The organism is Lysinibacillus telephonicus, from assembly GCF_039654155.1.
Taxonomy (GTDB): Bacteria; Bacillota; Bacilli; order Bacillales_A; family Planococcaceae; genus Ureibacillus; species Ureibacillus telephonicus.
Genome location: NZ_CP155468.1, coordinates 4,539,387 through 4,597,057, shown reverse-complemented (window position 1 = coordinate 4,597,057; position 57,671 = coordinate 4,539,387). Strand labels below are relative to the sequence as shown.

General features: G+C 35.4%; 54 protein-coding genes and 1 riboswitch (2 of these 55 cut by a window edge). Of the genes, 44 read left to right on the top strand and 10 right to left on the bottom strand.

Going from position 1 to position 57,671, the window contains the following annotated elements; translation table 11 throughout:
• The 7 genes from mnmE to MKY04_RS22180 form a co-directional block, all read left to right on the top strand.
• Positions 1 to 1,350, top strand: the 3' portion of a protein-coding gene (gene mnmE, locus MKY04_RS22210) for a tRNA uridine-5-carboxymethylaminomethyl(34) synthesis GTPase MnmE (protein WP_346235144.1). 36 nt of this gene lie to the left of the window's left edge; 1,350 of the gene's 1,386 nt are visible here — the last part of the coding sequence; the start codon falls outside the window, past its left edge; its stop codon occupies positions 1,348 to 1,350.
• A gap of 28 nt (positions 1,351 to 1,378) precedes the next feature.
• Positions 1,379 to 3,274, top strand: a complete 1,896-nt coding sequence (gene mnmG, locus MKY04_RS22205; protein ID WP_126293813.1) for a tRNA uridine-5-carboxymethylaminomethyl(34) synthesis enzyme MnmG — start codon at positions 1,379 to 1,381, stop codon at positions 3,272 to 3,274.
• A gap of 104 nt (positions 3,275 to 3,378) precedes the next feature.
• Positions 3,379 to 4,095, top strand: coding sequence for a 16S rRNA (guanine(527)-N(7))-methyltransferase RsmG (rsmG, locus tag MKY04_RS22200; RefSeq protein WP_126293814.1), 717 nt, complete (start codon positions 3,379 to 3,381; stop codon positions 4,093 to 4,095).
• Between the two features lie 292 nt (positions 4,096 to 4,387).
• Positions 4,388 to 5,278: a nucleoid occlusion protein gene (gene noc, locus MKY04_RS22195; RefSeq protein WP_126293815.1), complete on the top strand. Its 891-nt coding sequence runs from the start codon at positions 4,388 to 4,390 to the stop codon at positions 5,276 to 5,278.
• Between the two features lie 257 nt (positions 5,279 to 5,535).
• On the top strand, positions 5,536 to 6,297 hold the full coding sequence (locus tag MKY04_RS22190; RefSeq protein ID WP_126293816.1) for a ParA family protein: 762 nt from the start codon (positions 5,536 to 5,538) through the stop codon (positions 6,295 to 6,297).
• Positions 6,290 to 7,147, top strand: coding sequence for a ParB/RepB/Spo0J family partition protein (locus MKY04_RS22185; protein WP_126293817.1), 858 nt, complete (start codon positions 6,290 to 6,292; stop codon positions 7,145 to 7,147). The genes MKY04_RS22190 and MKY04_RS22185 overlap by 8 nt, the downstream gene beginning before the upstream one ends.
• Before the next feature lie 298 nt (positions 7,148 to 7,445).
• The gene (locus MKY04_RS22180) at positions 7,446 to 8,153 is read left to right on the top strand and encodes a DUF554 domain-containing protein (protein WP_126293818.1); all 708 of its coding nucleotides are present in this window, start codon (positions 7,446 to 7,448) and stop codon (positions 8,151 to 8,153) included.
• On the opposite strand, the gene yyaC is transcribed toward MKY04_RS22180, so the two are convergent.
• Positions 8,070 to 8,699, bottom strand: coding sequence for a spore protease YyaC (yyaC, locus tag MKY04_RS22175; protein ID WP_126293819.1), 630 nt, complete (start codon positions 8,697 to 8,699; stop codon positions 8,070 to 8,072). The two genes, MKY04_RS22180 and yyaC, sit on opposite strands and share 84 nt — an antisense overlap.
• A 116-nt stretch (positions 8,700 to 8,815) precedes the next feature.
• Between yyaC and MKY04_RS22170 the strand changes: the two genes are divergently transcribed.
• The 3 genes from MKY04_RS22170 to ychF all read left to right on the top strand — a co-directional run bounded on the left by MKY04_RS22170 (position 8,816) and on the right by ychF (position 11,135).
• Positions 8,816 to 9,727 (top strand): mechanosensitive ion channel family protein, encoded by a 912-nt coding sequence (locus tag MKY04_RS22170; RefSeq protein WP_126293820.1) that lies wholly within the window; start codon positions 8,816 to 8,818, stop codon positions 9,725 to 9,727.
• A complete protein-coding gene (locus MKY04_RS22165) occupies positions 9,727 to 9,927 on the top strand; it encodes a DUF951 domain-containing protein (RefSeq protein WP_126293821.1) in 201 nt (66 codons plus the stop codon). Before MKY04_RS22170 ends, MKY04_RS22165 begins: the two co-directional genes overlap by 1 nt.
• A gap of 107 nt (positions 9,928 to 10,034) precedes the next feature.
• Positions 10,035 to 11,135: a redox-regulated ATPase YchF gene (gene ychF / locus MKY04_RS22160; RefSeq protein ID WP_126293822.1), complete on the top strand. Its 1,101-nt coding sequence runs from the start codon at positions 10,035 to 10,037 to the stop codon at positions 11,133 to 11,135.
• 133 nt (positions 11,136 to 11,268) lie between these two features.
• On the opposite strand, the gene MKY04_RS22155 is transcribed toward ychF, so the two are convergent.
• A complete protein-coding gene (locus tag MKY04_RS22155) occupies positions 11,269 to 11,829 on the bottom strand; it encodes a DUF3267 domain-containing protein (RefSeq protein WP_126293823.1) in 561 nt (186 codons plus the stop codon).
• Between the two features lie 214 nt (positions 11,830 to 12,043).
• Between MKY04_RS22155 and rpsF the strand changes: the two genes are divergently transcribed.
• The 10 genes from rpsF to MKY04_RS22105 all read left to right on the top strand — a co-directional run bounded on the left by rpsF (position 12,044) and on the right by MKY04_RS22105 (position 21,074).
• Entirely contained in the window at positions 12,044 to 12,331 is a 288-nt protein-coding gene (gene rpsF, locus MKY04_RS22150; protein WP_126293824.1) for a 30S ribosomal protein S6, read from the top strand.
• A gap of 39 nt (positions 12,332 to 12,370) precedes the next feature.
• The gene (gene ssb / locus MKY04_RS22145) at positions 12,371 to 12,934 is read left to right on the top strand and encodes a single-stranded DNA-binding protein (RefSeq protein ID WP_126293825.1); all 564 of its coding nucleotides are present in this window, start codon (positions 12,371 to 12,373) and stop codon (positions 12,932 to 12,934) included.
• 201 nt (positions 12,935 to 13,135) lie between these two features.
• A complete protein-coding gene (gene rpsR / locus MKY04_RS22140; RefSeq protein ID WP_016838914.1) occupies positions 13,136 to 13,372 on the top strand; it encodes a 30S ribosomal protein S18 in 237 nt (78 codons plus the stop codon).
• Between the two features lie 385 nt (positions 13,373 to 13,757).
• Positions 13,758 to 14,159, top strand: a complete 402-nt coding sequence (locus tag MKY04_RS22135; RefSeq protein ID WP_346235143.1) for a hypothetical protein — start codon at positions 13,758 to 13,760, stop codon at positions 14,157 to 14,159.
• Positions 14,105 to 14,410 carry a hypothetical protein gene (locus tag MKY04_RS22130; protein WP_346235142.1) on the top strand — a complete coding sequence of 102 codons (306 nt, stop codon included), beginning with the start codon at positions 14,105 to 14,107 and terminating at the stop codon, positions 14,408 to 14,410. The genes MKY04_RS22135 and MKY04_RS22130 overlap by 55 nt, the downstream gene beginning before the upstream one ends.
• Positions 14,411 to 14,759: 349 nt before the next feature.
• Positions 14,760 to 15,701, top strand: coding sequence for a YybS family protein (locus MKY04_RS22125; RefSeq protein ID WP_126293827.1), 942 nt, complete (start codon positions 14,760 to 14,762; stop codon positions 15,699 to 15,701).
• Between the two features lie 12 nt (positions 15,702 to 15,713).
• Complete coding sequence (locus MKY04_RS22120) at positions 15,714 to 17,687, top strand: DHH family phosphoesterase (RefSeq protein WP_126293828.1); 1,974 nt, start codon at positions 15,714 to 15,716, stop codon at positions 17,685 to 17,687.
• On the top strand, positions 17,684 to 18,133 hold the full coding sequence (rplI, locus tag MKY04_RS22115) for a 50S ribosomal protein L9 (protein ID WP_126293829.1): 450 nt from the start codon (positions 17,684 to 17,686) through the stop codon (positions 18,131 to 18,133). Before MKY04_RS22120 ends, rplI begins: the two co-directional genes overlap by 4 nt.
• Before the next feature lie 12 nt (positions 18,134 to 18,145).
• Positions 18,146 to 19,504 carry a replicative DNA helicase gene (gene dnaB / locus MKY04_RS22110; protein ID WP_346235141.1) on the top strand — a complete coding sequence of 453 codons (1,359 nt, stop codon included), beginning with the start codon at positions 18,146 to 18,148 and terminating at the stop codon, positions 19,502 to 19,504.
• Positions 19,505 to 19,787: 283 nt separating this feature from the next.
• Positions 19,788 to 21,074, top strand: coding sequence for an adenylosuccinate synthase (locus MKY04_RS22105; RefSeq protein WP_126293831.1), 1,287 nt, complete (start codon positions 19,788 to 19,790; stop codon positions 21,072 to 21,074).
• A gap of 399 nt (positions 21,075 to 21,473) precedes the next feature.
• Here MKY04_RS22105 and MKY04_RS22100 read toward each other — a convergent pair whose 3' ends face one another.
• On the bottom strand, positions 21,474 to 22,313 hold the full coding sequence (locus tag MKY04_RS22100; RefSeq protein WP_126293832.1) for a metallophosphoesterase family protein: 840 nt from the start codon (positions 22,311 to 22,313) through the stop codon (positions 21,474 to 21,476).
• 198 nt (positions 22,314 to 22,511) lie between these two features.
• Between MKY04_RS22100 and MKY04_RS22095 the strand changes: the two genes are divergently transcribed.
• From MKY04_RS22095 to MKY04_RS22065, 7 genes are all read left to right on the top strand, one after another.
• Entirely contained in the window at positions 22,512 to 23,111 is a 600-nt protein-coding gene (locus tag MKY04_RS22095; protein WP_346235140.1) for a glycerol-3-phosphate responsive antiterminator, read from the top strand.
• 203 nt (positions 23,112 to 23,314) lie between these two features.
• A complete protein-coding gene (locus MKY04_RS22090) occupies positions 23,315 to 24,616 on the top strand; it encodes an ABC transporter substrate-binding protein (RefSeq protein ID WP_126293834.1) in 1,302 nt (433 codons plus the stop codon).
• Positions 24,617 to 24,704: 88 nt separating this feature from the next.
• Positions 24,705 to 25,622 (top strand): carbohydrate ABC transporter permease, encoded by a 918-nt coding sequence (locus MKY04_RS22085; RefSeq protein WP_126293835.1) that lies wholly within the window; start codon positions 24,705 to 24,707, stop codon positions 25,620 to 25,622.
• Complete coding sequence (locus MKY04_RS22080) at positions 25,609 to 26,433, top strand: carbohydrate ABC transporter permease (RefSeq protein WP_126293836.1); 825 nt, start codon at positions 25,609 to 25,611, stop codon at positions 26,431 to 26,433. Before MKY04_RS22085 ends, MKY04_RS22080 begins: the two co-directional genes overlap by 14 nt.
• Positions 26,434 to 26,446: 13 nt before the next feature.
• Entirely contained in the window at positions 26,447 to 27,574 is a 1,128-nt protein-coding gene (locus MKY04_RS22075) for an ABC transporter ATP-binding protein (protein WP_246020252.1), read from the top strand.
• Between the two features lie 5 nt (positions 27,575 to 27,579).
• Positions 27,580 to 28,380 (top strand): sugar phosphate isomerase/epimerase family protein, encoded by an 801-nt coding sequence (locus tag MKY04_RS22070; protein ID WP_126293838.1) that lies wholly within the window; start codon positions 27,580 to 27,582, stop codon positions 28,378 to 28,380.
• Positions 28,365 to 29,153, top strand: a complete 789-nt coding sequence (locus tag MKY04_RS22065; RefSeq protein ID WP_126293839.1) for an HAD-IIA family hydrolase — start codon at positions 28,365 to 28,367, stop codon at positions 29,151 to 29,153. The genes MKY04_RS22070 and MKY04_RS22065 overlap by 16 nt, the downstream gene beginning before the upstream one ends.
• A gap of 110 nt (positions 29,154 to 29,263) precedes the next feature.
• Here the strand turns inward: MKY04_RS22065 and MKY04_RS22060 are convergent, their stop codons facing one another.
• A complete protein-coding gene (locus tag MKY04_RS22060) occupies positions 29,264 to 30,148 on the bottom strand; it encodes a YitT family protein (RefSeq protein ID WP_346235139.1) in 885 nt (294 codons plus the stop codon).
• Between the two features lie 250 nt (positions 30,149 to 30,398).
• Between MKY04_RS22060 and MKY04_RS22055 the strand changes: the two genes are divergently transcribed.
• From MKY04_RS22055 to rlmH, 9 genes are all read left to right on the top strand, one after another.
• Positions 30,399 to 31,877 carry a peptidoglycan DD-metalloendopeptidase family protein gene (locus MKY04_RS22055; RefSeq protein ID WP_126293841.1) on the top strand — a complete coding sequence of 493 codons (1,479 nt, stop codon included), beginning with the start codon at positions 30,399 to 30,401 and terminating at the stop codon, positions 31,875 to 31,877.
• 546 nt (positions 31,878 to 32,423) lie between these two features.
• A complete protein-coding gene (gene yycF / locus MKY04_RS22050; RefSeq protein WP_126293842.1) occupies positions 32,424 to 33,134 on the top strand; it encodes a response regulator YycF in 711 nt (236 codons plus the stop codon).
• Positions 33,135 to 33,139: 5 nt separating this feature from the next.
• Entirely contained in the window at positions 33,140 to 34,975 is a 1,836-nt protein-coding gene (gene walK / locus MKY04_RS22045) for a cell wall metabolism sensor histidine kinase WalK (RefSeq protein WP_126293843.1), read from the top strand.
• On the top strand, positions 34,972 to 36,282 hold the full coding sequence (locus tag MKY04_RS22040; protein ID WP_185807676.1) for a YycH family regulatory protein: 1,311 nt from the start codon (positions 34,972 to 34,974) through the stop codon (positions 36,280 to 36,282). The genes walK and MKY04_RS22040 overlap by 4 nt, the downstream gene beginning before the upstream one ends.
• Positions 36,269 to 37,159: a two-component system regulatory protein YycI gene (locus MKY04_RS22035; protein WP_126293845.1), complete on the top strand. Its 891-nt coding sequence runs from the start codon at positions 36,269 to 36,271 to the stop codon at positions 37,157 to 37,159. The genes MKY04_RS22040 and MKY04_RS22035 overlap by 14 nt, the downstream gene beginning before the upstream one ends.
• Before the next feature lie 11 nt (positions 37,160 to 37,170).
• Positions 37,171 to 37,959, top strand: coding sequence for an MBL fold metallo-hydrolase (locus tag MKY04_RS22030; protein WP_126293846.1), 789 nt, complete (start codon positions 37,171 to 37,173; stop codon positions 37,957 to 37,959).
• 239 nt (positions 37,960 to 38,198) lie between these two features.
• Entirely contained in the window at positions 38,199 to 39,485 is a 1,287-nt protein-coding gene (locus MKY04_RS22025; RefSeq protein WP_126293847.1) for a S1C family serine protease, read from the top strand.
• Between the two features lie 171 nt (positions 39,486 to 39,656).
• Positions 39,657 to 39,821 carry a CxxH/CxxC protein gene (locus MKY04_RS22020; RefSeq protein ID WP_126293848.1) on the top strand — a complete coding sequence of 55 codons (165 nt, stop codon included), beginning with the start codon at positions 39,657 to 39,659 and terminating at the stop codon, positions 39,819 to 39,821.
• A 222-nt stretch (positions 39,822 to 40,043) separates the two neighbouring features.
• Positions 40,044 to 40,523 (top strand): 23S rRNA (pseudouridine(1915)-N(3))-methyltransferase RlmH, encoded by a 480-nt coding sequence (rlmH, locus tag MKY04_RS22015; RefSeq protein ID WP_346235138.1) that lies wholly within the window; start codon positions 40,044 to 40,046, stop codon positions 40,521 to 40,523.
• 118 nt (positions 40,524 to 40,641) lie between these two features.
• Here the strand turns inward: rlmH and MKY04_RS22010 are convergent, their stop codons facing one another.
• Positions 40,642 to 41,823, bottom strand: coding sequence for a NupC/NupG family nucleoside CNT transporter (locus MKY04_RS22010; protein WP_346235137.1), 1,182 nt, complete (start codon positions 41,821 to 41,823; stop codon positions 40,642 to 40,644).
• A 466-nt stretch (positions 41,824 to 42,289) separates the two neighbouring features.
• Positions 42,290 to 43,957 carry a M20/M25/M40 family metallo-hydrolase gene (locus MKY04_RS22005; protein WP_346235136.1) on the bottom strand — a complete coding sequence of 556 codons (1,668 nt, stop codon included), beginning with the start codon at positions 43,955 to 43,957 and terminating at the stop codon, positions 42,290 to 42,292.
• Between the two features lie 173 nt (positions 43,958 to 44,130).
• Positions 44,131 to 44,316: riboswitch (Lysine riboswitch) on the top strand.
• A gap of 79 nt (positions 44,317 to 44,395) precedes the next feature.
• On the opposite strand from MKY04_RS22005, the gene MKY04_RS22000 reads away from it, so the two are divergent.
• From MKY04_RS22000 to MKY04_RS21990, 3 genes are all read left to right on the top strand, one after another.
• Positions 44,396 to 45,202 carry an ABC transporter substrate-binding protein gene (locus tag MKY04_RS22000; protein ID WP_346235135.1) on the top strand — a complete coding sequence of 269 codons (807 nt, stop codon included), beginning with the start codon at positions 44,396 to 44,398 and terminating at the stop codon, positions 45,200 to 45,202.
• A 64-nt stretch (positions 45,203 to 45,266) separates the two neighbouring features.
• A complete protein-coding gene (locus MKY04_RS21995; protein ID WP_126293864.1) occupies positions 45,267 to 45,950 on the top strand; it encodes an amino acid ABC transporter permease in 684 nt (227 codons plus the stop codon).
• Positions 45,947 to 46,669, top strand: coding sequence for an amino acid ABC transporter ATP-binding protein (locus MKY04_RS21990; RefSeq protein WP_126293865.1), 723 nt, complete (start codon positions 45,947 to 45,949; stop codon positions 46,667 to 46,669). The genes MKY04_RS21995 and MKY04_RS21990 overlap by 4 nt, the downstream gene beginning before the upstream one ends.
• Positions 46,670 to 46,879: 210 nt before the next feature.
• On the opposite strand, the gene MKY04_RS21985 is transcribed toward MKY04_RS21990, so the two are convergent.
• Complete coding sequence (locus MKY04_RS21985) at positions 46,880 to 48,928, bottom strand: helix-turn-helix domain-containing protein (protein WP_346235134.1); 2,049 nt, start codon at positions 48,926 to 48,928, stop codon at positions 46,880 to 46,882.
• A 135-nt stretch (positions 48,929 to 49,063) separates the two neighbouring features.
• Between MKY04_RS21985 and MKY04_RS21980 the strand changes: the two genes are divergently transcribed.
• The 3 genes from MKY04_RS21980 to sdaAA all read left to right on the top strand — a co-directional run bounded on the left by MKY04_RS21980 (position 49,064) and on the right by sdaAA (position 53,441).
• Positions 49,064 to 50,293, top strand: coding sequence for an MFS transporter (locus tag MKY04_RS21980; protein WP_126293867.1), 1,230 nt, complete (start codon positions 49,064 to 49,066; stop codon positions 50,291 to 50,293).
• A 12-nt stretch (positions 50,294 to 50,305) separates the two neighbouring features.
• Positions 50,306 to 51,742: a M20 family metallopeptidase gene (locus tag MKY04_RS21975; RefSeq protein ID WP_400195346.1), complete on the top strand. Its 1,437-nt coding sequence runs from the start codon at positions 50,306 to 50,308 to the stop codon at positions 51,740 to 51,742.
• A gap of 136 nt (positions 51,743 to 51,878) precedes the next feature.
• The gene (sdaAA, locus tag MKY04_RS21970) at positions 51,879 to 53,441 is read left to right on the top strand and encodes an L-serine ammonia-lyase, iron-sulfur-dependent, subunit alpha (RefSeq protein WP_126296279.1); all 1,563 of its coding nucleotides are present in this window, start codon (positions 51,879 to 51,881) and stop codon (positions 53,439 to 53,441) included.
• A 90-nt stretch (positions 53,442 to 53,531) separates the two neighbouring features.
• Here sdaAA and MKY04_RS21965 read toward each other — a convergent pair whose 3' ends face one another.
• The gene (locus tag MKY04_RS21965) at positions 53,532 to 54,077 is read right to left on the bottom strand and encodes a pyridoxamine 5'-phosphate oxidase family protein (protein ID WP_126296278.1); all 546 of its coding nucleotides are present in this window, start codon (positions 54,075 to 54,077) and stop codon (positions 53,532 to 53,534) included.
• Between the two features lie 109 nt (positions 54,078 to 54,186).
• Between MKY04_RS21965 and MKY04_RS21960 the strand changes: the two genes are divergently transcribed.
• Positions 54,187 to 55,602 carry a PLP-dependent aminotransferase family protein gene (locus MKY04_RS21960; RefSeq protein ID WP_346235133.1) on the top strand — a complete coding sequence of 472 codons (1,416 nt, stop codon included), beginning with the start codon at positions 54,187 to 54,189 and terminating at the stop codon, positions 55,600 to 55,602.
• A gap of 229 nt (positions 55,603 to 55,831) precedes the next feature.
• Here the strand turns inward: MKY04_RS21960 and MKY04_RS21955 are convergent, their stop codons facing one another.
• Positions 55,832 to 56,308: a hypothetical protein gene (locus tag MKY04_RS21955; RefSeq protein WP_126296276.1), complete on the bottom strand. Its 477-nt coding sequence runs from the start codon at positions 56,306 to 56,308 to the stop codon at positions 55,832 to 55,834.
• Positions 56,309 to 56,653: 345 nt separating this feature from the next.
• The gene (locus MKY04_RS21950) at positions 56,654 to 57,094 is read right to left on the bottom strand and encodes a MarR family winged helix-turn-helix transcriptional regulator (RefSeq protein WP_126296275.1); all 441 of its coding nucleotides are present in this window, start codon (positions 57,092 to 57,094) and stop codon (positions 56,654 to 56,656) included.
• A gap of 117 nt (positions 57,095 to 57,211) precedes the next feature.
• Here MKY04_RS21950 and MKY04_RS21945 point away from each other — a divergent pair, with 117 nt between their 5' ends.
• Positions 57,212 to 57,671, top strand: the 5' portion of a protein-coding gene (locus MKY04_RS21945) for an NAD(P)H-dependent oxidoreductase (RefSeq protein WP_346235132.1). The gene runs 128 nt beyond the window's last position; 460 of the gene's 588 nt are visible here — the first part of the coding sequence; the start codon lies at positions 57,212 to 57,214; the stop codon falls past the right edge of the window.

Sequence of the window (57,671 nt, the reverse complement as noted above, 5' to 3'; positions counted from 1 at the left end):
ATGGGAGAAGGCGCTATTGCCATTGTTCGTTTAAGCGGTGATGATGCAGTAATGATTGCTGATAAAATATTTAAAGCACCAAGTGGGAAAAAGTTAACTGAAGAAAAAACACATACAATTCACTATGGTCATTTAATCGACCCGACTACAGAGGAAGTAGTTGAGGAAGTAATGGTATCGCTTATGCGTGCTCCAAAAACGTTTACTCGTGAGGATGTAATAGAAATAAACTGTCACGGTGGGATTGTTTCAGTAAACCGAGTGCTGCAGCTTGTATTGAAAAATGGTGCAAGACTTGCTGAACCAGGTGAATTTACAAAACGTGCCTTTTTAAATGGTCGAATTGATTTATCTCAAGCCGAGGCTGTAATGGATTTAATTCGTGCGAAAACAGATCGAGCGATGAATGTAGCTCTTGGCCAAATGGATGGAAAGCTATCAAGATTAATTGGAGATTTACGCCAAGCATTAATTGAGACATTAGCGCATGTAGAGGTTAATATAGATTATCCTGAGTATGATGATGTAGAAGAAATGACAATCCCGGTATTACTTGAAAAATGTACTTGGGTGCGAAATGAAATTGCGAAGCTTTTACAAACTTCAACACAAGGGAAAATTTTACGAGAAGGACTTTCAACAGTTATTTTAGGTCGACCAAATGTAGGAAAGTCTTCGCTGTTGAATAGTTTAGTACACGAGAATAAAGCAATTGTTACTGATGTTGCAGGTACAACTCGTGATATTATAGAAGAGTATGTCAATGTACGTGGCGTACCTTTGCGTTTAGTCGATACTGCTGGGATTCGTGAAACAGAAGATATCGTTGAGCGTATAGGGGTAGAAAGATCACGTCAAGTATTGAAAGAAGCAGACTTAATCTTACTTGTTTTAAACTCTGCAGAAAATCTAACTGAAGAAGATGAACGTCTGTTTGAAACAATTAAAAATATGGACTTCATCGTAGTTGTAAATAAAACAGATTTACCGCGAAAAATCGATTTGGAGAAAGTAAAGGAACTAGCGAATGGGAGACCAATCGTGACTACTTCCATATTGCAAGAACAAGGTGTCATAGAATTAGAGGAAGCAATTGCTAAAACTTTCTTTGAAGGCCAGGTTGAATCCAGTGACTTAACATATGTTTCAAATGCACGCCACATCGCATTACTTCATCAAGCAAAAGCTACAATTGAGGACGCCATTAACGCAGCAGAATCAGGTGTACCTGTTGATATGATTCAAATTGATGTAACAAAAACGTGGGAGCTGTTAGGGGAAATCGTCGGTGATACTGTGCAGGAAAGCTTGATAAATCAGCTATTCTCACAATTCTGTTTAGGAAAATAAATTTAAAAAATAGAGAGGAAGAGACGGCATGACAACAACATATGAAGCTGGCCAATATGATGTAATTGTCATCGGTGCTGGCCATGCAGGTGTAGAATCAGCATATGCCGCAGCAAAAATGGGTGCGAAAACACTCATGGTGACAATTAATTTAGATATGATAGCCTTTATGCCATGTAATCCATCAGTTGGTGGACCAGCAAAAGGAATCGTAGTTCGTGAAATTGACGCATTAGGCGGTGTGATGGGGAAAGTAATAGATAAAACACATATTCAAATGCGTATGTTAAATACAGGGAAAGGTCCTGCAGTTCGTGCTTTACGTGCACAAGCAGACAAAGTCCTTTACCAACGTGAAATGAAACGTTTGCTAGAGGAAGAAGAAAATTTAACGATTCATCAATCAATTGTCGATGAATTAATCATTGAAGATGATACTGTTCGCGGTGTTATAACACAAACAGGTGCTATTTACCGAGCAAAAGCTGTTATTATAACAACTGGTACGTACTTGCGCGGGGAAATTATTATTGGAGAATTAAAATATTCAAGCGGACCAAATAATCAACAACCATCCATTAAATTAGCAGATAATTTGCGTGACCTTGGCTTTGAAATGGTTCGATTTAAAACTGGTACACCACCGCGTGTAGATAGTAAAACAATTGATTATAGCAAAACAGAAATTCAACCTGGTGATGATGTACCACGTGCATTTAGTTTTGAAACAACTGAGTTCATTATGGATCAAATTCCATGTTGGTTAACGTATACTAGTCCAGAAACACATCAAATTATTAACGATAATCTAGATAAAGCACCTATGTATACAGGTGCAATTACAGGTACAGGACCACGTTATTGCCCATCGATTGAAACAAAAATTGTTCGTTTTAACGATAAACCTCGCCACCAATTATTTTTAGAACCGGAAGGCAGAGATACTCAAGAGGTGTACGTACAAGGTCTATCAACAAGTTTGCCTGAACACATTCAACGTCAAATGCTTCAAACAATCCCAGGTTTAGAAAAAGCAGAAATGATGCGTGCAGGTTATGCAATCGAATATGATTCAATCGTTCCAACTCAACTATGGCCAACATTAGAAACAAAACGTATTAAAAATCTTTATACAGCAGGTCAAATCAATGGTACTAGCGGCTATGAAGAAGCAGCTGGTCAAGGGTTAATGGCAGGTATTAATGCTGCTGCAAAAGTTTTAGGAAAAGAAGAAGTAATCTTAAAACGATCAGAAGCTTATATTGGAGTATTAATTGATGATTTAGTAACAAAAGGGACAAATGAACCTTATCGTTTACTAACTTCACGTGCAGAATATCGATTATTGCTTCGCCATGATAATGCAGATTTACGTTTAACGGAATTAGGCTACAAATTAGGTTTAATTTCAGAAGAACGTTTTGCAAAATTCACTGAGAAAAAAGAGCAAATTGAAAATGAAATTGCTCGTCTTCGTGAAGTCATCATTAAACCAAATGAAACAACTCAAGCAGTTATCCGTTCTGTTGGCGGTGCAGAGCTAAAAGACGGAATTCGCGCTGCGGACTTGGTAAAACGAACTGAAATGACATATGATTTAGTTGCTTCGTTATCACCAGCAGAATATGAATTTAGCGAAGAAGTAAAAGAACAAATTGAAGTTCAATTAAAATATGAAGGATATATCCAAAAAGCATTACAACAAGTGGAAAAACTTCATAAAATGGAAAATAAAAAAATACCTGAAGACATTGATTATGATGAAATATCAAGTTTAGCAACTGAAGCTCGCGAAAAATTAAAAGAAGTACGACCATTATCAATCGCACAAGCATCACGTATTTCAGGTGTAAACCCAGCTGATATCTCTATCTTACTTGTTTATATCGAACAAGGGAAAATCGCACGAATAAGTAACGAATAAATGTTAAATGAGCGTTCGAGCACCCTCTATTTCCTCGGACGCTCGTTCATTTTTATAAAATAGGTAGTAGTAGTCATATCCTCAATCGATTAAAGGAGATCCAAATGAACGAACAACAATTTATTGAAGCATTAAGCAAACAGGGAATTGAACTTAACGAGAAGCAAATTGCACAGTTTAAAAAGTATTTTGAGTTATTAGTTGAGTGGAATGAAAAAATGAATTTAACAGCCATTACAGATTTAGAAGGCGTTTATTTAAAACATTTTTATGATTCCATTAGCGCGAGCTTTTACTTTGATTTTACAAAAGTAAATTCTGTTTGTGACGTAGGTGCAGGTGCAGGTTTTCCAAGTTTACCAATTAAAATTTGTTTCCCGCATTTACATGTGACAATTGTTGATTCCTTGAATAAACGAATTTCGTTTTTAAATCATTTGAGTGAGCAATTACAATTGGACAATGTTGAATTTGTCCACGCACGTGCAGAAGAATTTGGTCAAAATACAAAATATCGTGAGAGTTTTGATGTTGTAACTGCACGCGCGGTTGCACGCTTATCAGTACTATCAGAACTTTGTCTACCATTAGTTAAACAAGGAGGATATTTTGTAGCATTAAAGGCTGCAGCGGGTCCAGATGAGTTAAAAGATGCTAAAAAGGCGATTACAACTCTTGGTGCATCTCTAAAAGAAGAATTTGCTTATCTATTACCTGTTGAAGAAAGTGAACGAACTCTTTATATTTTTGATAAAATAAAACAAACACCAAAAAAATATCCACGAAAACCTGGTATACCTAATAAGACACCGATACAATAAAAATAGAATCATACGACTCGGGTATTTATAGCTATTAGGGGCTCTGTAAAACTTTTAACTATGCTAGATGAGCCCCGGCTATTTTCTTGTTTCACGTGAAACATTTTTTGTAAAATCATAAAATTTTTATTATATTTTAGAAATAATTTCCCCATTTGATGCATACATATTTTATATTTATGTTATTTTAATAGATTTGCTTCTATAGGACTCTGTACAATTCATAGATAATAAGAAATAATATTTATATGAGTATTGAGCAAGATAGTTTCTAAAAGGTGGTGCCTAATGAATGAAAAGTCCTTTTTCACGTTTTTTCGGAGGCGGAGAAAAACTAGTTTCTGAAGTTAAAAATGAAGTAGAAGAAGTAGAGCAGCTAGAAAACAGTAAAACTACTGAAGAAGTAGTAAAAATTCCAATAGATAAAGTTATTCCAAACCGGTTCCAACCTCGTGCTGTTTTTGACGAAGAAAAAATTGAAGAATTATCAAGAACCATTCATACACACGGTGTGATTCAACCTATTGTTGTTCGTCATTTTGATGAGGAACGCTATGAAATTATTGCAGGTGAGCGTCGCTACCGTGCGATGAAAAAACTAAATTGGACTGAAGTGCCGGCAATTGTTCGTAATTTAAATGATAAAGAAACTGCTTCTATTGCACTAATAGAGAATCTTCAACGTGAAGAATTAACAGCAATCGAGGAAGCATTAGCTTATCAGCAATTGTTAGAACTTCATTCACTTACACAAGAAGCACTTGCTCAACGTTTAGGAAAAGGTCAATCAACAGTAGCAAATAAATTGCGTTTATTAAAATTACCGCAATCGGTACAAGAGGCAATATTAAAAAGAGAGATTACAGAACGTCATGCAAGAGCCCTTATTTCAATTAAAGACGAAGAAACTCAAATTAATATTGTTAATTTGATAAAAGAAAATGATTGGAATGTTCGTCAGCTTGAGGATTATATCCAACAACTTACTTCTCCGAAAGAAGAAGAAGAGAAAAAGGAAAAACCTAAGCGCAAAGCAATTAGTAAGGATATTCGCATAGCATTAAATACAATCAAACAATCTCTTTCAATGGTCACAAAAAGTGGTATTCAACTAAAAACGGAAGAGGAAGATACAGATGATTACTACCAAATCACTGTAAAAATCCCTAAGAAAAAGGCATAAATGCAATTGGTTCCTAGAATTAACTATAGGAACCTTTTTTCTATAACAAAATCCTAGTTTTCTTTACTGTGAAAAATTCCTGTCTTTAATTTTCAAAAATTTCATACTTTCTTATTAAAATTAAATAATATATGTTTAGATTATGATACAACTAGAATCTAAATTTGATAAAATGAAAGAAGTCAGTCCAATCCTATTGGTTGGTAAGATAATACAGAATGTTTTAAGAAATTGATTGATGAAAGCAGGTGCAAGGATTGGGAAGAATTATAGCCATAACAAACCAAAAAGGTGGTGTAGGTAAAACTACAACATCTGTAAATTTGAGCGCTTGTCTTGCTTATTTAGGGAAAAAAGTACTGCTAATAGACATTGATCCACAAGGTAATGCAACAAGTGGTGTTGGGATAAATAAAGGCGAAATTCAAAGTTGTATCTATGATGTATTAATTGATGATGAAGATGTAAAAAACGTTACACAGCAGTCAAAAGTAGAAAATTTACACGTAGTACCGGCGACCATTTCTTTAGCAGGTGCTGAAATTGAACTTGTCTCCACGATTTCCCGTGAAGTGAGATTAAAACATGCTTTGCAAAATATAAAAGATCAGTACGATTTTATTATTATTGATTGTCCGCCTTCACTAGGGTTATTAACAATTAATGCATTAACTGCATCTGATGCTGTTATAATCCCAGTACAATGTGAGTACTACGCTCTAGAAGGTTTAAGTCAGCTCCTATCAACTGTTCGTCTAGTTCAAAAACATTTAAATCAGCATTTATATATAGACGGTGTTTTATTGACAATGTTGGATGCCCGTACAAATCTAGGATTACAAGTAATTGAGGAAGTAAAAAAATATTTCCAAGATAAAGTATATAAAACCATTATCCCGCGTAACGTTCGTTTAAGTGAAGCACCAAGCTTTGGTGAGCCGATTATTATCTATGATGCAAAATCTCGTGGAGCAGAAGTGTATTTAGAGTTAGCAAGGGAAGTGATAAAAAATGGCTAGAGGGTTAGGAAAAGGAATTGGAGCATTATTCCCAACGGAAACATTAGAAGAATTGCATAACGAAGACACAATTGAAAAAATTGAACTGCAAAAACTTGTTGTTAATCCATTTCAACCACGTAAAACTTTTGATGATGAAGCAATTGAAGAACTGGCACAATCCATTGTTGAACACGGAATTATTCAACCAATCGTAGTGCGAAAAAAGGGGAAAAAGTTTGAAATCGTTGTAGGTGAAAGAAGATTTCGAGCTGCTAAATTAGCAAATATACAAGAAATCCCCGCTATTGTAAGGGATATGACAGAAGAGCAAATGATGGAAGTAGCTATTTTAGAAAATCTTCAACGTGAAGATTTAACTCCTATCGAAGAAGCAGAAGCCTATCAAAGCTTAATTGAAAAATTGAATTTCACTCAAGAAGAATTGGCGAAACGATTGGGTAAAAGTAGACCTCATATTACAAACCATATGCGACTACTGCAATTACCAGAGGATGTACGTAGTTTAGTAAATGATGGAACACTATCAATGGGACATGGTCGTACACTCTTAGGTTTAAAAAACAAAAGAAAAATATCTGAAGTGGCGCAAAAAGTTATTAAACTTTCGTTAAATGTTCGACAATTAGAAGCTTTGATTAAACAATATAACGAAGAAGTTTCACGTGAAACAGAGAAGCCAGTGAAGAAAGATATATTTGTACAAGCGAAGGAAACACAATTACGCGAATATTTCGGTACAAATGTACAAATAAAGAAATCAAAAAATAAAGGGAAAATAGAAATTGAATTTTACTCGGAAGATGACCTAGAAAGAATTTTAGAGATATTACAATTAGAGCAAGAATAGGTAGTGAGCGCCAGGATTTAGGCGCTCTATTTTTCTGCTTAGTTAAGGAAGTATAAAATTTTGAACAGCGTCAAGCAGACAAATAGTCCCTCGAGTTTGTAGTTTGTCCTCGGGTAAAAGCTGAAAAAGGTATGTTTTTCGCCATTCTGACATACATGGATGTACGGGTGGCTACATTGTCTTACACTTTTGTTAATGTCGAACAGAGCTTAATGTGAATCCTATCGGCAAGACATAAGGTGTCACGCATAGACGACGTAGCTAAAGTGCTTGCGCTTTCTGAGAAAGAGGTTAATCAATGATATTGTTAGGCTCGTTAGTGAATGCATTATTAATTATTTTAGGTTCAATTATAGGGAGACTATTTAAAAACATCCCTGATACCATGAAAAATACTGTATTATCAATTATTGGCCTAGCTGTTGCAGTATTAGGAATACAGATGGGTTTTAAATCAAGCAATTTTATTATTGTTATTGTTAGTCTTGTTTTAGGTGCTGTGATTGGGGAATGGCTTGATTTAGATAAACAATTAATTCGTTTAGGTAAATGGGTTGAATCAAAACTAGGGAAAAAAACGTCTCAAAATAGTATCTCCGAAGGATTCGTAAATGCTACACTTATTTTTTTAATAGGATCCATGGGGGTACTCGGTGCGTTAGATAGTGGCTTAAGAAATGATCATTCAGTTCTTATAACAAAAGGGATAATTGATGGTTTTACCTCAATCGTATTATCATCAACGTTAGGAATTGGTGTTTTATTATCAGCAATCCCTGTATTTTTGTATCAGGGGATTATTGCCGTTTTCTCTGGATTTATAAGTGCATACATATCTGAAGCAGCATTAAATTTATTTATACAAGAGATGACGGCAACGGGAGGGGTCATGATTTTTGCTATTGGATTAAATATTGTAGGATTAACGAAAATTCGAGTAGCCAATCTGTTGCCGAGCATTGGAATAGTCGGTATTATCATCCCCATCATATTTCTTTTTCAATAAATGGCGCTGCCAAGATAGTAAAAGTGCACGAGCAATTTTATTACTCATTGAATAAGTCACATTTAAACGTGTATTTTGTAAAACAAGCATTTCCATAAAGCCTCCAACATTGACGATTCCTTTTATAGAAATGTCTCCGATTGGAGGTAATTCCTTTTTAACAGCTTTTCCAGGGAATAACGGCCCTTCCTGAACAACAATTTGACCAATATTTTTCTCATTGCCTAAACATGCGTCAATTGCAATAACAAATGGAGCAGTGGGTCTTTGTTGAATTTCTTCCAAGGTAGATGCTAAATTGATTGCATGTAGTGGGTTTTCAAGAGTACCAATTACTTCAAATGGAAACGAATGAAAATTTGATAAAAAACTGCCGGTTAATGGACCAAGGGCATCACCTGTTGAACGATCTGTACCAATACAACAAAAAATAAGCTGTTCATTATCGAAAGGAACATGTTGTAAAAATAAATCGCTTAAATGCCATAACGCACCAGTTTGCTCATGATGAACAGAAGCGTTTAACGTTTCATTTACTTTCTGCATGGACGATTCTCGCTTTCTTTATAAAATGTTAAAAATTTATCTTTTATGGTAAAAAATAAGCTATATTGTTATGAAGTATATTCAAATTTTTAGTTAGTTATACAAGGAGTGGAAAAATGGCTGAAGAAGTTATTGAAACAAATGCAAAAGGATTTGCAAAATGGACAGAAAAGACATGGGATTATCTAACGAGTGAGGAATTTTGGAGTGTAATATTACTCGCTTCTATTAAAATAATTGCAATTATTATTGCTTCTTATTTAGTCGTATTTATAGGGAAGAGAATTATTAGTCGCGTTTTAAGTTTAAGAATAAAGTCGCCATTAGGAAATTCAGAAAGGCGCCAACAAACAATTATTAAATTGCTTCAAAGTGTGCTTTCTTACTTAGTGTATTTTTCAGCAATTGTAGGGATTCTATCTGCTGTTAATATTCAAATTGCTGGGTTGCTTGCTGGAGCTGGGATTGCTTCTGTTGCAATCGCTTTTGGAGCACAAAGCTTAGTAAAAGATATTATTACAGGATTTTTTATTATTCTTGAAGATCAATTTGGCGTAGGTGATTATATCCGTTTAAATAATGCGGAAGGTACTGTCACTGAGATTGGATTACGTACTACAAAAATTCTAGGAATTACAGGTGAACAATATATTATTCCAAATGGCCAAATTTTAGATGTAGTGAATTTTTCCGTAAATAACTCAAAAGCAATTATCGATATGCAGGTCGGTATTGATGCTGATATAGAAAAAGTTGAAAAGTTATTAACGGAGTACTTAAAAACATTGCCTGCAAAATATGAAGAATTAATAGATGTACCGACATTTCTAGGTGTTCAAAATGTAGTAGGAACAGAAGTGACGATTCGAATTGTTGCCGAGACTAAGCCGTTGGAGCATTATGGCATTGCTCGTATTATTCGCCGAGATGTAAAAGAAATTTTAGATAAAAATGGAATACCGATGGCGTACCCGAAAATGATGCTTTATGATCGAGGTAATAAAGAATCAGGGAGGAATGAAGCATAATGGAAGCAAAATCATTTGAATTACATGATATTGTGGAGATGAAAAAACAGCATCCATGTGGATCAAATGCATGGAAAATTATTCGTATGGGAGCAGATATACGAATAAAATGCCAAGGATGTGGTCACAGCGTCATGATTCCTCGCCGTGAGTTTGAGAAAAAAATGAAAAAAGTCTTAGTAAAGGCAAATCAAGAATAAATTCATGACTAATTAGACTTTTTCACAACTTATCCAATATAATAAACAAAGGTTTAAAACGAAAATACATTAACTTGATAGAATTTTAGAAAGGTCGTGTCAAACGAATGTCTTTAACAGCAGGAATCGTAGGATTACCGAACGTTGGAAAATCAACATTATTTAACGCAATTACAAAAGCAGGTGCATTAGCGGCTAACTATCCATTCGCTACAATTGACCCTAATGTTGGGGTTGTAGAAGTTCCGGATGCGCGTCTAGATAAATTAACTGAACTAGTAGAACCGAAAAAAACAGTACCTACTGCCTTTGAATTTACTGATATTGCAGGGATTGTAAAAGGAGCTTCAAAAGGAGAAGGGCTAGGAAATAAATTCTTATCTCATATTCGCGAAGTAGATGCAATTTGCCAAGTAGTCCGTTGTTTTGAAGATGAAAATATTACCCACGTTTCAGGCTCAGTAAACCCAATTGATGATATCGAGGTTATTAATTTAGAGCTTATTTTAGCTGATATGGAATCAGTTGAAAAACGTCTTCAACGTGTAAGTAAAATGGCAAAGCAAAAAGATAAAGAGGCTTTGATTGAAGAGCCAGTACTTTTGAAAGTTAAAGAAGCATTAGAAAATGAAAAACCTGCACGATCTGTTGAATTATCTGATGATGAGCTAAAAGTTATAAAAGGGCTGCACCTTCTAACGATTAAACCAATGTTGTATGTTGCAAATGTATCTGAGGATGAGGTAGCGGATGCAGTGAACAATCAATATGTAAAACAAGTTCGTGAATACGCAGCAGCAGAAGGAGCACAGGTTATTACAGTTTGTGCCAAAATTGAAGAAGAAATTTCAGAGCTGGACAATGAAGAAAAAGCGATGTTCCTTGAAGAGCTTGGAATTGAAGAATCTGGTTTAGACCAACTAATTCGTGCATCTTATGACTTATTAGGCTTAGCAACATATTTCACAGCGGGTGTACAAGAAGTTCGTGCATGGACATTCCGCAAAGGAATGAAAGCTCCACAATGCGCGGGTATTATTCACTCTGATTTTGAAAGAGGATTTATTCGTGCGGAAACAGTTGCTTATGATGACCTAGTTGAAGCTGGTTCAATGGCAGCTGCGAAGGAAGCAGGAAAAGTAAGATTAGAAGGAAAAGACTATGTCGTTCAAGATGGCGATGTAATGTTGTTCCGCTTTAATGTTTAATTAGAAACGCACAAGCGTTCTGATTATCTCAGAATCGATGAGCTTATCCCACTTTAAACTTGAATGCAAATCGTCTCAAGGCTGGATAGCTTTCATAAGATATAATTATTAATAAAAGCAGGTAGTTCGATTTTTAATCGATATCTACCTGCTTATTTGTATAAATATATAACCTTGGCAGCTCGGGATCATCCTTCACTAGTACATCCTTTGGGAATTTACGAAGTTCCTTATACATGAAAAAGTCTCCGATTGCTCCGGCAATTAAAAAAGCTCCTAAAAGTACAAATAAATACGAATCATAAGCGAACCCTATTAATGATGGAATAACACCTGTTGTCCAAAATGGCAGCAGCAATGCTTTCTTCATAGCATCATTTCGCAAAGGTTTCGTAGTGGTTGCATAGGCAACACCTAGCTTTAAATTTAAACCATAATTTAGATCGCTATATTTTGCCTTTCCAAAAAGCATAAACCCTATTAAATGAAAAATTTCATGCAATACAATTAATACAATATAACCAAGGAAAAAAAGCACAATACTCCAAAAAGAAAATGAAACAGAGTATCTCTGATGTATGATACTATTCATGATGAAAAAGACAATACTTAAGACAAGCGTAAACCATATATTATATTTTGCGACTTTTTTCATTTCGAGTTCAATAATTATTGGCTGAGTGTTTTCAAACATCGTTTCACCGTCCTTTCTTTTAAAGTATAAAACTATCAGAAGATTATAGAAAGTAAAAGCACTAATTACTAGAGGAGAGAAAGTGGGACGCTTGCGCTTTTCTTATTGCATCTAGTTTAATTATATGATACAATTCTACGATGTGAGTATAGTATTACTTGCTCCTTGCTCTCTATTTAAAGAGAGCCAAAGTCCATAAGGAGGTGCAAAATAGATGACAAAGTATGAATTAATGTACATTGTTCGCCCAAACATTGAAGATGAAGCGAAAAAAGCATTAGTTGAACGCTTCAACGAAGTATTAACTTCAAACGGCGCTGAAATCATCGAAGCTAAAGAGTGGGGTAAACGCCGCTTAGCTTATGAAATCAACGACTTCCGCGAAGGTTACTACCAAATCGTGAAAGCTAACGCTGGTTCAGAAGCTATCAACGAATTTACTCGTCTAGCAAACATCAGCGAAGACATCATTCGTCACATCGCTATTCGTGAAGAAGCATAATAAAAACTAACTAAAACGCTGAAAAAGGAGGTTGTAATTGTGATAAACCATGTCGTATTAGTTGGAAGACTTACGAAGGATCCAGAACTTCGTTATACACCAAGTGGAGTTCCGATGACTCGCTTTACAGTCGCTGTAAATAGAGCATTTTCGAACCAATCTGGTGAGCGCGAAGCTGATTTTATCGGATGTATCGCTTGGAGAAAACAAGCCGAAAACTTAGCAAACTTTATGAGAAAAGGAAGTTTGATTGGTGTTGAAGGCCGCATTCAAACAGGCAGCTACGAGGGTCAGGATGGAAAACGTGTTTACACAACAGACGTTGTAGCGGATTCTGTACAATTTTTAGAGCCGCGAAACGCTGGTGGCGGAGCAAATATGCCAAATCAACAGTATGGAGGGCAATCATATGGGGGCAACCAACCTACATATAACACAAGCCAACCGAACCAACAATTTGGTAACCAGGGTCAAGATCCTTTTGCTTCATATCCACAAAGTCAACCTTCTGGAAATCAGCAAAATTATACACGTGTAGATGAGGATCCTTTTGCATCAAGCAAAGGTCCAATCGAAGTTTCTGAGGACGACTTACCGTTCTAAATGGAAAAGCGGAAGCGGTTCGTTAAGGCTCGAGACACGTTGGAAACTCCGACTAGAAGGCGCTTTTTGCCTTCGCTGGAGGAGTTGAAGCGATGCGAGAGCCTAGCCGCTAGCTAGACATTAAAAAAGCTTCGTGCACTTGGTCGTCAAACGCTCGAAGCAAGACAGGAAACTTAAAAAATAATAAAGGAGGATATCGAAATGGCACAACGTCGCGGAGGCCGCAAACGCCGTAAAGTTTGCTACTTCACTTCTAACAACATTACGCACATCGACTACAAAGATGTAGATTTACTTAAAAAGTTCATTTCTGAACGCGGTAAAATTTTACCACGTCGCGTAACTGGTACAAGTGCAAAATACCAACGTAAATTAACTACAGCTATTAAACGTGCTCGCATCATGGCACTACTTCCATTCGTAGCTGAAGATAAATAAGATATCTAAATTAAAGCACAACAAGGTTTAATCAAACTTTGTTGTGCTTTTTTTATAGGATTCCTACAATAGGCACTTTAAATTGCTTTGCCATATATATAAAATTTAAAAATCTAGCCGATACTGTATTTTTTATAAACAATAACTATTTCGGGTGGAACTGGTTAGGCTAATTTCTCCTGTTTAAGGGCATTAGAAAATGTAGAATTTGCAAGAAACAGTAATAGCTTGATGACTCTATACAACATTATGTAACAGCCTTATAAAATGCTAATCGTTGTAAGTCCACATACAATAAGCTTTTTGTTCAAAGCATTAGTGGAACACTAGCTATACGTATTTTCATTAAATAAAATCTTCTAATGTTCTAAAGGGGCTTTTTAATTTGAAGAAAATATTATTATTTTTCTCAATATTGTTTTCTACTACTGTAATTGTAATAGGAATATATTTGTTTTTCGGATTACCTTGGAAGCATCACGAATTAAAAGATGAAATGGTTCAGTATTTAGAAAATCGTTATAAAGATGATTTTTCTTTAGGAACACTTCATTATCAAATTGTAAATAAAAACGTGTATCATACAATGGTTACAGCAAAATCTACAAGTGTTTCATTTCATATTGAAATAACGCCCGATGGTAAAACAATAGAGGATGCTTATTCCATTGAATATTGGTCAGAAGCAGGAGAAAAATATCTTAAACCTATTTTAAAACAACATTTCATGACATGTCATCGTTTTATAGCGATATTTATCTTCTTCAAGAAGAAGTATTCCAACTAGATACATTAAATAATAATCGCGATGTCGCTTATTGGAATGTGTCAGTTGGGTTAGGTTATTCCTTAGACTCAGAGAATAAGACCGAAGAATTACAAAAAATAATTAATTTAATTCATGCATTAGAAAATGAGGGATTCATTATTAAATCATTATCCTTTGATTATCTAGGTAATATAATTATTATCCCAGATGTATACCAAAAAACATTTACTGAGGTAGATGATTTAATACCTTATTTAAAATCCCTTTAGATTCTTAGTGGTTAACACAGAGGGGTTACTTTTCTTGAAGTCTATATTCAAAGCCGAAGATAAAATAAGGTTAAAAATTTCTACTAAAACAGAGTGGAAATGAATATAATCAAAAAATCGACAAAATTCTAATTAGATTTTGTCGATTTTTTTATAGCTATGAATGCTGTAGTTATCTTCATTATCTATAAAAAGACGTGCTTGCAAAGCCAGTTAAAATAAAACTGGTATTTTATTGTTAATGTGGGAACTAATCATTTATCCCTATCCGCTTTTGTCCAATGACTAAAAAAATGGTACAATAAACGAATGAAAAAAGATTTTTTTAATAGCAAAAGGAAGGTTATAGATGCCGAATAATCAAACAAGAAGGCTTGCTCATGGCGCAATGATGATTGCATTATTTGCGATATTTATTGCAATCGCCTTTTATGTACCAATAATCAGTGTCATTGCTACTGTTTTTGCTCCACTACCAATTGCATGGTACAGCGCTAAGTATGATCGTAGTTCTTCTATATTAGTAGCAATTGTAGGATGTATAGTCTCCCTCTTTTTTGGAGGTTTAGTAATTTTACCGTTTTCACTTATTTTTGCATCAGTTGGGGTTGTAATAGGCGACGTACTTCGTTTAAAGAAAAGCAAAGTATTTTTATTTATGTCTTCAGGTATAACTGTACTAATTACTTTTGCTTTACAATATGTTATTTCAATAAAGTTATTCGAAACAGATTTTATACAAGAATCAATGCAGCTCATGCGTGAAAGTTATTCAAAGTCCATAGAGCTATCACAAAGTTTAACTGGCCAAACACCCATTGATCCGGTTACGCTGGAGGCAATGTTTGATATGATGGAGGCTTCTTTACCGGCTTCTATTACAATGGGGGCATTCTTCTTTGCGTTTATTATTATTTCAATTAATTTGCCGTTGTTAAAACGGTTAGGAATTAATGTACCGAAATTTCGTTCATTTAAAAATACCCGATTGCCTCGAGCAATATTATGGTATTACCTAATTGTATTAGCAATCAATTTATTTATTGGCCCTGAAACTGGTACACCTTTATATGTCATAGTTTTGAATTTTTCTCTAATATTATGGGTGCTTTTAACAATTCAAGGAGTATCTTTTGTTCATTTTGCCCTTGATGCTTTCGGTTCACCTAAATTTTTAAAGGTATTGGCAGCCATTATGGCAATTCCACTATATTCCTTTTATGTATTAATAGGAATATTGGACTTAGGTTTTGACATTCGTTCATTTGTCAAAGGAAAGATTCAGAAGTAGGGAGCTGATAAAATGGATACTTATAGGAAGCGACTCATACGACATCCTCTTATGTATCTAACGGTGATTGGTTTAATAGGTTCCATACTATTGTTCTTTTGGAATTTTTGGTTTGGAGCGGCCTATGCGGTCGTCATTGCCATCGGGTTAGTATATGCGTGGAGAATTGAGAAAATTACCTTTCAAGACACAGAAAAACATATAGAATCGCTCTCATTCCGAATGAAGAAAGTAGGAGCAGAAGCCCTATTAGAAATGCCAATCGGAATTTTGCTCGTGAATGACAAATTTGTTATTGAGTGGGCAAATCCATATATGTCCCAAATCCTTGATGAAGAGACATTGATTGGCCAAGAAATGTTTATTATTTCAGAAGATCTATACAGCCTTACAAAATCAGAAGAAAAGCGTGAAAAGACGGTTTCAATTGGTGATCGTCAATTTAAAGTTGTTTATAAACAGGAAGAAAAACTGCTTTATTTCTTTGATGTAACTGAGCAACTAAAAATTGAATCGAAATATTACGCAGATCGAACAGTTATTGCGATTTTATTTATTGATAATTATGATGAATTAACACAAGGCATGGATGATCAAGCAAGAAGTTTAACGAATACAATTGTTACTTCAATTATCAATGAGTGGGCTTTTGCACATGGAATTTTTGCAAAGCGGATTTCATCTGACCGATTTTTAGCTGTTTTAAATGAATCCATTTTAAGTGAACTTGAAAAGAAAAAATTCTCCATTTTAGATGATATTCGTGAAAAAACAGCTCAAAAAAACTTGTCACTAACATTAAGTATAGGTGTGGGTACCGGCTCCTCTTCTTTAATAAAACTAGGGGAATTGGCGCAATCGAGTTTAGATTTAGTTTTAGGACGCGGTGGAGACCAAGTTGCTATTAAACAACCGAATGGGAAATTAAAGTTTTATGGCGGCAAAACAAATCCAGTTGAAAAACGTACTCGGGTACGTGCGAGGGTAATTTCACATGCACTGCAGGATTTAATTAATGAAAGTGATCAAGTATTCATTATGGGTCATAAAAATCCTGATATGGATGCCATTGGGGCTGCCATTGGTGTACGTAAAATGGCTCTAAAAAATAAAGTAGAAGGCTATGTTGTTTTAAATTTTGACGAACTAAATGGCAGTGTTAGTCGTCTAATGAATGAAATTGAAAAGAACTCGGACTTTTATAATTACTTTATAACGCCAGATGAAGCACTTTCATTAATGACGGATAAATCTTTAGTAGTAATTGTTGATACACATAAACCGAGTCTTGTAATAGATGATCGTTTGCTAAAAAGATCAGAAATCGTCGTTGTGATTGACCATCATAGACGCGGAGAGGAATTCGTTCAAAACCCAACGTTGGTTTATATGGAGCCCTATGCTTCGTCTACAGCCGAGTTAGTTACAGAGCTTTTAGAGTATCAGCCTGAAGATGAAAAATTATCAAAGCTTGAAGCGACTGCGCTTTTATCAGGTATTATTGTAGATACAAAAAGCTTTACACTTCGAACAGGTGCAAGAACGTTTGAAGCTGCTTCCTATTTAAGAACATATGGTGCAGATACAATTTTAGTTCAACAGTTATTGAAAGAAGATATAGATACGTATATTGAACGTTCTAAAATAATACAAACAGTTGAGTTTGTCTACCCAGGCATTGCAGTAGCGTATGGCGGGGATAACAAACAATATGACTCTGTTTTAATTGCACAAACAGCAGATATTTTATTAACGATGAAGGATGTTTCGGCTTCTTTTGTCATTGCACATCGTTCAGATGGATTGATCGGAATTAGTGCCCGATCTCTAGGGGATATTAACGTCCAGCTTGTCATGGAAAACCTTGGCGGCGGAGGGCATTTAACAAATGCAGCTTGTCAAATAAAAGCAGATACAATAGAAGAAGCGGTGCTTTATTTAAGAAAAGCAATTCTTGAAACGCTTGAAGGGAGTAATGAGGAATGAAAGTAGTATTTTTAAAAGATGTAAAAGGTAAAGGGAAAAAGGGAGAAGTTAAAAACGTTGCAGACGGTTATGCACAAAACTTTTTAATAAAAAATGGTTATGCAGTTGAAGCAACAAATCAAGCACTTAGCCAATTAGAAGGACAAAAGAAATTAGAAGCTAAAAATGCTGCTGCTGAATTACAAGCAGCTAAAGATTTAAAAGAAAAGCTTGAAAATATTACAGTAGAAATTAAAGCGAAATCAGGTGAAGGCGGCCGCCTATTCGGCTCAGTATCAACTAAGCAAATTGCAGAAGCACTTCAAAAAGATTTTGGAATTAAAATAGATAAACGTAAAATGGATTGTAACGAAGGTATACGCTCTTTAGGCGTTACTAATGTACCCGTAAAACTTCACCATGAAGTAAAAGCAACATTAAAGGTACACGTTACGGAAGAAGCGTAAGGAGAGAACTCTATGAACGAAGGCGTTTTAGACCGCGTTCCACCGCATAATCATGAAGCAGAGCAATCGGTTATCGGTGCGATATTCCTTGAACCACAAGCCTTAATAACAGCATCAGAAATTTTAATACCTGAGGATTTTTACCGAATTGCTCATCAGAAAATTTTCCAAACGATGCTCGATTTAAGTGATCAAGGTAAAGCGATAGATGTTGTCACTGTTACAGAAGAACTTTCAGTAAAAAAGGAACTTGAAGATGTTGGGGGGCTTTCTTACTTAACAGAACTTGCAAATGCCGTCCCGACTGCTGCAAATATTGCTTACTACGCTAAAATCGTTGAAGAAAAAGCTCTTTTACGCCGCTTAATTCGTACAGCAACAAAGATAGTAGAAGATGGCTATACTCGTGAAGATGAGGTAGAAGCGCTTTTAGCGGATGCTGAAAGGAAAGTGATGGAGGTCGCTAGCCGTAAAAATGCCGGTGACTTCAAACATGTCAAAGATGTACTCGTTCAAACGTACGATAATATTGAACAGCTCCAATTCCGTGATGGAGATGTAACAGGAATTCCAACTGGTTTCCATGATTTAGACCGTATGACAGCAGGATTTCAACGTAATGATTTAATTATTGTGGCTGCCAGACCATCCGTTGGTAAAACCGCATTTGCATTGAATATTGCACAAAGTGTTGCGGTAAAAGCTCGCGAAAACGTTGCAATATTTTCTCTCGAAATGGGTGCAGAGCAGCTTGTAATGCGTCTCCTTTGTGCGGAAGGTAATATTGATGCTCAGGTGCTGCGTACAGGTGCTCTGACTTCGGAGGACTGGGGTAAGCTAACGATGGCGATGGGAAGCCTATCAAATTCAGGTATATATATTGATGATACACCTGGGTTGCGTATAAGCGAAATTCGTGCAAAATGTCGTCGTCTGGCTCAGGAACATGGATTAGGTATGATACTAATCGATTACTTGCAATTAATTCAAGGAAGCGGCAAAAGCGGTGAAAACCGTCAGCAGGAAGTTTCCGAGATTTCTCGTTCATTAAAAGCTCTTGCTCGTGAATTAAAGGTGCCTGTTATCGCACTATCACAGCTATCTCGTGGTGTAGAGCAACGACAAGATAAGCGCCCAATGATGAGTGATATTCGTGAATCGGGAAGTATTGAGCAAGACGCCGATATCGTAGCATTCTTATATCGTGATGACTACTACGATAAAGAGTCGGAAAACAAAAACATGATTGAAATCATTATTGCAAAGCAGCGTAACGGCCCAACAGGTACAGTTACACTTGCATTTAAAAAGGAGTTTAATAAGTTTATTAATATCGACTGGTCGCAGCATCAACAGCCAGTACCAGTTTAATAGGCTTAACTTTATAACACTATAAAACTATTTTCAGAACACGAACAATAATTCTATGTTGGAATTATTTGTTCGTGTTTTTTGCTTTTCTTCATTGACTTATACTAGCTATCACTGTTACAATTATTCTGTTTGATAAAGTAAAACTTCAATCGTTGTTTACCAAATGGTTGTTAGTTTAACTAATCGAGTATTTCCGAACAGTTAATGTTTTTTAAGTGGGAATTTTACTGATCGTGAATATGGGATAAAGGACGTAAACGCGTCTAGCGGAGGTGCTGATATGACATCAGTTGTAGTTGTGGGGACACAATGGGGAGACGAAGGTAAAGGAAAAATTACGGACTTCCTATCTAAAAAAGCAGATATAATCGCTCGTTTTTCCGGCGGAGATAACGCTGGTCATACAATTAAAATTGGCGATGAAACTTACAAATTGCATTTAATTCCATCAGGTATTTTTTATAAAGAAAAAACTTCAGTTATGGGCAATGGAATGGTAATCAATCCAAAATCATTAGTAACTGAACTAAAAGGATTGCAAGAACGCGGTATTGATACTTCTAATTTACGTATTTCAAACCGTGCGCAAGTAATTCTTCCTTATCACATCTATCAAGATAAAGTAGATGAAGCGGCTCGCGGCGATAACAAAATCGGTACTACTTGCAAAGGTATTGGTCCATGTTATCAAGACAAAATTGCTCGTATAGGTATTCGAGTAGCAGATTTACTTGATCGTGAAATCTTTGAACAAAAACTTCGTGAAAACTTAGAAAAGAAAAATCGTCTTTTTGAAAAATTTTATGAAGTAGAAGGTTTAAAATTCGAAGATATCTTTGAAGAATATTACGGCTATGGACAAGAAATTGCGAAATACGTAACGGATACTTCAAAAGTATTAAACGACGTACTAGATGAAGGTGGTCGTGTATTGTTTGAAGGTGCACAAGGTGTTATGTTAGATGTTGACCATGGTACGTATCCATTTGTTACATCTTCAAACCCTGTAGCTGGTGGTGTTACAACTGGTACAGGTATTGGTCCTTCTCACGTTTCCCGTGTAGTTGGGGTATGTAAAGCATATACTTCTCGCGTTGGTGACGGTCCATTCCCAACTGAATTATTTGATGAAACTGGCCACCATATTCGTGAAGTAGGTCGTGAATATGGTACAACAACAGGACGTCCACGCCGTGTTGGTTGGTTCGATTCAGTAGTAGTTCGCCATTCTCGTCGTGTAAGTGGTATTACAGATTTAGCACTTAACTCAATCGACGTATTAACTGGCTTAGATACTGTGAAAATTTGTACTGCTTATAAATATAACGGTGAAATCATCACGGAATACCCTGCAAGCTTAAATGTAATTGAAGCTTGTGAACCAGTATACGAAGAACTTCCAGGTTGGACAGAAGATGTGACAGGTGTTCGTACATTAGAAGAACTTCCTGAAAATGCTCGTAAATATGTAGAACGAGTAGTAGAGCTAACTGGCATCAACCTAATGACATTCTCAGTAGGCCCAGCTCGTGAGCAAACGAACATTGTTAATCCAATTTGGGATTAACAATATTCGTTCTGCACCGAAAGCGAAGCGGCAGGTGCAAACAAGGTAGTTCTGCACCGAAAGCAAAGCGACAGGTGCAAACAAGGTAGTTCTGCACCGAAAGCGAAGCGGCAGGTGCAAACAAGAGAATGAATAATCCAATTTGGGATTAACAATATTCGTTCTGCACCGAAAGCAAAGCGACAGGTGCAAACAAGGTAGTTCTGCACCGAAAGCAAAGCGACAGGTGCAAACTTCATAAAGTATTTAAATTAAATCATAAAAAAGAATTCGCAACACAACTGTGATAAATGACAGACAGGTCACTAGTATACAGAAGTGAAGCGAATTCTTTTTGTTAATATTAGAATTATTCCTTCCAAATTAAAGGGCAAAATAAAATTACTGCTCTCCTTTTAGTTATGCTTTGACTTTTTCATTTGTTAATAATGTAACATTACGATCTTTTTCTACTCCAATTTGATGAGGAGATAATTCAAAATGATCAATAGCTGTCCCCACTTTATTAGCAGCACTTTTTAAAATTTCATTGGATAATGTAATTTCTTTAATTTCTATTTGTTGTTCTGAAATTTCAATAATACGTGCACCGATTTCATCCATGACTGCTGAGAGTTGAACATATGTCCAATTGCCTTGTTGAACAATTGAATTATAGTGATTATGGCCATTTATATAAATGTTCACACCTTGTTTTTTATTTAAAATATCCTTTAATGGAATATTTGGATCAACACTTAGACCCTTTTTTTCAGAGTTCGATGTTGTTTCATAAACAGGATGGTGTGCAAATACTAGGACTGGATTTGTTTTAGCAAGTTCCAATTGTTTATCTAACCACTGTAACTGTGTTTCCTCTAATGTCCCACCCCAATCTTCAAAATCTTGATCTTTTGCAGTATCTAAAAATATTAAAGATGCATCCTCATTATGAATTGCATGATATCTCTTCTGTTTCGTAATTTTAAGCATTTCATTCTTTGGCAACCCGTAACAATCGTGATTTCCAATGACATGAATAAAAGGTTTATTAAATTTATGAATAATATCATAAATCTCCTTCAGCTCATCCTCCACACCATAATTTGTTAAATCACCTATTGAAACATACAAATCTACCTCAAGATTAAAAAATGACTCTAAGTATCCAGAGAAAAATATAGATCTTTCTGTCTCTATTTGATCATAGCTCTCTTTAATAGTTGGATAATGTAAATCTCCGAAAACTGCAATCTTCATAATGCCCCTCCTTTAAACTTATTATTACTAGGCTAAGGGTTGAATATTGTGAAGGAATAAAGGCGGTGTTTCTTTATTGTTAACGTATTAATCTACTGTAAATTAACTGTAAAAATATTAAGGATTCAATTAGTAAGGGTGGTCAAAGCTGTATGATTGCTATAAGAACTTTTGAAACAAAGGAGGAGCTATTATTTAATGAATAAAGATTTTAAAAAATTACAGGTAGTAGAAAGAATAGAAAAAAAGAATAAGATTGCTGCTATTAAATGTATGAAGGACTTTGATATTGTATTAGATTATGCAGATGATTTAGCAGCTGCATTTCTTTTAATGGGGAATATTTCGAACATAAAAAGATACGTAGACGCTATACAGAATAAAGGGTTGCCAGTTTTTATTCATATCGAAAAAGTAGGGGGACTAGCATTAAATAATGAAGGGGTTGAATTTATTTCAAGCATCGTAAAACCTGTAGGAATTATTACGACGAAGCCAAACTTAATAAAAAAAGCACAGACACATGGTTTAATGGCAATTCAAAGAGTCTTTATGATTGATACAGAAGTATTTGAGAATACTTTGAATTTAAAAGAACATCGGCCAGATATAATTGAAATTATGCCTTCGCCCCTATATCACATTATTTCTGAATTAACTAGTAGGATAGAGATACCAATCATAACAGGGGGTCTTATTCACTCAACAGATGATATGAAAAAAAGTCTTAATGCAGGGGCAATTGCTGTTAGCACTTCAAACAATAAAGTTTGGAGAGAGAATGTGAATTTAAATTAACAAAGATAAACAAACATTAATAAAAACACAATATCGCCTTAATAATTAGATGATAATTTAAAAAAGACAAGTAGATAGAAACTTTGGTTTGAACTAAGAGAAACCTCAAATATTCTTTGAAGACTTTGAATCTTCAAGGATTGTTTGAGGTTTTTTTAATTAGTTTTATTCTATTTGTCTAATAAATAGGAGGAGTTGAAAATATGAAAAAAGTTTATTCATTAATGTTTCTTTTGCTTTTGGTGACCGGCTTAGCAGCTTGTACAGGAGAAAAGGAAGAATCATCATCTGAAGCAGCAACAAATTCAGAAGGAAAAACAGTCATTGAATATTGGCATGTTAATGCTGAAACACAGGGTGGTAAAACAGTTGAGGAACTAGTTTCCAGCTTTAATGAACAAAGTGAAACTGTTGAAGTTGTGGCGAAATACAATCCTGATATGTACAAAGGGCTAATGCAAAATTTACAAGCAGAGGCAGCAGCGGGAACATCACCTGCTGTAGTACAAGTAGGATGGGCGTTTTTAGATTATTTTTCTAATACATTTGAATACACAGAACCACAAACAATTATCGATCAGCATTTTCCGGATGATAAAACATTTTTAACAGATAACTTTTTACCAAATATTTTAGATTTGGCGGTTAATAACGAAGGTAAACAAGTTGGAATCCCCTACTCATTAAGTACACCAGTTTTATATCTTAATAAAGATTTATTACGTGAGGCGGGCTTAGATGAGAACGGTCCAAAAACTTGGGAAGAATTAAAAACTTTCGCCGAAGCAGTAAAAGAAAAAACGGGTAAATATGGGCTGTATATACAAGAACCTGCGGACAACTGGGCAACACAAGCACTTCTTGAATCAAACGGTGCTCAAATGATTACAAACGGTAAAGCTACTTTCGCATCAGAAGAAGGAATTCAGGCATATTCATTATGGGCAGACTTAGTAGCCTCAAAATCAGCTTTACATATCGGATGGGATCAAGGAGTTCAAAGCTTTATTGATGGCAATGTAGCGATGTTGTATACAACAATCGCACAACGCTCAAATGTACAAAACAACGCTAAATTTGATGTAGCTACTGTAAAATCGCCAGCTTGGGAAGGTAAACAAGTAAAGCTTCCAGCAGGTGGAGCAATGCTAGCTATCACTGCAAAAGGAGAAGAACAACAAAAGGCTGCTTGGGAATTCATGAAATACTTATATAGTGTCGAGTCTATTGCAAAATGGACTGAAGGTACAGGATATGTTCCACCTCGTGAAGGTGTGGCTGATGCAGAAAACGGCTTGAAACAATTCCTAGAAGAAAATGAAATGATGCAAGCAGCAATCGATCAAATGGATGTCGTTGTACCGTGGACTTCTTTCCCAGGAGATGCAGGTCTTCAAGCAGAACAAATGTTAATTGATATGAGGGACCAAGTATTAAGTGGCTCAATCACTGTTGAAGAAGGTCTAAAGCAAACACAAGAGCAGATCAATTCACTCTTACAATAGATAATACCTGTAAAGAGGAGGAAGGGTGTTCTAGTAGTCTACCTTCATTGACTAGAATGCCCTTTAAATTAAAAGAAATGGTGATGATATGACGACAACGATATTATCAATTAAAAATAAGGAAGGTCGCATTCAAAAGATTGCTCCCTATGCATTGTTGCTGCCTTCTTTAATTGTCTTAGGCTTTTTCATGTTTTGGCCGTTTTTATATACGATTTATTTAAGTTTTTTTGATTGGAATATGGTTAGTACAACAAAAGAGTTTGTAGGATTTGAAAATTATATTGATGTACTCAAAGATCCAGTCACTTGGAAGGTAATGGGTAATACAATGTTATACATTGTACTCCTATTAGCTGTGAACTTTGTTGTACCGTATATATTCGCCTATGTAGTAGAATTTGTTCTTCAACGTATGAAAGGATTTTATAAATCAGCATTTTTCTTGCCGGCATTTATTTCCTTAGTGGTAGGTTCAATCTTATTTACGTGGATTTTAAATCCTGTTTCAGGACCTGTTGCTATTATTGCAGGTTGGTTCAATATAACAATCCCCATTTGGAGTAAGTTAGATGGTTGGGTCATTGTTGTCATTACACTTATTACATCATGGAAAATTTGGGGTTATCATTTTATTTTACTCTTTGCTTCTATTAGTGGAATTTCAAAAGAAGTCATTGAAGCAGCACGTCTTGACAATATTCCTCTATGGAGAATTTTCTTTCGTATTGTTGTGCCAATGAGCAGCTCGACTGGAATTTATGTGTTTATTATTACTATTGTTCAAGGATTACAATTTGCATTTACACCTATAAAAGTTATCACGCAAGGTGGACCGAATTATGCCAGTTCAAACGTGATTTATCAAGCATTTCATGAGGCATTTGTGCTATATCGCACAGGGCATTCTGCAGCATTATCAACTATTACGATGATTATCTTTATCTTCTTGCTCATTGTTGAATTTAAATTTGTAGAAAGAAGGATTTATTATGAAAATAAATAAACGGTGGGAGATTCCTTGGCATATTATTTTTTTCATATTTATCCTGGTATTACTATATCCTATTTTTTATGCGCTTGGATTTTCTTTAAAATCGTTGCAGGACGCCTATAACAGTCCACTTTCAATAATTCCGAAAAATATAACGTTTGAAAACTTCAATCAATTATTCACAAGTTTACCAGCGTTAAAAATTACATGGAATACTTTTGTAATTGCTTCAGTTGTAACGATTTTTAAAATCATTACATCATTTCTGGCAGCATATGCCTTTGTATATTTCATTTTTAAAGGAAAAAACGTTATCTATTTTTTCCTAATTAGTACGATTTTTTTACCCTTTACGATCACAATGATTCCAAACTATTTAATTATATCGTCATTAGGTTTAGCTGATTCTGTTTGGGGCGTTATATTGCCGCAGCTTGCAGATGCAATGGGAATATTTTTATTAACACAGGCGATGCGCTCTATTCCTGTTTCGTTAATAGAAGTAGCTCGACTGGATAATATGGAACATTGGCGCATCATGAAAGATATTGTACTGCCTTTAGTACGTCCAGCAGTAACATCCACAAGTATTTGGTTTTTCATTATGGCTTGGAATGAATATGTATGGCCGGTATTAATTTTAAAAACGGTAGATAATTATACATTGCCACTAGCACTACAAATGTATATAAGTTCCGAGGGTGGAACGAATTTTACTGTAGCGATGGCAGTGTCAGTTATAACAATGATTATTCCACTTACTCTTTATTTAACATTCCAAAAATATATTATCGGTACATTTGTTTCTTCAGGTATTAAATAATGGAAAGGTTGAGATGATGAACGAAATACGCTTTGAGAAAGTAAAAAAAAGCTATGGAAAAGTGGAGGTTGTTAAAAGTCTTGACTTCTCTATTCGCGATGGAGAACGATTAATTTTATTAGGTCCCTCAGGATGTGGGAAATCAACTACTCTCCGTATGATTGCAGGGCTTGAAAGTATAACAGAAGGTAGGCTTTATATGGGAGGACGCGAGGTAAATGATGTACCAAGCGGACAGCGAGATGTTGCAATGGTATTTCAAAACTACGCTCTTTATCCACATATGACAGTTAAGCAAAATATTACGTATGCATTGCGTACACAAAAGATGACAAAAGACGAAATTGAAAAGCGATTAAAAGATGCCTTGCAAATGCTGGGACTTGAGAAGTTAGAAAATAGACTGCCGAAAGATTTATCGGGTGGCCAGCGTCAACGAGTCGCGTTAGCCCGTGCAGTTGTTAAACAGTCACCATATTTTTTGCTTGATGAACCATTGTCCAATTTAGATGCACAGCTTCGTGGGACAGCTCGAAAAGAACTGGTACGTATTCATGAAAAATTTAAGCAAACGATGGTATATGTTACCCATGATCAAATCGAAGCAATGACCATTGGAGATCGAATTGCATTATTGAATAATGGTATTTTGCAAATGCTTGATACCCCAGAAAATGTATATCATCGCCCAGCAAATATTTTTACAGCTACTTTTATTGGTTCTCCTGCGATGAATGTGCATGACGTTAGATTCATTGACGGACAGTTACAAATTGATGAGCAATTTTTCGGTATCGGAAATGAATGGAGTCTGCTATTAAAGAATTATCGGAATAAGCAAGTAAAGTTTGGTGTCCGACCAGAGCATATTCATTTAAGCACTGAAATGAGTGAAGGAAGGATTTGTGGAGTAGTAAATACTATTGAAAATTTAGGGGCACAATATGCGGTCTATGTTCAAATTGGCTCCAAAGAATGGATTGCCTTGTCACCTCATCGAGGATTTAGTAAAGGACAGAGAGTATATTTAGAATTTGACTATAACAATTATCACTTTTTTGATCCTGAAACAACAAACACAGTTGGTTATCCTTCTACATTAAATTTAAATTCAAAAATTCCATTAAAAGTTGAGGTATAGCAATAATGAAAATCTTTATTTCAGATTTAGTGTTATTAGGTCAAGATCCAGTGTCGAATGTTCGCGTATTAAAGGAGAACGGATTCAATGATATAGAAATTATGATGGATGGAGCATTTTGGGATAATTCACAGGAAGAACGGTTTGAGCTTGTACAAGAATTGAAGAAATTTGAAGTTAATTATACAGTACATCCTCCAGCGTGGGATATTAATTTAACAAGTGAAACTAAGTATATACGAGATGCATCTTTTCAAGCATATGCTGATGCAATCGAATTTGCTGGCTGGTTAGGTGCGAGCCATGTTGTGATTCATCCAGGCTTCACATTTGCCCCAGAATTTGATAAAAAAGTTGCAATTAAACATGCAAAAGAGTCGATTATTGAGCTTTGTGAGTTAGCTAATCATGCAAATGTAAAACTTGCTATAGAGAATGTAGGATATAACGGAACGAGTATTCTAACAATAGAAGAATATGTTGAGTTTTTAAAGGAAGTTCCTGAGGAGGCCGGTTATTTAATTGATGTTGGACATGCTCAGCTTAATGGATGGGATATTGCAAGTGTAATACGCCAAACATCATCACGCTTAATTGCATTACATTTACATGATAATGATGGCCAGGGAGATCTTCATTTACCAATTGGCAAAGGAGTTATTGAATGGGAAGTTATTTTCCATGAGCTGCGTGATTTAAATTTAGAAATTAGCTATATTTTAGAATATGGGCAAAATACAAGTTTAGAATATTTAAAGACTGGACAGGAGCGTTTAAAAAACGAGTTATCATGGAAGTTAATTTAAATTGTTATGATGCACTAGCTCTAGATTTGGATGGAACTATTTACGTTGGAGATGAAATAATTGAGGGTGCACAGGAAACGATTTATAAACTGCGCAGCATGGGAAAAAAATTATTGTTTATTTCTAATACACCAACACAAAGTCGAATAGATACTGTAATGAAACTGAAAAAGCTTGGTATTGAAGCAGCAATAGACGAAGTATTAACGGCAGCGTATCTTACGGCTTGTTATTTAAATGAGAATTGCTCAGACTGTAAAGTATTGATTGTTGGAGAGAAGTCCCTTATAGATGAATGTCAAAAACTAGGAATACCTTGTACGAATAATCCTTTGGAAGCAACTCATGTTGTTGTAGGACTTGATCGAACATTTACATATGAAACAATGAATAGAGCGATGCAGGCTGTTATCAATGGTGCAGCGTTAATTGTAACAAATCCTGATCCGAGCTGTCCTGTAGCGGAGGGACAATTTGTTGCGGATACGATGGCAATTGCTAAGGCTATTGAGGTAGCAGCTAGTGGGAAAATAACCGCAATCGTTGGTAAACCCTCAGCCTATTACGCATCAAAAATGGTAGAGTTGCTTAAATGTGAACCAAGTCGGTGTCTTATTGTAGGAGATCGATTAGAAACGGATATTTTATTAGGCATGCATCTAAATATTGAAACTTGTTTAGTGTTGTCTGGTATTGCAAAAAAGGAACACTTGGCAATTTCATCTATTCAACCAAATTACATTATTAATTCAATAAAGGATTTTATTTTATAGAAATAGGCTATTTTAAGTCTGGCTAGTTGCTTTTAAATATTTATAAAATGAAAAAAGAGTGTAGATAAAGTTGACTTTGTCTACACTCTGATTGTTTTGTATTCCCCTGTTTAGTGAATATCTCTTTTCTTGAAACGTCCACCTCTTACTTCACTAATATTGCCTATTGCGAGGAATGCATTATCGTCAATACTTTTTACTATTTCCTTCATTTTTGATTCTTCTAGTCGAGTAATGATGCAAAAAATTACTTTTTTATTATCTCCAGTATAAGCACCCTCGCCATGCAAGTATGTAACGCCGCGGCCTAAACGATCCATTATTGCGCGGCCAATTTCATCAATTTCATCACTAATGATATAGACAGATTTAGATTCTTCCATACCTTGAACAACAATGTCGATCATTTTTGCTGCAATATAATAAGCAACGATTGAGTACATTGCTTTTTCCCAAGTAAAGACGAAACCTGCAACAGTGAAAATAATAAGGTTAATAAATAAAATAATTTCCCCAACAGAGAAAGGAAGCTTTTTGTTGAACAGAATAGCTAGTACTTCTGTACCATCTAAGCATCCGCCAAAACGTATAACAATCCCAACACCAAGGCCTAAAATAATTCCACCAAAAACGGTAGCTAACAGTAAGTCGCTAGTAAATGGGTGTATATGATGTAAAAGTATAGTGGTTACAGAAAGAACGGTAATTCCGAGCGCAGTAGTTAATGCAAAAGTTTTACCGATTTGCTTATATCCTAAGAAGATAAAAGGAAGGTTTAAAATAAAGATAAATAATCCAAGGGGCAGCCCTATTAGATGAGATGCAATGATGGAAACTCCAACGATCCCTCCATCCATTACATTATTTGGAACTAAAAACAATTCAAGCCCAACTGCCATTACTATCGCACCAATCATAACCATGAAAATGCGTATAACTAGTTTACTAATACTAGCCTTTCTCTGGTCAGCCGGGTGTACAACAATATCGCTCATATTGTATCCCCTATCTATTGAATTAAATTAAATTTTCTATATATTTCAATTTTATATGAAAATAGCAAATCTACAAAATAAAATGATTTCGAAACTTTGTGACAAGAAATCTTCAAATAATACATTTATATTACAAAAGACTCAAATTGTTCAATCCAAAAAAAGTTTATGGTACATTAAAAAGGTGTAATTTACTACATGGAAAATTAACCCTATCTTTTTTAGGGTTGTCTTTGGAAGGGGCTTGTACATGAGTTCGAAGTGGAACATCAAAAGAGACTTTACAAAGAATCAATTTTTAAGTCTTGAACAAAGTAAAAAATCAATTATAAAAAAGTCTGCTGTCACAGCAGTTTTATTATCAACTGTAACTTTTAACTTAGCATTTGCAAATGAAAATAATACTAATGATTCACTACAAAAGATATACCATGTGTATATAGATAATAATTATATTGGTCCAGTATCAAACGAAGAAGCAGTATCAGAAGTTATTCAAACAAAAGAAAAAGAAGCTAGCACTCAGTTTAAAGAATTTGATATTGAGGCTGGTACAAATGTTACTATCATTCCAGAAAAAGTATTTTCTTATCAAACGAATGATTCTGTGACCTTAGAGAAATTACAAGAAGAACTAGCTGTTGAAACAGAGGCTTATGCACTTCAAGTCGATGGTCAACCTATCGTATATTTTAAAAATCAGAAAGACTATGAAGAAACACTTCGCCTATTAAAACTTGAATATGTAACTGAAGATCAATTACAGCAATATGAAAAAACTGCTTCTACTAATGAATTACCCAAATTAGAAGTTGATGAAACTCGTATAAATGAAATTTCTATACAAGAAGATATTTCAGGCAAAGAAACGAAAGTAAATCCTGCTAAAATTCTAACTCCAAAAGAAGCAGTTAAGTTTTTACAAACTGGTACTCTTGAAAAAGAATTATATAAAGTACAAGAAGGAGACGTACTTAGCAAGATTGCTAGCAAACATAATTTGAAAACGTCTGAATTATTAGACTTAAACCCTGACTTAGAAGTAGACTCGCTTCTGCAAATTGGACAAGAAATTAATGTAACAGTTGAAAAACCGTTAGTTAATGTTCAAGTTGTTTATGAAAAAGTGAATATGGAAAAAATGGACTATGCCAAAATCGTAGAAGAAGACGATGAAATGTTTAAAGGCGAAAAAGTAGTCAAACAAGAAGGGTCTTACGGTAAGAAAGAAGTAACAAATTTAATTACAGAGTTAAACGGTAATCGCGTTAAAAAGGCTGTTACAGATGAAAAAGTAATCTCAGAACCTACTAATAGAGTTGTTGTAGTTGGAACAAAAGTAGTTTCTTCTCGTGGAACTGGCAATTTCGCTTGGCCAACAAATGGCGGCTATATTTCTAGCCAAATGGGATCTCGTTGGGGAGAATTCCACAGAGGAATTGATATTGCTCGACCATCTAATTATGATATTAAAGCATCAGACAATGGTGTCGTTACATTTACAGGCTGGGATGGAACTTATGGTAATAAAATCGTTATTGACCATAATAATGGATATGAAACAGTTTATGCTCACTTATCAGAAATAAAAGTAGAAGTCGGACAAGTGGTGCCACAAGGTTCTTTAATTGGTATTATGGGTTCAACAGGTAGATCAACAGGAACTCATTTACACTTTGAAGTACACGAAAATGGCTCATATAAAAATCCGTTATCTTACTTAGACTAAAGAGATGGCTGTCCCATAAGCTTAATGCTTGTAGGACAGCCATTACGATTTTTTATACTTTTAAGCAGGATCGCTGCTGTGATAACCCCGTCGCTAAGGATGTATCCCATTCGTTTTTGGGATACATCTTTTTTTGTAAAAAAGGACCATTGAGTAGGCTAAACTGTTACATGCCTTCTTCAACTTATTTAGCCTTTTTAGGAAGTACCGGCCTATAGGGCATACACAAAGTAGAAAGTGATTAATCTAGAAATGTAGCAGGTTGCAGTGTTTCCCTAAATCCCAGCTAAAAAGGCGATGGATTTTTCAAAAATTGTCGAATTATTTCCCAGAAAATAATAAGTATGTGCAGATACGCTGTAAGCTACAGCTTATTTTAAATTATAATTTTACCCAAAGCACCTTTGTCTTTCTCGTTATAGAGCTTTGTTTGATATAATGTAACTTATAATGCTTTAACAATAAAAGCATGATAGGGTGAAAAGTATAAAACTGAACTAAATTAACTTGAACAATAGATAAATTGAAAAAAAGGAGAGAAAAAGTATGACAAAAACGATATTAGTTGTCGATGATGAAAAGCCAATTGCAGATATTCTGCAATTCAATTTAGTAAAAGAAGGTTATCAGGTAATATGTGCGTATGATGGTGATGAAGCGTTAGAAAAAATTGAAGAGCAGCAACCAGACTTGATGTTACTTGATATTATGCTTCCAAAGAGAGATGGTATGGAAGTTTGCCGAGAAGTAAGAAAAAAATATGATTTTCCTATCATTATGTTGACTGCAAAAGGATCTGAAATTGATAAAGTACTCGGTCTTGAAATGGGTGCAGATGACTACGTTACAAAACCATTTAGTACGCGTGAATTAATTGCTCGTGTAAAAGCAAACATGCGAAGACTAAAGGCTTCTTCTCAAGTTGAAGAAATTAAAGAAGAAACGAATGACATTACAGTTGGAGCTTTAATTATCCAACCGGAAGCATACTTAGTTTTGAAGCGCGGCGAATCAATTGAACTTACACACCGTGAATTTGAATTATTACATTATTTAGCTAAACACATTGGTCAAGTAATGACACGTGAGCATTTACTTCAAACTGTTTGGGGATACGATTATTTTGGAGATGTACGTACAGTAGACGTAACGATACGCCGTCTACGTGAGAAAATAGAAGATAATCCAAGTCATCCAAACTGGATTGTAACACGTCGTGGTGTTGGATATTATTTGCGAAATCCTGAACAGGAGTAGTATGAATGCATAAAGTAAGCTTTTTTAAATCGATTCATGTAAAAATCGTATTAATCTATGTTTTGCTCATCATCATTGCATTGCAAATAATTGGAATATATTTTTCGTCTGAATTAGAAGAGAACTTAAAAACAAACTTTCAGGAATCGATTTTTCAAAGAATCGATTTAGTACAATATAGCCTTCGTGAAGAGATGTTAAAAGAACGTGATGAAGAATCACCGACATTAGAACAGAGCTTAAGCTTAATTTTACGAGAGTTTACAACAGGTGATATTAATGAGATTCGCGTTGTTGATAGTAGAAATAAGGTGCTAGCTACCTCTGATATTGATAATCAATCGATTGTAGGGCAGCGTTCCAATGATGACATCGTCACAAAATCTATATCAGCTGAAACGTATTTAGAAGAAATTGCCTTAGACCCGGATACTAGAAAAAGAGTTTGGGTGCTGGCGACGCCGATTTTTGACGCAATAGGCCCAAATGGAGAAGTGATTGGGTCAATTTATATTGAATCAAATATTGAAAAAGTTTTTGAACAAATGAGTGATATTAACGGGATTTTTGCTGTAGGGACAGCGATATCACTTGCAATTACGATTATTCTTGGTATATTGATTGCCAAGACGATAACAAAACCAATATTAGATATGCGTAGACAAGCACAAGCGATGTCTCGGGGAAATTTCTCGCGAAAAGTTCGTGTTTATGGTAATGATGAAATTGGACAGCTTGCAATTGCATTTAATCATCTAACAAATCGTTTGCAAGAAGCTCAGTCAACAACTGAAGCTGAGCGAAGAAAATTAGCATCTGTTTTAAGTAACATGACGGATGGAGTAATTGCAACTGATCGAAAAGGTAAAATTATTTTAATTAATGATCCGGCTCTTAATTTCCTAGATGTTACACGTGAAACAACTTTAGGTCGACCAATTGCCTCTGTACTTGGCCTGGACCAGGAGTATAGTTTTGAAGATTTAATTCATATGAAAGAATCGATTAATTTAAATTACAGTACACAAGAAAAACCTTTTATACTAAGGGCTAATTTTTCTGTTATACAAAAAGAGACTGGTTTTGTAAACGGTTTAATAACAGTATTGCATGATATTACAGAGCAAGAAAAAATTGAAATGGAGCGGCGGGAATTTGTTGCAAACGTTTCACACGAATTACGTACACCATTAACTACAATGCGAAGTTACTTAGAGGCTCTTGCCGATGGGGCATGGAGAGATGAAGCCATTGCACCTACATTTTTAAATGTAACCCAGACAGAAACAGAGCGTATGATTCGCCTTGTTAATGATTTATTGCAGCTTTCGAAAATGGATAGCAGAGATTATAAATTAAATACAGACTTTGTTGAGTTTAATAAATTCTTCAATCGCATTATAGATCGTTTTGAAATGTCAAAGTCTCAAAATGTGAAATTCATACGTTATATCCCTGAAGTATCATATTTTGTAGACATTGATACAGATAAACTAACTCAAGTAATCGATAATATTATTTCCAACGCCTTAAAGTATTCACCAGATGGCGGAAATATTCGATTTGGGTTTACTGTTCAAGATAATATGTTAAAAGTGATGGTATCTGATGACGGGATGGGTATCCCTAAAGAAAACGTAAGTAGAGTTTTTGATCGATTTTATCGTGTTGACCGTGCTCGCTCGCGGGAAATGGGTGGTACAGGCCTAGGTCTTGCAATCGCAAAAGAAATGATTGAAGCACACGGCGGTAAAATCTGGGCAGAAAGTGAGGAAGGAGTAGGGACGACAATTTTCTTCACATTGCCATATGAATTAGACGAGGCGGGTGATTGGGAGTGAAATATGTTGAACCTTTAAAATCTACTTTCCTTTTACTCCTAGTTATTTTGAGCTTGATTTTAACGTTTTCTATTTGGAGTTATACACCACCCTATCAAGTGATTGAAGAATCACAGGTAGAACAAATTACTGTGGGCGATCAGAAAGAACTACATCAAGTTGTTAAACCTTATCGCTTGTTAGTAAATCAAAATGGAAACTTTTCTGGTACAATTTCAAATTCCGTTATGGATGATTTGATGGGGACTTTTCTTAATTTACATGCATCAGAGTTAAGCTTTGTTCAAAGTAATTTAACAGAAGAAAAAATCAATTCGATGATTCGGACAGATAACCGAATGACTCTTTTTTTCTCAGCAGAAGTACCAATTAATGCATTCCGTTCCATTTTAGAGTTTACACAAAATGATTTGCCTGAAGTATCATTTAATTCGTTAATTATTGATTGGAGCAAATTCAGTCAAACTCGTACTCTGCAGCTTCTATTTGTAAGTGATAAGAACCGTACACTTTTTAGTACAGAGGTTGCACTAAGTGATGAGCATTTTAATGCAACATTTAAAGATGCTATTCTTCAGACTGTTCCTTATGAGGAAATTAAAAGAGATGATAAATTATCATTATATGTTCCAGTTGATCCAATGGAGCTAATACAATTCACGTATTATATCGATGAAATCTCACCAGATAAGTTTAAAGAGTTGCTGTTTAATGATCCAAATATTGTGAAAAAGAATATAGAGAGCTTGAATTCATCCAAATATACTGATGGCATGGCATTTATGACTTCGGACACAAATACAAAAACGATTAATTATGTCTATCCAGCATCAGAAAGCATTGGTGAAATAAAAGAATCCATTTTATTGCAGGATAGCTTCGATTTTATCAATGACCACGGCGGACTAACAGGAGATTTCCGCTACGTATACATGAATGCTCGAAACCATATTACAGAATACCAACTATTTTTAGAAGGAATTCCTGTGTTCAGTAGTGTAACTTCTACACGCATTGCAACTACTTGGGGAGATAAACAAATTTTCCGATATAGACGGCCATATTATTTACTCGAAATGGATATCACTTCGGAAAAAACAATACAAACATTGCCTTCAGGAGCAGAATTAATTCAATCAATTGAAAATTTAAATGAAATTGATGACATTGTTGTTGGTTATTATTTAAAGAAAAATGAAAATGAGCTTTTATATACATTAGAACCAAATTGGTTTGTTATTGATAATGGCAGTTGGACACGGGTAACGACGGAAACAATAGGAGGAACTGGATATGGATTGGAGTAAATCAAAATCTATATTCATCGTCGTATTTCTTATACTGGATGTTTTTCTCTATTCCCTTTATTTAAATCGGCATACAGAAGCCCAGCAAGTTCCAATATTAGGTGAGAAGAACATTGAAGCGCGTTTAAAAGACGATAATATAACATATGGAGCATTACCAACAAATACTGAAAAAGCTTCCTACATCTCGGGGAGAGTTAAAAACTTTGAGGAAGAAAAAGTACAACTTCAAAATGTTCAGACTGCGACAATAGAAAATAATAATAAACTTATTGTTCAACTAAGAGAACCAGTTAAAATACCTGGCACTTTGGAAGAAGCAAACTTTAGCGAATTTTTAAAGCAATATGTATATAATGGAGCGAACTATTCATTATGGATGGTTGATGAAGAAAATCGCAGAGCAACCTTCTTCCAAAGTGTGAATAACCGTACAATCTATTATAATATTAATGGTGTCTTAACAATTTATTGGAATGAAGACAATGAAATTGTAATGTATGAACAAACTATTTTAGAAAAAATAGAAGAATACGAGGAAGAAGAAACGCTTCTAACACCAATTCAGGTTATTCAAGCACTCTATGCAAAAGGAATGTTAAAACCAGATTCTCGAATTACAAATATGAAACTAGGATATTCGACACTCGTTCAACTAACTAAAACTCAAGTGTTTGTTCCTACTTGGGAGGTTCAAGTTAATACAGCAGACGATGACACGGAAGAATACTTTGTGAATGCAGTTGAAGGTAAAGTAATTGACGTTCAAATAGATTCTTCGAAGGTTGAAGAGGTAGAAAATGATGTAGAAGAAGCCCTTGAATCTGAAGAGGTGAAAGAAGCGAAGGAAACTAACAAAGAAGTAGATACAGAATAGGGAGTAATTGTATGCGATTTAGTGTTTTAGCGAGCGGCAGTACTGGAAATGCAATTTATGTAGAGAATGATGAACATGCATTTTTAGTTGATGTCGGATTAAGCGGCAAAAAAATGGAGCAACTATTTGCTAAAATAGGTCGCGATATGAAAAATTTATCAGGAATTTTAGTTACACATGAGCATAGTGATCATATAAAAGGACTAGGTGTAGTTGCTCGAAAATACAATGTGCCTATCTTTGCAAATGAAAAAACATGGTTGGCTATGGATGAGCATGTTGGGAAAATCCCAGAAGATCAGCGATTTTTATTTAATATGGAGACTGTCCAATCATTTGGTTCATTAAGTATTGAGTCTTTTGCTGTTTCTCATGATGCTGTAGATCCAATGTTCTACGTATTTCACGAAAATGATCGGAAGCTTGTTATTATCACGGATACTGGGTATGTAAGCGACCGTATGAAAGGAATAATACGTGGGGCAGATTCATTTGTTTTTGAAAGTAATCATGATATTGGAATGCTTCAGATGGGGCGTTATCCTTGGTCTGTTAAACGCCGAATACTGAGTGATGTTGGACATGTATCCAACGAAGATGCTGCAGTTGCGATGAGTGAAGTTGTTTTTGAAAAGCCAACACAAATATATTTATCCCATTTAAGTAAAGATAATAATATGAAAGACTTAGCTCGAATGAGCGTAACACAAACATTGCAATCGTGCGGCATTATAGCAGGTGAATTTGTCCAATTGCATGATACAGATGCGGAAGAACCAACGATGCTTGTGACGGTATAATGAATAACATTTAAATAGGTCATCCGAAAATTCATTTTAGGACGAAATTGAGCAAGAGTGGGCTTATCCACCACAGGGACAAGACCTATAAGCAAATAATTACTAAAGAAAGGGCTATCCAGAAATAATATTTTCTGGATAGCCCTTTCTTTTTTAATTTTGTTTTATTTCATTTTCATGTAATTTTAATGTTCACATTGTATCATAATGACAACAAGAGAACGAAAGGATGGATATATATGAGTTATTATAATGACGATGATAAAAAACAGTATGACGAAAATGAATCTGTTAGCTCCTACTCGCCCTTACAAGAACGTTTAAAGCGAGAACAAGAGGAAGAAAATATAAGACGTACGAATAAAAAAAATGGAAGCAAAGCCGGATACTTTGTAAGTGGTCTGATAGGTGCCATTGTTGGTGCTCTTATTATTTGGCTGCTGCTGCCATCGATGGTTGGGCAGCTTCCTAGCAGTTCCAACGGCAATGTAAATAATGATGCAGGCACACCAATTACACAAACAGCTACAGAAGTTACAACTGATGTGACAGAAGCTGTAGAAAAAGTATCGAAAGCAGTAGTTGGAATTACAAATATCCAAGAGGTAACAGATTTTTGGAGCCAACAATCAGGTACACAAGAAGCTGGAAGTGGATCTGGTGTAATTTATAAAGTTGATGGCGACAAGGCCTATGTTGTAACAAACTACCACGTTGTTGAAGGAGCAAAACAACTTGAAGTAACATTGGCAGATGGTTCAAAAGAAGAAGCACAGTTAGTCGGCAGCGATATTTGGACAGATTTAGCGGTCGTATCAATTAGCAGTGAAAAAGTAGATACAGTTGCAAAGTTTGGCGATTCTGACGTATTAAAACAGGGTGAATCTGTTATCGCAATTGGGAACCCACTTGGTCTAGATTTCTATGGTTCTGTTACAACTGGAGTAATCTCTGGTACTGATCGCGCAGTACCTGTTGACTTAAACTCCGACGGATATGAAGACTGGGAAACAGAAGTATTACAAACAGATGCTGCTATCAACCCAGGAAATAGTGGTGGTGCATTAATTAATATTGCCGGTGAATTAATCGGTATTAATTCAATGAAAATTGCTCAAGACACAATTGAAGGTTTAGGATTCTCGATACCAATTAACACAGTTATTCCAATTATAGAAGAACTGGAGAAAAACGGTGAAGTTAAACGTCCTACAATGGGAATTGGATTATTAGATTTAACAGATGTACCTGCATTTTATCAAAAACAAACATTACGTTTACCAGAAGAAGTGACAACAGGTGTAGTTGTGTCAGAAGTAGTTCAAGGTTCTGCTGCTGATAATGCGGGTATGCAGCAATACGACGTAATTGTAGAATTAGATGGCCACAAAATCGAAAACTCTATTGATTTGCGCCAGTATTTATATAATGAAACCGATATTGGCTCTACACTAAAGGTTAAAGTATATAGACAAGGTAAGCTAGTAAATTTAGAATTAAAGCTAACTGAAGGAACAACAGTATAAGTATTCTGTGGATAACTTAAAGTTATTAACAAAAATAAGACACAACGGGTAGTGGAAGAAAATCCTTTTCTTTCCTACCTGTTTTTAGTTTGTTACAATGGTTTGTGGATAACATAAGTAGAAATGTGAATAAGTTTGTGGAAATTTCAGAATTTAAGGAGACGATAAAAAATGAAAGCATATAGCTGTGAAACCCATATAAATCACGCTTTGGATGTGGTAGTAGCCGAGACGGAAGAGTATCCAATTATGGATATTTTAAATGAAGAAGAAAAGTTATCCACAAAATGTTCTTACTGTGAAGAACAAGCAACATATGTTGTATCAAGTAAATAACTTTACACTACATATAGATTGGTGTTGTGGATATGTGTATAACTTCTGTGGATAATTTGTTTGTAAACGAATTGTAAACGTGGATAAGTTGTTTATATTTAAATTTTCTAACTAAAAGAACAATAATAAATGCCCATCTATGAAGTATTTTAAATAAAATGACAGTATGGATTATCAATGTGGGTAAATAGATTATTAATGGATGGTAAAGGTGGATAAGTTGTGAATATCACAATCATTTCAGTCGGAAAGTTAAAGGAAAAATACTTAAAGATGGGGATTGAGGAGTACGTTAAGCGATTAAGTTCCTACGCGAAAATTGATTTAGTTGAAGTAGCTGATGAAAAAGCTCCTGAGCAATTAAGCGATGCCGAAATGGAAATCGTAAAGCGCAAAGAGGGCGAACGAATTTTGGCGAAGATATCAGAAGGCATGCACGTGATTGCACTAGCCATTGACGGTAAAATGAAATCCTCAGAAGAATTGGCTGCTGAGTTGGAATCTTTGATGACCTATGGAACGAGTAAAATTACTTTTGTGATTGGTGGCTCACTCGGCCTACATGATGATGTACTAAAACGCGCGGACGAAAAACTAAGCTTCGGCAAAATGACTCTGCCGCATCAACTGATGAAATTAGTCCTTGTTGAGCAAATTTATCGGAGTTTTAGGATTATTAAGGGTGAACCGTACCATAAGTAAGTGCGGTTTATTACGGTGAACCACCATAAGTAAATAAGGTTTATAAAAAACCACTAAAGAACGTTCATTAATAACGTTTTTTAGTGGTTTTGAAATAAAATGGCTACACAGCTTGTGTTTATAAAACTAAACTAACGATGATAGCTGAAAGTATGCTTACAAGTGTGGCGCCATATAACAGTTTCAGCCCAAAACGTGCAACGGCATTCCCCTGTTTTTCATTCAGACTTTTGACAGCTCCGACAATAATACCAATAGAAGAAAAGTTAGCGAAGGAAACTAGGAATACAGAAAGAATTCCCATAGTTCGTTCACTAAAGTGATAATTGCCTCCAGATAAATCCAACATCGCAACGAATTCATTGGTCAACAGTTTAGTCGCCATAATTGAGCCGGCACTAACCGCCTCTGAGAAAGGTATTCCCATAATGAAGGCAATTGGGGAAAATAGATAACCTAGTATCGTCTGGAAAGAAATACTAAACAATAGCTCAAACACATGGTTGAATCCCGCCATTAATGCAATAAACCCAATTAACATTGCCCCAACGATAATTGCTACCTTAAAACCATCAAGGATATACTCACCGAGCATTTCAAAAAAGGATTGCCTTCTATCCTCCTGTATTTCTAATATATCCTCACGTGGGTCAATCTCGTACGGATTAATAATTGTAGCTATGATAAAACCGCCGAATAAATTTAAAACTAAAGCTGTGACAATATATTTTGGTTCCAGCATCGTCATATAAGCACCAACTATGGACATTGATACAGTCGACATCGCTGAAGCACATAAAGTATACAAACGCTGGTTCGAAAGCATACCAAGTTGTTTTTTTAATGTGATGAAAACCTCCGATTGTCCCACCATTAGTGAGGCAACTGCATTATATGATTCAAGTTTACCCATTCCGTTCACTTTACTTAATAAAAACCCAATCCCCTTCATAAGGAATGGCAGGATTTTCAGATGCTGAAGAATACCAATTAATGCAGAAATAAATACAATTGGCAGTAATACATTTAAAAAGAATGGGGCCTCTCCCTCATTCGCGATGCCGCCAAACACAAAGGAAATCCCTTCGCTTGCATATTCGAGCAGCGTACTAAAAACAGCAGCTATTTCTCTGATGATGATTAATCCAAATTCTGTATTTAACAGTAACAATGATAAAAGAATTTGAATAACAATCATTGTGATAATTGGTTTGAATTTTATCTCTTTTCGATTGGAACTTGCCAACCAAGCCAAAAATAATACAACAAATATACCTAAAATAGAAATAACGTATTGCACAAGTAACCTCCTGATGAATTAATTTATATGTGATCGCTAAAGTTACCGTTAGAATAGTAACCACTTTTACTTAAGATTGCAATTGATAAAGATTATTCTGTGCCATTTAACTCTTTTAAAACAACAAAAAGTGTTTCGCTCTAGATTTAGAATGATTTATATAAAGTATTTAATTTAGTTGAATTTAATATTCATAAAAGGGTTTGAGGGGAATAATCATTGGGCGGTTCGTAGTATATTCAATTGACATAGGTTTGCAGAGGAAAAAAATAAATGCCTTTATAGAGAAATGTCTAAAAATGCATAAAACTAATCCTATTATGATTCAATCCTTGAGGCTGATGAACATAAGGGTCTCTGATTACTTCGCATATCATTTCTATTAAAAAAATGCCGCTCACTGCTCGTTTCTTACCGAAAAATTCGGCATTTATCGAGAAGTGAATGGCACTATTTTAGTTATAAACTATAGGCTTTTTTCTTCGTTAGTTAATAAATTTTGGATAACGAGGTTTGTTATATTTGGAACTACTTCTAGGGAATAAGTCATTTCCATTCGTTCAAGTTTCTTGTGAGCATCCAAACCATATGGACCAATGTTAATAACAGGTACATTTATATCTCGGATATCTTGAAACTCAACATAATGTTTTGTTCCCCAACCTGGGTTATTTTTCGAAACGGCGTTGATTCCATCTTCATCATCACTTAAAGCCATAAAACTCATATCAGAGATATACGGGAAGAAGTTTCGAGTAACAATTGGGTGTGGATATTCCGGCTGTATTGTTGCTACTGCTTTATCAAGAGCGTTGATTAAGTTAAGCTCATCAGTTGTTTTCCCTGTCATTTCGATCCTTGGAGAGTATAGGGAAGAGTAAAATAAGATAATGGCCGGATTTTTATCCTTCATCCATTTCCAGGCTTCCTCAACAACTCGTGCAGCAAACATGCGAGTATCTAATTCCGTATTTGTTAGGAGATTTTGCTTAAATTCATTCATGTGTACAATGAATGAATTGCCATTTTCCTCAATTAATAAGTTCTCCATTTCTTCATATGTAAAAACTCTAGGCTTCCAAGGAACATCGACAAAGGGTTCGCCACTAATTTCACTATATTTGCGATATCTTTCTTCAAAAGTAGTAAGTGCATTGGTAAAAGCAATCATGGCTTGTTCCTTAAGCTTGATTAGTACGTCTTTGGGAGACCAAGAATGAATAAAGAAATTATAATAAACATAAGCAGATAATGCTGTTTGAACAGTATAAGATGGTTTTAAGTCCGTTTGTTTTAACGACACGGGCGGGACCGTAGTTTCTCCATATGCTTCGTTGCAAAGCTCTGGATTATAGTTTATTTGTTTTGTTAGTTCTGCAGCAATAAAGTTAGGATCTAAACCTTCAAAAGCTGAACCAACATGTGTTTCTGCACCTGTTATAAAGAATGATGGCAGCAGCTTACCAACCGTTCCTTTATAGATATAGCGATTTTCATCACCTTCAAAGCGTGGTGAAACGAAATCAGAATTAATGGCTGCAACATATTCAAAGCCATGTTCTTTCTTCCACTTTTTTAACGTTTTTAAAGCGGAAAGAACTCCGTGTGAGCCGTCTTCCTCGTCACATTCAGCTAACAATAAGATGTTGCCGTCCAGTTCCTCAGGATGTTCAGAATAGTACTTTAAGAGATAGAGATTGCTCGCAACACCGCTTTTCATATCAAGAACGCCACGGCCAAATAACCAATCTCCAGATTCTAAATGTTCTTTAGCTGAAGTCGGTAGGTTTTCCTTTTTTAATGCCTCCATTAAATCATCTGGAGAACAAGCATGTTCTTTCAATTGATTGAAGTCATCAATCCCAACCGTATCGATATGTCCCATTAAAATAATTGTACGGTTACTGTTTCCTTTTTTTCCTTTAACAAATGCCATAACATTATATCGTTCTTGGTCATCGTTATTGGTTTTCTCAATAGCGACTGAGCCAGGATTATTTAAAAAATATGGTAACGATGAAATGATTTGAAATAAAGAGTGGGCAATTGTACTTTCGCCAGCTGTGTTTACGATACTTTCTATGCTAACAAGTTGTTTTGTATATGTAAGTATATCGTCACGACAATTCAACATACGACGGCCTCCTTTTTGTATGATATTTTATCAAAATGTAACGTAAGTTTAAAAACTCGTCAAGTACACACTAGTACAATTAAACTAAATTAATATTGTATTATTTAAAATATTCTACTATAATGGATAAAGTTATATTAAATTTTATATTAAATCCTCATCTTTTTTGCATTAGGTGGGGTAGAGGTCGCGGTTTATAAGAGTATCCTATTTGAGATTTAGTGAGATCTATGAAAATAGGAAAAAAGGATAAATCGCCGAAGCTTTTTGAAATCACTATTTTCATTAAAGCTGGGGCTGCACTCGAATAGGGGCAGAACTGTCACAATTCCTTTGAATTGTGGAGAACTATCGTAAAAATGCAAGAGATGAGGGTGTTCTTAAAAACACTGTCAATTTAAATCGACAGTGTTTTTTTATTTCAAAGGAGGAGTACATATGAAAAAGCTTTCTATTTTTTTAGTTGCGGCAATGTTGTTAATGTTATCCGCATGCGGCACACAGCAAAGTGAACAAGTAGAAAAAGAAACAAAATCAGGTGATTCTGAATTTGGGTTAGTCAAAGAAGGGTCATTAACCTTTGCAATGACAGGACAATACCCTCCATTGAATTTTAAAAAAGATGGTAAATTGACAGGGTTCGATGTGGAAATTGGAACTGAAATTGCGAAACGTATGGGACTTGAAGCAAATCCTGTTACAAATCCTTGGGAAACGATTATTCAAGGGCTAAAGGCAAAAAAATACGATGCGATTATCGGTAGTATGACTGCAACTGCTGAACGTGATGAGCAAATTGACTTTACAGAACCTTATTATCTGTCAGGTGCACAAATCTTTGTTGCAAATGACAATACGGATATTCAATCGAAGGAAGATTTACAAAGTAAAACAATTGGTGTTATTCAAGCAAGTACTTGGAAGGATATAGCTGAAACATTAACTTCACCTGACATGGTTAAGGGATATCCAGTAGACGTTAATGCACTTCAAGACTTGTCACTAGGTCGCTTGGATGCTGTTATCACAGATAAAATCGTTGGTGTAAGTGCACAAAACGAAAAAGGCTTAGATATTAAACCAATTGGTGATTTATTAAATGAGGACCGCGTGAGTATAGGTATTGCTGAAGGAAATACAGAACTTGCAAACAAAATTAACGAAGCGCTTCAATCAATGATTGATGATGGCACATACGAAGAAATTAGTATGAAATGGTTTAATACAAACATTATGGAAAAGTAAAATTATGATTTCAGGCAAGCGCCTTGTACTAGGCGCTTGTTTATAAAGGAAGGAGGCTGGTCTCATGGTTTTTTTAGAAAATATCGCGGGTATTTTTAGTGAACATGGAATGGCTTTTTTAAAAGCTAGTTGGACTACAATCGCAATCACAGCTATTTCCTTGCTAATCGCTGTGATTATTGGACTTATATTTGCTAGTTTTAAGATTTCTTCGAAAAAATTCCTAAATTGGATTGCTGATATTTATATTGGAATTATCAGGGGAACGCCTCTAATTGTTCAAATTATGTTTTTATATTATGGATTAGCCAATATTATTAACTTAAATAGCTTCACTGCAGGTGCATTGGCATTGGGAATTCATACTGGTGCATATATTGCTGAAATTTTTAGAGGATCTGTACAATCGATTGATAGGGGACAGATGGAGGCAGCGAGATCGTTAGGAATGTCGCAATCACTTGCAATGAGAAGAATTATTTTCCCACAAGCTTTCAAAAGATCCATTCCCCCCTTGGCCAATCAGTTCATTATTGGTTTAAAAGATTCTTCCCTTGTTGCTTATATTGCGGTAACAGATTTATATAACACAGCCCTTGGAGTCCAAGGAGAAAACTATATGCCATTTGAAACTTATTTTGTTGTTGGTATTTACTATTTAATCATCGTTCTTATTTTCACTTGGGTTGCTAAACGAATTGAGCAGAAAATGGATGTCAGCAAGCCTAAGGAGGTTAGTATTGCATGATTGAAATTCGTAATCTTTCAAAATCCTTTGGAAAGCTTGAAGTTTTAAAGAATATTAACTTAAATATTAACGAGAAAGAAGTAGTTGTTTTAATTGGTGCAAGTGGTTCAGGTAAAAGTACGTTACTTCGATGCTTAAACTTTTTAGAAGTTGCACAAAGCGGTGAAATTACTATTGATTCTGAGAAGATAGACATAGTAAAAACAGATTTAAATAAAGTAAGAGAAAAAGTAGGAATGGTGTTCCAGCACTTTAATCTTTTCCCTCATAAAACTGTGATTGAAAATATAATTGAAGCGCCGATTTATGTTAGAAAAAAGTCTAAAAGTGAAGCAAGTGCAAAAGCAATGGAACTACTTAAAAAGGTAGGCTTAGAGGATAAGGCAAACTATTATCCAGAACAGTTATCAGGAGGACAAAAGCAACGGGTTGCCATTGCAAGAGCGTTAGCGATGGAACCAAAAGTAATGCTTTTTGATGAGCCGACTTCTGCATTAGATCCTGAATTGGTTGGTGAAGTTCTTCAGGTAATGAAAGATCTCGCAAGTGAAGGAATGACCATGGTGATTGTGACACATGAAATGGGTTTTGCAAAAGAAGTTGCAGACCGAGTTATCATGCTTGCAGACGGTAATATTATTGAAGAAGGACATCCAAATGATATTTTTGCCCATCCAAAACATGAGCGTACACAAAGGTTTTTAAATCAAATATTATAAAAAAGGAAAATCTACCTTCAGTATTATTGAAAGGTAGATTTTTCCTTTTAGTACCCTCTTGTTATTTTAGCTTCCTTTGCTATTTCTTTTAGAACAGTAGTATTCATCTCGGCAAAGATGTATTATAGCAACTTTTTGGGCTCACTAATTGTTTCGAAATTTTCTACCTTACCTCTTTTAATGAAAAAGAGGAAGTTTTAAGCACTATTTTTAGGTAAGTGAAACTATCGAAGTTCTTAAATAATATGCAAGCTGAAGTTTTAAAATATCTTCAGGATTGGAAAATGAAATTTGAAGTTTCTCTTCAATTTTCTTTAAACGTTGATATAAAGTATTCACGTGGATATGTAAAATCTTGGCTGTTTGCGTAGCCTGACGATCGTTTTCCATATATGCAAGCAGGGTTTTTTCTAAATCCAATGTTCCATCTTTATTAGATTGAAGGGGTTGAAAAATCTCATTAACAAAAGAGTTCAATTCTTCAATAGGTTGGTGAATAAAAAGATGATTAATGCCTATATCTTGATAATTTACGATGCTTTTAAGCTGCCTTGAGATAAGAAAAGAAAGGGCTTTATCAGCTTCAGAGTAACTTTTGGCAATATTATTCATGCTCGGATAGCAGGTACCAATCCCTATTTTTAGTGATTCCTCATGAACATTCATCCAGTCGGAATGAATAAACATCAGTTTCTTTTTTACATAATCTTGATCTTCAAAATGAGTAAATTGACATACCAACGTTACTTTATTTCCATAACCAAAAACGATTGAAATATAGTTCCCTAAATCTTTTTTTATCTGGGTAATTATTTTATGCATTTGCATATTAAGAAAGTGGAAATCTGCATAGGGATTTATATGAATTAAGACCGCCATATAAAAGGGATAATGATCAATTCTAAGTTCATTGGCCTTCTTTCGTATTAGGTTATAATCTTGGCACTGAATAAAATCATTAAATAAATCATTTGTTTTTTGATAATATGAATCCACTAATGTTTGATTTCTTATAATCTCTAATGCAATTACTGAACTTGCCTGTTCGATAATCATCTTGTTTAAAGCAAAAAGTTCATCCTCCTCCATTTCAACTACCAGTATTCCAATTGGGACATCAATAGCAATTATAGGGTGAATATAAAGTGATTGATTATTAAAAGACACCGTAAAAGATTGGGTTTGTAAATTTGCATTTAACTTTATCATCTCTGAAGGAAGTTCCCATTTCCAGGAGGGCGGACTTGAATATTGTTGATGATCTGTTAAGTCTACTATCATTACTGGATGGTTTATCATCTTTTTTATTTCATTTACGATTTTCTGTAAACCTTTACTTTGAAGGGATAGTTTTATTAACGAATTGTGTATCATATCTCGTTGAATTAAAAGATCATTTTGTTTTTTTAAGTTTTGGTAGAGCTTTGAATTTCTCAATACAATAGAGACTTGATCAGAAAAACTTTCTAGCAGTTGTTGATCATCTTTCGTTAAAAGGAGATAGGGACCCTTTTGGTATACAATTAATACACATAAAGTATTACCCTCAACAATAATTGGAACTGAAATAATAGATTTCAAATCGTCAAATTGGACAGAATTATACAGGTGGAAAAGATTATCTGATGAAATATTAGATGATTCTGAGATAATTTCATCTATCTTAGTAAGAATAAATGATTTATTATCTTTAAATGTTTTCCCGATAATTCCCTCCCCGACCTTCATCCTCATTTTCGCTATTTCTTCATTAGGACCGCCCGTCCAAGCTTTAGGAAAAAGTACATCTAGGTTTGGTTCGTACATCCATAGAACTCCCATATCTGCCGCTGGAATAACAGATAAGGCATTTTCCAATATTTTTTTTAACAAATCATCTAAATCTTCAAGTACAGATATATCACGGATGCTCTCCATCATTTTGTTCCTTACATATTTCTCCCCATCGAGCATTAATTGCAAGAAATGTAAATCTACTATCGGTTTTAGTTTTTGAGTGATTTCATTGTTTAGTGCTGGGGATTTACTGATTCTGAGGACAATGGTTGTATGATTGGAATAATGATAATAAATATCGATGAAATTTTCATAGGTACGTATAGTTTCATTAATGAATCTCCCTGGTGCTGGAGTTTCTTTATCAAAATGGTTAGATAAAACAAGTGAAAAATCTAATCCCTTTATACTCTGCCACACTTGAAATTGTGAAAGGCAACAGTCATCAATTAAAAATTGTTTAATTTTCACTAAGGTTTCCACTTTTCACACCCCCTATTAGAATATGTAGGAATCAACATAATTTACGTCATTATTATATAGGACCAAACATTGTTTGAATAGTCTTAATTTTTTATAATTATAGCTAATTTATTAAATTCAACTAGGAGGAACGTTATGGTATCTAAATTATCGCAGAATTGGAAGTATGTCATTGTTATCTTGCTATTTTTAGGATGGTCAATTGGAAATTTTGATCGATTTTTCATGAATTATGCGATTTTAGGTATTTCAAAGGATCTTCAATTAAGTACTTCCCAAACAGGAATTGTTTTAAGTAGCTTTTTTGCAGGTTATGCCTTAATGCAAATTCCCGGTGGGTGGCTCGCAGATCGTTTTGGTTTCCGTAAAGTCATTATCACAGCACTTCTTGCTTGGTCCATTTTCACGATTTTTTCAGGTATGGCCTGGTCCTTCGCGTCCTTAATTCTCATTCGATTTTTATTTGGACTTGGGGAAGGAAGCTTTTTTCCATCGGCATCCAAAGGTATTGCGAGTTGGTTTCCGCAAAATGAACGGAGCCGTGCCATGTCCTTTATGCTTACCTCGGGTACGATTATGGGTGTTATAACGCCAATTATTGGCACCCAGTCTATGCAAACTATCGGTTGGAGAACAATTTTTTATATTGCGGGTGCTGTTGGTATTATATTTGTCTTGCTATATATGATTTTCTTAAAAGAACAGAATAGTTCAACAGCAGAGAAGGTTGAAACCACTTCTAAGAATAAAGCACCTTTAAGAGATGTTTTAAAAACTCCGATTATATGGAATTTGTTCATTGCCTATTTTGCGATTTATGCCGTGCAATGGGGATTAATGACATGGATGCCAACCTATTTAGTAGACGCACGACAACTTGACTTAACATCGGTTGGATATATTTCAGCTATTCCAGCGGTTGCAGGAATTATTGCAATGCTTACAAGTGGATATATTTTAGACAAGCTACCTGAAGGGAAAGACAAGTTAATTGCAGCCGTATTTGCGGTATTAACGGCAGTATTCCTATATTTAATGGCTTTTGCGCCAAACATAGCCATGTTTGCTGTTTATCAAAGTATCGTTACAGTATTCATGTCGTTTAATATTGTTCTTATTATCTCAGCTCCACTAAAAATGCTATCTGAAGAGATTGTAGGAACTGCAAATGGGTTCATTAATACTGGTGCACAATTCGCTGGTGTTCTTACTCCCATGTTAATAGGATTTTTAGTCGATGCTTTTGACGGTTCTTATACAGTTGCTTTTATTATGCTGATAATGTTTGCCCTATTGTGTGCTGGATCTTTATTTTTAATTCGCCCTAAGAAAGAAGTTGCCTATTTAAAAAAAGTTGAAAGTTAGGAGATGGAAAAATTGACTGCTTTATCAGATAAAATTACAAGTTTAATAGATAATAAACGTACATTATTTACACAGCTAAGTGATCAAATTTGGGAGTTTGCTGAAACTAGATTTGAGGAATTCCGCTCATCTGATTTGCTTTGTGAAGCATTGGAAAAAGAGGGGTTTACTATAAAAAAGGGAATAGCTGGTCTTGAAACAGGCTTTATCGCCTCCTATGGGACAGGTCATCCGGTAATTGCTATTCTCGGTGAATACGACGCTTTAGCAGGGCTAAGCCAACAAGCAGGCAGTAATAATTTTGAACCCATTATTCAAAATGGAAATGGCCATGGCTGTGGGCATAATTTGCTTGGAGTCGGTTCCTTATCAGCAGCTATTGCGGTTAAGGATTATATGAAAGAACATAACCTTGATGGAACCGTACAATATTTCGGCTGTCCGGCAGAAGAAAGTGGTTATGGGAAAACCTTTATGGCAAGAGACGGTTATTTTAAAGATGTGGATGCTGCCTTTTCCTGGCATCCTGCCACAATAAATGCTGTCATGAACTCCACTGCAAATGCGGTTATCCATGCACACTTTAAATTTAAAGGGAGAAGTGCACATGCCGGAGCAGCACCACATTTAGGGAGAAGTGCTTTAGACGCAGTCGAACTTATGAACGTTGGAGTCAATTATATGAGAGAACACATGATTGACGAAGCCCGGATTCATTATGCTGTAACTAATACAGGAGGAATGGCTCCAAATGTAGTTCAAGCCGATGCGGAAGTTACTTATTTAATCCGTGCACCGAAACCAAATCAAGTAAAAGAGCTCTATGACAGGGTAGTAGATTGTGCACGTGGTGCAGCACTAATGACGCAAACGAAGGTAGATTACGAAATTCAAGGCTCTTGCCATAACTTAATTCCTAACCTGACTCTTGAAAAAGTAATGCATCAACATATGCAAGAAATAGGCGCGCCTAATGCTACAGAACGGGATATAAACTATGCAAAGACAATCTATGAAACTTTGACAGATGAGGAGAAGGCTGCAGCAGCTTTACAAGTTGGAAAGCAGGGAGCTTCTCAATTAGCTGAACGACCTATTGCCGACTTTATCGCCCCATTTTCTGAAAAAGAGACATTTATGGGAGGTTCTACGGATGTTGCTGATGTGAGCTGGAATGTTCCAACTGCACAATGTGTTACTTCCACTTGGGCTTTTGGAACACCGTTTCATACTTGGCAAGCTGTGGCACAAGGTAAAGAAAGCTATGCTCATGATGCCATGTTATTAGCCGGAAAAGCAATTGCATGTACCGCTGTTTCGGTACTTGAAAGTCCCGAATTACTTGAAAATGCTAAAAAAGAATTAGCGGAAAGACTTGACGGGGAAACGTATACATCCTTAATCCCGAAAGAGCTTACACCTCCGTCATATAAACAAAAAGTAAATTAAACAATATGAAATTCAGTTATTCAGTCGCACTAAGCAGTGGCAGAATAGTGATTGAAACTTTAGTGAATAAAGGAAACAAGAGAACGGTTTTTATGCTTTAAGCGTAAAAACCGTCTTCTTTAACAGGAGTGAGCATATGTCCTTCTCGAGTTTAAGAGAATTAATTGAACTTGCTGAAAAAGAAAAAACAACCATTGCGGATTTAATGATATATACAGAGGTACAACAGAAAGGTAAATCCAAAGAGGCAATCCTTGATAAAATGGCTGAACAATTTGCAGTGATGGAGGAGGCTGTCCGTAATGGAACGATGAGTCCTGTTATGTCCCGGACCGGTTTGACAGGTGGGGATGGCCACCGACTTCACAAATATGCAAAAAAGGGGGATTCCTTTGTTAACCCTATGACATTAAATGCTGCAGCAAATGCGCTTGCGGTTTCAGAGGTGAATGCAGCGATGGGTCGAATTGTGGCAACGCCGACAGCAGGCTCAGCAGGAATCCTGCCAGCTGTACTCGTTCATGCCCTTGATAGCGGGAAATTTACTCGTAAGCAAATTATCCAGTCATTGTTTACTGCCTCTGCTCTTGGTTTAATTATTGCGAATAGAGCGTCAATCTCAGGGGCAACTGGCGGGTGTCAGGCCGAAGTTGGATCTGCTACAGCAATGGCAGCCGGCACCCTTGTTGAACTGGCAGGTGGAACACCGACGCAGGTTGGAAATGCTGTTGGAATCGCTTTAAAAAATTCATTAGGGCTAGTCTGTGATCCAGTGGCGGGGCTGGTAGAAATCCCGTGCATCATTCGCAATGGTTTGCATGCGATTACGGCACAAGCTGCAGCAGATATGGCGTTAGCAGGAGTAGTCAGCATTATCCCACCAGATGAGGTAGTTCATGTGATGCATGAGGTAGGACAGCGAATGCCTGAGTCGTTAAGGGAAACGGGGATAGGAGGTCTTGCCGGAACTCCGACAGGCAAGAAATTAAAAGATCAGATATTCAGTGAAAAAAACAGTGATTGTGGTCCAGCAAAATACCAAAGTGCCTATGAAATTATCGGCCCTGTAATGGTCGGCCCATCGAGCTCACATACGGCCGGAGCTGTTCGAATTGGGAACATTGCCTATCAACTTTTAAATGAAAAACCATTATCTGCAAAGTTCTCATTAATGGGTTCCTTCGCTGATACTTATCAAGGACATGGAACAGACTTAGCACTGTTGGGTGGTGTTATGGGATTATCAACAATGGATGATGGTATTAAAAATGCAAAGGCTATTGCCAAAATACAAGGCCTGCAATATGAATTTACAAAAAAGGCGTTGGGAGGCAATCACCCTAATACAGTTCTTGTTGAATTATCAGGGGCGTCGCGTCAGGTCAAAGTACTCGCTAGCTCCTTAGGGGGCGGTAAAGTCGAGGTACAGGAATTGGATGGTTATCCGTTGAAATTCTCCGGCGAACGTCCAACATTGGTGATCCGCCATACTGATCGTAAAGGAGTTATCGCTGAATTATCAGGAGCTCTTTATAAAAATGGTTTTAACATTGCACGGATGGCGAATGAGCGTTCAAAAATCAATGGTCCGGCCATTACGATTTGCGAAGTTGATAATAATGTTGAAGAAACTATTTTAACGTTATTAACGGAACAATTTTCAATTGTTAGTGATATCGTCATGGTTGAAACTAAATAGTACCCAGCAGGGAAAAAGGGAGGCAATCACCGTCTCCCTTTTTAGTTCTATTTATGCCTAGTCCCATTGGATAAACAATAAGTATTATTTTTAAATATCCATTCCAGCGTTCCTGCCTGGGAAGAAAGATAATTGCGGATTCAATTTATTTTCTTTTGCAGTCCTTACATCCGGAGTAAGTCTGAAAACAACAGTATGACTTCCTAAAGAAGATCGATATTTCTCGATATGAGATTGTGAAAGTTCTTTCTCATAGTAACCGGGTACATACTTATCCAACATGGCTTGCATTGCTTCTGTAGCTTCTTTTATATCATTTACCGTTTCTAATACACCGAATAGCATTACACTCATATAAGCAGTGTCTGTCTTGGCTGGTATAGGGCTTACCATAGTTCCATAATCCTCAGATACTGTGAAACAACAGTTGGGATTAGCATGAATCAAATCTATTTTTTTCCCCTGTGCAGCTCCATGAAAATATATAGCCTTATTCATCATGACAAAATTCAAAGGGACAACATAAGGAGCTTCCCCATCCGTTAATCCAAGGTAACCTGTCCGTGCTTGGCTTAAAAACTGTTCAATACGATTATCATCAGTACATTCTAACTTTTCTTGGCGGATCTTATTCATTTTCCATCCCCACTCTCTACAAAAATGATAAAATTATTTTAAGAAATATCTGTACATAAAAAAAGTGACAGAATTAAAAAGTTTAATAGGGACAGATGGAGGGTTAAATATGGAACTCACCCCATTTTTAGATAGAGACCTGTCAGAGCCGTTATATAGTCAGTTATATCATTGGATTAGGAAAGAAATTGAAGAAGGAAGGCTATTACCAGGTGTGAAGATGCCATCAATTCGCCAGCTAACGATGCATTTAAAAGTCAGCCGGAACACAGTTGAGGCAGCATACCAGCAGCTGCAATCAGAGGGCTATCTTGAAAGTGTCCCTAAAAGTGGAATATGGGTTGCTGAGATTGAGAAACCTTTGCTAAATTCTACTGAAGTAAAACATCCTATCATGTTGGAATATAAGCCTTCAAGTGAGGTACTTGTAGATTTTGAATATGGCAATGTGGATCTTGACAAATTTCCATTGAAGCAGTGGAAGAAATGTCTGTCAGATGCAGTTGATCAAGAGAGCAATTGGTTATTTCAGTATAGTGAAAAACAAGGTGAGTTTGCATTGAGGCAGGAGATTTCAAACTATTTGCTGCAATCCAGAGGGGTACGCTCAACACCAGAACAGATTCTTATAACAGCTGGTACACAAACTTCAATAGAATTGATCTGCCGTCTTTTATCACTCCAGGGGAAAACTGTGGCAATGGAAGAACCAGGCTACAGTGGAGTACGATCGGTCTTTAGAGATCAGGGATGTAATATTGAACCTGTGCCTCTTGATAAGGACGGATTGTCAGTAGAAACTATACACACGAGCAAGGCGAAAGCGGTATATTTAACACCATCTCACCAATTTCCATTTGGTATGGTTTTGCCTATAACAAAAAGATTGCGATTACTAAAATGGGCTTATCAAACAGGGGGATATATTATTGAGGATGATTATGACGGTGAGTTTCGATACCGGGGACAGCCAATTCCATCGTTGAAATCTCTAGATGAAGAGGAAAAGGTAATTTATTTAGGTACATTTTCTAAATCATTTCTTCCTTCAGTCAGATTAAGTTATATCGTATTTCCACCTTCTCTAATGGTTCAATATTCACAAAAGTTTTCGGCTTATAATCAATCTGTCTCTCCTATTATTCAGAGGACTATGGCTCAGTTCATGCAATCCGGTGAATTCGAAAGGCATATTCGAAGAATGCGCAAGCTATATCAAAAAAAACATCAGACCCTGCTAAAAAGTATTGAACAATACATGGGTACTAAAGTAAAAATTGTTGGAGAAAAGTCAGGCCTACATATTTTATTGAAACTAAAAGGGATAACAGCCTTAGAGCTGATCGAAAGGGGTTTTAAGAAGGGTGTCAAAATTTATTCCCCTGCAATGTTTTGGCTTCATCCGTCCATCGAGAGTAATTCCTATATCATGATAGGATTTGGTGGTTTATCAATTGAAGAAATTGAAAATGGAGTTAAATTACTCGCTAGTTGCCTCCCGGAAATGGAAATTGGCGAGATATAATGAAACCATAAAACCTTATATGTTGAATAATAGGCTTGAATTAGTGTTATAAAACCTTAGTTAGATATTTTACGAAGAACCGTATCACAAGTAAATACGGTTCTTTAGAAGAGTACTATTTAAATACGAGAATGGTGCTCTTTATATTTAAAAATATGTAGATAAGTATGTGTAATATTCGAGTATGTTTTTCTATTTAAGAGTATATTTGATTGACCATTTTTCCAACCTATACAAATTGTATACGAATATTTTTCTTACGTTTAAACTGTTCAAGGTGATTCGGCTGGATTTCTTCAATACTAATCTCTCGTTCTATTAATTTCTGTTCCCCATCACCAGCCCAAAAAATAAGTAACTGTACGTTTTCACTCGCCTTTATATGTGTCTTTATATAATCTACAAAATCAGTTAAAAATTTGCCTTTCCAATTTCCGTCTAACGAATAAGCATATTCTTTTTCAGTATAAAAAGCTAAATCATAAGGTGGGTTATTACAAAAAGATATTACCAGCTCACCAAATGCTGACGCATCCGGTGCATGTAAAATGCGTGTATCATCATCCATCGAATGCCAAGACTGCACTGGTGTTTTGTCTGAAATTGGATATAATTTCTTTAGTTCTCTTACTGTAATTTCAGTAATACCGCTATAATCTACTTCTTCTAGTGGACAATCAGAAACTAGGAATGTAAATAAAGACATATGTTTTGAACAAGCTCCTTTAAAAGATTAGTAGTTATTTAATTCAACGGTATGTTGTTTTTTCCCTCTAAATGTATTACAAAAAAGGTATTTTGTTAGGATTAATACTGTTCATTTCATTGGAAACGTACTTAGACCAGTAATGGAGAACGGTATCACAAGTGATAGTAAAGTGGAAGTTTGAATTAATAATATAAAAAGAAAGACGCCTTAAAAATTGTACCTGTCACCACCCGTATTAATTTATCGACATTATTCAGGGAGTGACAGGTACTGTTTTATAACCAAACAAACCCCTCTGTTGAAAGAGATTAATAATTTGCAATTGCAGGAGTCATTAATGCTTTATTTATAATTAGAATAAAATAATTTAGTCTGAAGAATATCTATTGAACGCTCTATATCCTTTAAATCTTCTTTAGTAGCATTTTGAATTCGCTCTAAAAAGCGGGATTCTATGGATGCAAAAGCTTCGTTCATTAAAAGTTCTCCATCTTGAGATAAACAAATATATTGTTTTCGTTTATCTTTACTATCCCCTATCTTTTTAATTAAATTTTTTTCACTCAATTTGCTTAGTTCACGACTGGTGTTTGGCATAGACATTTGCATACAGTCATTAATCTCACTAGGTGTCACTGGTTGACTTATTGCAATATTCTCAAGAATTTTATATTGAACTTGGGTAATTGAATCAGATTTCACATCTTTAGTTAATTCATGAGTTACACGATGTACTGATGCCGAAAATGATACGAATTTATTAAAAAGGATACTTTTGTCCATTTCTCTCACCTCTTATTGCAAAGGTAACAAAAAGATTATCAAAATACAATTATCAATTGATAACAAAGTTAGATGGTGATATGATTTGATTATCAAATGATAAATAAGAGGTGCGCCATGAAGATGCTAATCGTTTATACTTATCCAAATCATAAAAGTTTGAATTACGCATTTTTTCAAAATGTAATGAAGGGAAGTAGCGAAAATCCCTATATTACGGAGGTAAAAGTTCTCGATTTATATGAAGAGGGGTTTAATCCACTTCTAGTATTTAACGAGGATAAACGAAGACGTGATATGCATACAGATCCTAATATTGAAAAATACAGAAAACAAATTACATGGGCTGACAAGATTGTCTTTATCTATCCAATTTGGTGGGGAAGACCCCCTGCGATGCTTTTGGGATATATCGATCAATTATTTGCTTCCAATTTTGCATATAAAGATAAAAAAGGGTACTTTCCAGAAGGTCTATTAAAGGGGAAATCCGTAGTATGTGTATCTACCATGAAGGGACCTACTCACTATCCATTTCTTTGGTTGAATAATGCGCATAAAATTTTAATGAAAAGAG

Coding starts and splice junctions, on each gene's coding strand:
- MKY04_RS21955 (WP_126296276.1), bottom strand. CDS start 56,308: ATGTCTTTATTTACATTCCTAGTTTCTGATTGTCCACTAGAAGAAGTA.
- MKY04_RS21960 (WP_346235133.1), top strand. CDS start 54,187: ATGGAACTCACCCCATTTTTAGATAGAGACCTGTCAGAGCCGTTATAT.
- MKY04_RS22180 (WP_126293818.1), top strand. CDS start 7,446: ATGATATTGTTAGGCTCGTTAGTGAATGCATTATTAATTATTTTAGGT.
- MKY04_RS22155 (WP_126293823.1), bottom strand. CDS start 11,829: ATGTTTGAAAACACTCAGCCAATAATTATTGAACTCGAAATGAAAAAA.
- MKY04_RS22005 (WP_346235136.1), bottom strand. CDS start 43,957: ATGTTGAATTGTCGTGACGATATACTTACATATACAAAACAACTTGTT.
- MKY04_RS22130 (WP_346235142.1), top strand. CDS start 14,105: ATGTCATCGTTTTATAGCGATATTTATCTTCTTCAAGAAGAAGTATTC.
- rpsR (WP_016838914.1), top strand. CDS start 13,136: ATGGCACAACGTCGCGGAGGCCGCAAACGCCGTAAAGTTTGCTACTTC.
- MKY04_RS22030 (WP_126293846.1), top strand. CDS start 37,171: ATGCGATTTAGTGTTTTAGCGAGCGGCAGTACTGGAAATGCAATTTAT.
- MKY04_RS22090 (WP_126293834.1), top strand. CDS start 23,315: ATGAAAAAAGTTTATTCATTAATGTTTCTTTTGCTTTTGGTGACCGGC.
- noc (WP_126293815.1), top strand. CDS start 4,388: ATGAAAAGTCCTTTTTCACGTTTTTTCGGAGGCGGAGAAAAACTAGTT.
- MKY04_RS21950 (WP_126296275.1), bottom strand. CDS start 57,094: ATGGACAAAAGTATCCTTTTTAATAAATTCGTATCATTTTCGGCATCA.
- MKY04_RS22080 (WP_126293836.1), top strand. CDS start 25,609: ATGAAAATAAATAAACGGTGGGAGATTCCTTGGCATATTATTTTTTTC.
- MKY04_RS22075 (WP_246020252.1), top strand. CDS start 26,447: ATGATGAACGAAATACGCTTTGAGAAAGTAAAAAAAAGCTATGGAAAA.
- MKY04_RS22170 (WP_126293820.1), top strand. CDS start 8,816: ATGGCTGAAGAAGTTATTGAAACAAATGCAAAAGGATTTGCAAAATGG.
- rpsF (WP_126293824.1), top strand. CDS start 12,044: ATGACAAAGTATGAATTAATGTACATTGTTCGCCCAAACATTGAAGAT.
- mnmG (WP_126293813.1), top strand. CDS start 1,379: ATGACAACAACATATGAAGCTGGCCAATATGATGTAATTGTCATCGGT.
- MKY04_RS21965 (WP_126296278.1), bottom strand. CDS start 54,077: ATGAATAAGATCCGCCAAGAAAAGTTAGAATGTACTGATGATAATCGT.
- MKY04_RS22060 (WP_346235139.1), bottom strand. CDS start 30,148: ATGAGCGATATTGTTGTACACCCGGCTGACCAGAGAAAGGCTAGTATT.
- MKY04_RS21980 (WP_126293867.1), top strand. CDS start 49,064: ATGGTATCTAAATTATCGCAGAATTGGAAGTATGTCATTGTTATCTTG.
- yycF (WP_126293842.1), top strand. CDS start 32,424: ATGACAAAAACGATATTAGTTGTCGATGATGAAAAGCCAATTGCAGAT.
- MKY04_RS22125 (WP_126293827.1), top strand. CDS start 14,760: ATGCCGAATAATCAAACAAGAAGGCTTGCTCATGGCGCAATGATGATT.
- rsmG (WP_126293814.1), top strand. CDS start 3,379: ATGAACGAACAACAATTTATTGAAGCATTAAGCAAACAGGGAATTGAA.
- MKY04_RS22065 (WP_126293839.1), top strand. CDS start 28,365: ATGGAAGTTAATTTAAATTGTTATGATGCACTAGCTCTAGATTTGGAT.
- MKY04_RS22000 (WP_346235135.1), top strand. CDS start 44,396: ATGAAAAAGCTTTCTATTTTTTTAGTTGCGGCAATGTTGTTAATGTTA.
- walK (WP_126293843.1), top strand. CDS start 33,140: ATGCATAAAGTAAGCTTTTTTAAATCGATTCATGTAAAAATCGTATTA.
- dnaB (WP_346235141.1), top strand. CDS start 18,146: ATGAACGAAGGCGTTTTAGACCGCGTTCCACCGCATAATCATGAAGCA.
- MKY04_RS21995 (WP_126293864.1), top strand. CDS start 45,267: ATGGTTTTTTTAGAAAATATCGCGGGTATTTTTAGTGAACATGGAATG.
- MKY04_RS22120 (WP_126293828.1), top strand. CDS start 15,714: ATGGATACTTATAGGAAGCGACTCATACGACATCCTCTTATGTATCTA.
- MKY04_RS22020 (WP_126293848.1), top strand. CDS start 39,657: ATGAAAGCATATAGCTGTGAAACCCATATAAATCACGCTTTGGATGTG.
- rplI (WP_126293829.1), top strand. CDS start 17,684: ATGAAAGTAGTATTTTTAAAAGATGTAAAAGGTAAAGGGAAAAAGGGA.
- MKY04_RS22100 (WP_126293832.1), bottom strand. CDS start 22,313: ATGAAGATTGCAGTTTTCGGAGATTTACATTATCCAACTATTAAAGAG.
- yyaC (WP_126293819.1), bottom strand. CDS start 8,699: ATGCAGAAAGTAAATGAAACGTTAAACGCTTCTGTTCATCATGAGCAA.
- MKY04_RS22025 (WP_126293847.1), top strand. CDS start 38,199: ATGAGTTATTATAATGACGATGATAAAAAACAGTATGACGAAAATGAA.
- MKY04_RS22105 (WP_126293831.1), top strand. CDS start 19,788: ATGACATCAGTTGTAGTTGTGGGGACACAATGGGGAGACGAAGGTAAA.
- MKY04_RS22165 (WP_126293821.1), top strand. CDS start 9,727: ATGGAAGCAAAATCATTTGAATTACATGATATTGTGGAGATGAAAAAA.
- MKY04_RS22185 (WP_126293817.1), top strand. CDS start 6,290: ATGGCTAGAGGGTTAGGAAAAGGAATTGGAGCATTATTCCCAACGGAA.
- MKY04_RS22035 (WP_126293845.1), top strand. CDS start 36,269: ATGGATTGGAGTAAATCAAAATCTATATTCATCGTCGTATTTCTTATA.
- MKY04_RS22070 (WP_126293838.1), top strand. CDS start 27,580: ATGAAAATCTTTATTTCAGATTTAGTGTTATTAGGTCAAGATCCAGTG.
- sdaAA (WP_126296279.1), top strand. CDS start 51,879: ATGTCCTTCTCGAGTTTAAGAGAATTAATTGAACTTGCTGAAAAAGAA.
- MKY04_RS22085 (WP_126293835.1), top strand. CDS start 24,705: ATGACGACAACGATATTATCAATTAAAAATAAGGAAGGTCGCATTCAA.
- MKY04_RS22055 (WP_126293841.1), top strand. CDS start 30,399: ATGAGTTCGAAGTGGAACATCAAAAGAGACTTTACAAAGAATCAATTT.
- ychF (WP_126293822.1), top strand. CDS start 10,035: ATGTCTTTAACAGCAGGAATCGTAGGATTACCGAACGTTGGAAAATCA.
- MKY04_RS22095 (WP_346235140.1), top strand. CDS start 22,512: ATGAATAAAGATTTTAAAAAATTACAGGTAGTAGAAAGAATAGAAAAA.
- MKY04_RS21990 (WP_126293865.1), top strand. CDS start 45,947: ATGATTGAAATTCGTAATCTTTCAAAATCCTTTGGAAAGCTTGAAGTT.